At 55.5% G+C, this 57,671-nt stretch carries 40 protein-coding genes, 1 rRNA gene and 1 pseudogene (1 of these 42 running past the window's edge); 22 read left to right on the top strand and 20 right to left on the bottom strand.

The genetic code is table 11. The features are described from left to right. The 3 genes from thiC to EI77_RS21870 form a co-directional block, all read left to right on the top strand. A protein-coding gene (thiC, locus tag EI77_RS21880) for a phosphomethylpyrimidine synthase ThiC (protein WP_133797450.1) crosses the window boundary here: on the top strand, positions 1 to 755 show its 3' end. The gene continues 1,216 nt to the left of window position 1, outside the view; the window shows 755 of its 1,971 coding nt (coding positions 1,217–1,971); its start codon lies beyond the left edge, outside the window; it ends in the stop codon at positions 753 to 755. A gap of 85 nt (positions 756 to 840) precedes the next feature. Then, the gene (locus EI77_RS21875; protein WP_166647443.1) at positions 841 to 1,722 is read left to right on the top strand and encodes an AAA family ATPase; all 882 of its coding nucleotides are present in this window, start codon (positions 841 to 843) and stop codon (positions 1,720 to 1,722) included. A gap of 7 nt (positions 1,723 to 1,729) precedes the next feature. Then, positions 1,730 to 4,099, top strand: coding sequence for a S8 family serine peptidase (locus tag EI77_RS21870; RefSeq protein WP_133797448.1), 2,370 nt, complete (start codon positions 1,730 to 1,732; stop codon positions 4,097 to 4,099). A 1,633-nt stretch (positions 4,100 to 5,732) separates the two neighbouring features. On the opposite strand, the gene EI77_RS21865 is transcribed toward EI77_RS21870, so the two are convergent. Next, positions 5,733 to 6,182 (bottom strand): hypothetical protein, encoded by a 450-nt coding sequence (locus tag EI77_RS21865; protein WP_133797447.1) that lies wholly within the window; start codon positions 6,180 to 6,182, stop codon positions 5,733 to 5,735. Between the two features lie 455 nt (positions 6,183 to 6,637). Here EI77_RS21865 and EI77_RS21860 point away from each other — a divergent pair. After that, positions 6,638 to 6,739: pseudogene (locus EI77_RS21860) on the top strand (VOC family protein); the annotation flags it as partial. A 36-nt stretch (positions 6,740 to 6,775) separates the two neighbouring features. Here EI77_RS21860 and EI77_RS21855 read toward each other — a convergent pair. The 6 genes from EI77_RS21855 to EI77_RS21835 form a co-directional block, all read right to left on the bottom strand. Next, positions 6,776 to 7,552 carry a 2'-5' RNA ligase family protein gene (locus EI77_RS21855; protein WP_166647442.1) on the bottom strand — a complete coding sequence of 259 codons (777 nt, stop codon included), beginning with the start codon at positions 7,550 to 7,552 and terminating at the stop codon, positions 6,776 to 6,778. Further along, entirely contained in the window at positions 7,546 to 8,061 is a 516-nt protein-coding gene (locus EI77_RS23475; protein ID WP_166647441.1) for a hypothetical protein, read from the bottom strand. The genes EI77_RS21855 and EI77_RS23475 overlap by 7 nt, the downstream gene beginning before the upstream one ends. Before the next feature lie 311 nt (positions 8,062 to 8,372). Next, entirely contained in the window at positions 8,373 to 10,169 is a 1,797-nt protein-coding gene (locus EI77_RS21850; RefSeq protein ID WP_133797445.1) for an OmpA family protein, read from the bottom strand. Positions 10,170 to 10,474: 305 nt separating this feature from the next. Then, a complete protein-coding gene (locus EI77_RS21845; protein WP_133797444.1) occupies positions 10,475 to 11,149 on the bottom strand; it encodes a hypothetical protein in 675 nt (224 codons plus the stop codon). A gap of 74 nt (positions 11,150 to 11,223) precedes the next feature. Next, the gene (locus EI77_RS21840) at positions 11,224 to 12,126 is read right to left on the bottom strand and encodes an endonuclease/exonuclease/phosphatase family protein (RefSeq protein WP_133797443.1); all 903 of its coding nucleotides are present in this window, start codon (positions 12,124 to 12,126) and stop codon (positions 11,224 to 11,226) included. Positions 12,127 to 12,222: 96 nt separating this feature from the next. After that, complete coding sequence (locus EI77_RS21835) at positions 12,223 to 12,747, bottom strand: DUF5362 family protein (RefSeq protein WP_133797442.1); 525 nt, start codon at positions 12,745 to 12,747, stop codon at positions 12,223 to 12,225. A gap of 207 nt (positions 12,748 to 12,954) precedes the next feature. Here EI77_RS21835 and EI77_RS21830 point away from each other — a divergent pair, with 207 nt between their 5' ends. Continuing rightward, positions 12,955 to 14,274 (top strand): hypothetical protein, encoded by a 1,320-nt coding sequence (locus EI77_RS21830; RefSeq protein ID WP_133797441.1) that lies wholly within the window; start codon positions 12,955 to 12,957, stop codon positions 14,272 to 14,274. A gap of 135 nt (positions 14,275 to 14,409) precedes the next feature. Here EI77_RS21830 and EI77_RS21825 read toward each other — a convergent pair whose 3' ends face one another. Then, the gene (locus tag EI77_RS21825; protein WP_133797440.1) at positions 14,410 to 14,868 is read right to left on the bottom strand and encodes an SRPBCC family protein; all 459 of its coding nucleotides are present in this window, start codon (positions 14,866 to 14,868) and stop codon (positions 14,410 to 14,412) included. A 192-nt stretch (positions 14,869 to 15,060) separates the two neighbouring features. On the opposite strand from EI77_RS21825, the gene EI77_RS21820 reads away from it, so the two are divergent. The 5 genes from EI77_RS21820 to EI77_RS21800 all read left to right on the top strand — a co-directional run bounded on the left by EI77_RS21820 (position 15,061) and on the right by EI77_RS21800 (position 22,383). Then, the gene (locus tag EI77_RS21820) at positions 15,061 to 17,031 is read left to right on the top strand and encodes a DUF1592 domain-containing protein (protein WP_243838997.1); all 1,971 of its coding nucleotides are present in this window, start codon (positions 15,061 to 15,063) and stop codon (positions 17,029 to 17,031) included. Between the two features lie 22 nt (positions 17,032 to 17,053). Continuing rightward, positions 17,054 to 18,436: a DUF1552 domain-containing protein gene (locus EI77_RS21815; protein WP_133797438.1), complete on the top strand. Its 1,383-nt coding sequence runs from the start codon at positions 17,054 to 17,056 to the stop codon at positions 18,434 to 18,436. A 57-nt stretch (positions 18,437 to 18,493) separates the two neighbouring features. Then, entirely contained in the window at positions 18,494 to 20,230 is a 1,737-nt protein-coding gene (locus EI77_RS21810) for a hypothetical protein (RefSeq protein ID WP_133797437.1), read from the top strand. A gap of 119 nt (positions 20,231 to 20,349) precedes the next feature. Further along, the gene (locus EI77_RS21805) at positions 20,350 to 21,615 is read left to right on the top strand and encodes a polysaccharide pyruvyl transferase family protein (protein ID WP_166647440.1); all 1,266 of its coding nucleotides are present in this window, start codon (positions 20,350 to 20,352) and stop codon (positions 21,613 to 21,615) included. A gap of 294 nt (positions 21,616 to 21,909) precedes the next feature. Then, positions 21,910 to 22,383 (top strand): hypothetical protein, encoded by a 474-nt coding sequence (locus tag EI77_RS21800; RefSeq protein ID WP_208300448.1) that lies wholly within the window; start codon positions 21,910 to 21,912, stop codon positions 22,381 to 22,383. Between the two features lie 71 nt (positions 22,384 to 22,454). Here the strand turns inward: EI77_RS21800 and katG are convergent, their stop codons facing one another. Continuing rightward, positions 22,455 to 24,749, bottom strand: a complete 2,295-nt coding sequence (gene katG / locus EI77_RS21795) for a catalase/peroxidase HPI (RefSeq protein WP_133797434.1) — start codon at positions 24,747 to 24,749, stop codon at positions 22,455 to 22,457. Between the two features lie 253 nt (positions 24,750 to 25,002). Here katG and bamJ point away from each other — a divergent pair, with 253 nt between their 5' ends. Continuing rightward, the gene (gene bamJ, locus EI77_RS21790; RefSeq protein WP_133797433.1) at positions 25,003 to 25,533 is read left to right on the top strand and encodes a BamJ family beta-barrel-assembly machinery protein; all 531 of its coding nucleotides are present in this window, start codon (positions 25,003 to 25,005) and stop codon (positions 25,531 to 25,533) included. A 33-nt stretch (positions 25,534 to 25,566) separates the two neighbouring features. On the opposite strand, the gene EI77_RS21785 is transcribed toward bamJ, so the two are convergent. Then, a complete protein-coding gene (locus EI77_RS21785) occupies positions 25,567 to 26,502 on the bottom strand; it encodes a LysR family transcriptional regulator (protein ID WP_133797432.1) in 936 nt (311 codons plus the stop codon). A 110-nt stretch (positions 26,503 to 26,612) separates the two neighbouring features. Between EI77_RS21785 and EI77_RS21780 the strand changes: the two genes are divergently transcribed. Continuing rightward, on the top strand, positions 26,613 to 27,368 hold the full coding sequence (locus tag EI77_RS21780; RefSeq protein ID WP_133797455.1) for an NAD(P)H-binding protein: 756 nt from the start codon (positions 26,613 to 26,615) through the stop codon (positions 27,366 to 27,368). Between the two features lie 43 nt (positions 27,369 to 27,411). On the opposite strand, the gene yghX is transcribed toward EI77_RS21780, so the two are convergent. Beyond that, positions 27,412 to 28,308 (bottom strand): YghX family hydrolase, encoded by an 897-nt coding sequence (yghX, locus tag EI77_RS21775; RefSeq protein ID WP_133797431.1) that lies wholly within the window; start codon positions 28,306 to 28,308, stop codon positions 27,412 to 27,414. 117 nt (positions 28,309 to 28,425) lie between these two features. On the opposite strand from yghX, the gene EI77_RS21770 reads away from it, so the two are divergent. From EI77_RS21770 to EI77_RS21760, 3 genes are all read left to right on the top strand, one after another. Continuing rightward, entirely contained in the window at positions 28,426 to 29,547 is a 1,122-nt protein-coding gene (locus EI77_RS21770; protein ID WP_133797430.1) for a DEAD/DEAH box helicase, read from the top strand. A 91-nt stretch (positions 29,548 to 29,638) separates the two neighbouring features. Further along, entirely contained in the window at positions 29,639 to 30,097 is a 459-nt protein-coding gene (locus EI77_RS21765; protein ID WP_133797429.1) for a GreA/GreB family elongation factor, read from the top strand. A 52-nt stretch (positions 30,098 to 30,149) separates the two neighbouring features. Continuing rightward, positions 30,150 to 30,614, top strand: coding sequence for a DUF5069 domain-containing protein (locus EI77_RS21760; RefSeq protein ID WP_133797428.1), 465 nt, complete (start codon positions 30,150 to 30,152; stop codon positions 30,612 to 30,614). Between the two features lie 32 nt (positions 30,615 to 30,646). Here the strand turns inward: EI77_RS21760 and EI77_RS21755 are convergent, their stop codons facing one another. Together EI77_RS21755 and aroQ are read right to left on the bottom strand one after the other, a co-directional pair. Next, on the bottom strand, positions 30,647 to 31,045 hold the full coding sequence (locus EI77_RS21755) for a hypothetical protein (protein WP_133797427.1): 399 nt from the start codon (positions 31,043 to 31,045) through the stop codon (positions 30,647 to 30,649). Positions 31,046 to 31,110: 65 nt separating this feature from the next. Further along, positions 31,111 to 31,659 carry a gamma subclass chorismate mutase AroQ gene (aroQ, locus tag EI77_RS21750; protein WP_166647439.1) on the bottom strand — a complete coding sequence of 183 codons (549 nt, stop codon included), beginning with the start codon at positions 31,657 to 31,659 and terminating at the stop codon, positions 31,111 to 31,113. A 330-nt stretch (positions 31,660 to 31,989) separates the two neighbouring features. On the opposite strand from aroQ, the gene EI77_RS21745 reads away from it, so the two are divergent. Continuing rightward, positions 31,990 to 33,018, top strand: a complete 1,029-nt coding sequence (locus EI77_RS21745; RefSeq protein ID WP_166647438.1) for a lipid A deacylase LpxR family protein — start codon at positions 31,990 to 31,992, stop codon at positions 33,016 to 33,018. Positions 33,019 to 33,059: 41 nt separating this feature from the next. Here EI77_RS21745 and EI77_RS21740 read toward each other — a convergent pair whose 3' ends face one another. Both EI77_RS21740 and EI77_RS21735 read right to left on the bottom strand, forming a co-directional pair. Continuing rightward, positions 33,060 to 33,500: a hypothetical protein gene (locus EI77_RS21740; RefSeq protein ID WP_133797424.1), complete on the bottom strand. Its 441-nt coding sequence runs from the start codon at positions 33,498 to 33,500 to the stop codon at positions 33,060 to 33,062. 5 nt (positions 33,501 to 33,505) lie between these two features. After that, complete coding sequence (locus tag EI77_RS21735) at positions 33,506 to 35,122, bottom strand: AAA family ATPase (protein ID WP_133797423.1); 1,617 nt, start codon at positions 35,120 to 35,122, stop codon at positions 33,506 to 33,508. A gap of 106 nt (positions 35,123 to 35,228) precedes the next feature. Here EI77_RS21735 and EI77_RS21730 point away from each other — a divergent pair, with 106 nt between their 5' ends. Together EI77_RS21730 and EI77_RS21725 are read left to right on the top strand one after the other, a co-directional pair. After that, the gene (locus tag EI77_RS21730; RefSeq protein WP_133797422.1) at positions 35,229 to 36,431 is read left to right on the top strand and encodes a glycosyltransferase; all 1,203 of its coding nucleotides are present in this window, start codon (positions 35,229 to 35,231) and stop codon (positions 36,429 to 36,431) included. Between the two features lie 92 nt (positions 36,432 to 36,523). Continuing rightward, the gene (locus tag EI77_RS21725; protein ID WP_133797421.1) at positions 36,524 to 37,522 is read left to right on the top strand and encodes an alpha/beta hydrolase; all 999 of its coding nucleotides are present in this window, start codon (positions 36,524 to 36,526) and stop codon (positions 37,520 to 37,522) included. Positions 37,523 to 37,538: 16 nt separating this feature from the next. Here the strand turns inward: EI77_RS21725 and EI77_RS21720 are convergent, their stop codons facing one another. Then, on the bottom strand, positions 37,539 to 38,636 hold the full coding sequence (locus EI77_RS21720) for an NHL repeat-containing protein (protein WP_133797420.1): 1,098 nt from the start codon (positions 38,634 to 38,636) through the stop codon (positions 37,539 to 37,541). Positions 38,637 to 38,683: 47 nt separating this feature from the next. On the opposite strand from EI77_RS21720, the gene EI77_RS21715 reads away from it, so the two are divergent. From EI77_RS21715 to EI77_RS21705, 3 genes are read left to right on the top strand one after another with little or no spacing between them, the layout of a single operon-like run. Further along, positions 38,684 to 39,172 (top strand): hypothetical protein, encoded by a 489-nt coding sequence (locus EI77_RS21715; protein WP_133797419.1) that lies wholly within the window; start codon positions 38,684 to 38,686, stop codon positions 39,170 to 39,172. Positions 39,173 to 39,221: 49 nt separating this feature from the next. Beyond that, complete coding sequence (gene fabG / locus EI77_RS21710) at positions 39,222 to 39,968, top strand: 3-oxoacyl-[acyl-carrier-protein] reductase (protein ID WP_133797418.1); 747 nt, start codon at positions 39,222 to 39,224, stop codon at positions 39,966 to 39,968. 55 nt (positions 39,969 to 40,023) lie between these two features. Beyond that, the gene (locus EI77_RS21705; RefSeq protein WP_133797417.1) at positions 40,024 to 40,668 is read left to right on the top strand and encodes a TVP38/TMEM64 family protein; all 645 of its coding nucleotides are present in this window, start codon (positions 40,024 to 40,026) and stop codon (positions 40,666 to 40,668) included. A gap of 16 nt (positions 40,669 to 40,684) precedes the next feature. On the opposite strand, the gene EI77_RS21700 is transcribed toward EI77_RS21705, so the two are convergent. Continuing rightward, positions 40,685 to 42,517: a hypothetical protein gene (locus EI77_RS21700; protein WP_133797416.1), complete on the bottom strand. Its 1,833-nt coding sequence runs from the start codon at positions 42,515 to 42,517 to the stop codon at positions 40,685 to 40,687. A 138-nt stretch (positions 42,518 to 42,655) separates the two neighbouring features. On the opposite strand from EI77_RS21700, the gene EI77_RS21695 reads away from it, so the two are divergent. Beyond that, positions 42,656 to 45,538 (top strand): DUF1553 domain-containing protein, encoded by a 2,883-nt coding sequence (locus EI77_RS21695; RefSeq protein ID WP_133797415.1) that lies wholly within the window; start codon positions 42,656 to 42,658, stop codon positions 45,536 to 45,538. Between the two features lie 17 nt (positions 45,539 to 45,555). On the opposite strand, the gene EI77_RS21690 is transcribed toward EI77_RS21695, so the two are convergent. From EI77_RS21690 to rrf, 3 genes are all read right to left on the bottom strand, one after another. Continuing rightward, on the bottom strand, positions 45,556 to 47,133 hold the full coding sequence (locus tag EI77_RS21690) for a hypothetical protein (RefSeq protein ID WP_208300446.1): 1,578 nt from the start codon (positions 47,131 to 47,133) through the stop codon (positions 45,556 to 45,558). Positions 47,134 to 47,348: 215 nt separating this feature from the next. Next, positions 47,349 to 56,822 (bottom strand): S8 family serine peptidase, encoded by a 9,474-nt coding sequence (locus EI77_RS21685; RefSeq protein WP_166647437.1) that lies wholly within the window; start codon positions 56,820 to 56,822, stop codon positions 47,349 to 47,351. Between the two features lie 542 nt (positions 56,823 to 57,364). Continuing rightward, a 5S ribosomal RNA gene (gene rrf, locus EI77_RS21680) occupies positions 57,365 to 57,480 on the bottom strand. Positions 57,481 to 57,671: the final 191 nt, after the last annotated feature.

Raw genomic sequence — 57,671 nt, 5'->3', positions numbered from 1 at the left:
ACGACGTCTCCTTCTCCATTGGCGACGGCCTCCGCCCCGGCTCCATCGCCGATGCCAACGACAAAGCCCAGTTCGGCGAACTCGAAGTCCAGGGTGAGCTCACCAAGCGCGCCTGGGCCAAAGGTGTCCAGGTCATGAACGAAGGCCCCGGCCACGTTCCCATGCACATGATCGAGGAAAACATGGCCAAGCAGCTCGAGTGGTGCCACGAAGCCCCCTTCTACACCCTCGGGCCTCTCACCACAGACATCGCCCCCGGCTACGACCACATCACCTCCGGCATCGGTGCCGCCATGATCGGCTGGTACGGCTGCGCCATGCTCTGCTACGTCACGCCGAAGGAGCACCTCGGCCTGCCCAACAAAGAAGACGTCAAAGTCGGCGTCATCACCTACAAGCTCGCCGCACACGCTGCGGATCTCGCCAAAGGCCACCCCGGCGCCCAATACCGCGACAACGCCCTCTCCAAAGCAAGATTCGAATTCCGCTGGGAAGACCAGTTCAACCTCGCTCTCGACCCCATCACCGCGAGAGAATACCACGACGAAACCCTCCCCCAGGACGGAGCCAAGAGCGCCCACTTCTGCTCCATGTGCGGCCCCCACTTCTGCTCCATGAAGATCACGGAGGACGTCCGCAAATACGCCGCCGAACTCCAGATCTCCGAAGACGAAGCCCTCGCCAAAGGCATGGAAGAAAAGAGCAAAGAATTCGTCCAATCCGGTGGTGAGGTTTATGCGAAGGCGGGAATCTGATAACGACGCAAAAATCTTGTCTTTAAAAAGGCTAGGCCAACACCATATTGAGCGATACAATTCAGCGATGTCAAGGAACCGAGAAATGATCGACCTTTTTCGTGCGATTGGTTCGCATGATATGCCGCGCGCAGCAGAGATTTCTCGCCGCCTCGCAGTTGCTGAGGGCGGTCGCGGACACTTTCGCGTTGAGCGCGATCTCCTTGGTGCGCTCAATGGTGCAGCAAAACTAGCTCCCAAATCCAACGCCACTGTTCCAAACACTGCGTGGAGTGTTGAGGGAACTTTAATGCCAATTAAGCCGGTTAAAAGCTTGCTTGAACTTGAGTTGCCGTCTGCAATTCGAAGCAGCTTATCGGAAATAATCGCCGAGTGGAATGCTCGTTCCAAACTTGCCGATCATGGGCTTCCTAGAAGGTGGCGATTGCTTTTTCACGGACCTTCGGGGTGCGGAAAAACTGCAACTGCGGCGGCAATTGCTTTAGCAACAGGCCTTCCTGGATACTTGGTGAGGTTTGACTCACTAATTGGTGCTTATTTAGGGCAAACCGCACTTCGCTTGCGTGAGCTTTTTTGCTACGCTGCGCACACTCCCTGTGTTTTGCTATTTGATGAAGTCGATGCTTTGGCGAAACGTCGGGGAAGCCCCATGGATGTTGGGGAGTTGGATCGAATTGTGATCGCGTTCATGCAGGAACTCGAACATGCTCAAGGCGAGGGATTCATCGTTGCCACATCGAATCTGCCCAAAGCCCTTGATGACGCCCTATGGCGTCGATTCGACCTTCGTGTGCCCTTCCCAAAGGCAACTCCAGTTCTCCTTGCCAACTTCGCTCAGAAGCGGAGCCGCGAATTCGGCTTCAAAGCAAATGCTTCAATTTTGGCGCAGTGCCGAAAGGCATCTTCGTATGCGGAAGCAGAGCAGGCTGTAATCGCTGAAGCTCGGCGCCGCATCCTCGCAAAATGAGCTTTCTATGCCCCCCTCGCAAACCAGGCCTCAAAATTATTTCCTCAATGAGAGCCACGAGCTGTCCGTTGGTGAAAAGACAGGTGGAGGAAAGTATGTCGAATATCCTGGAATCAATTGGACGCAAAAGTCCAAACGGCTTCACGATTCGCTTGAAAAGGTAAGTCGCCGTGCAGCTCAGTCGAGCGACCCACTTAGCCAGCGGAGATATTACCTGATAGCAGATCCGGCTTCTGAGATTGTAAAGTCTTCGACCGCAAAAGACGCTGTTGAGGGCAAGCGCACAGAAACAGTTCACTTCAGCGGAGAACAGTCCAAGCTCTTTGAGCGCATCGGTTTGGATTTAATCGAGGTTCATCCCTCTGGAATGGCAACCGTGCATGCTTCGCCAGAACGCATGGAACAATTGATTGCTAGAACACAACAATTGGAATACCTCGGTGCGCGCCAGCAAGCAAGATTTGTTGCCTTTGACTCCTTTGAATGGCTCGCAGGAAAACTGAAATTTGACCAGGAGTGGCTGACCGAGTTAGGGAAGAAATCTGGTGAGGGCTACATCAAGTTACAGCCGCTTATCACTGAGCTGGAAGCTGATCTCATTTTCAGGGCGCTGGAAGATGCTTTTCGTGGGAATACTGGTCTGAGGCTGAGTGGTAAAGGCCGCAGCTATATGGGGCGGTATTTCCTGCGAGCCACGCTTGATGCCACCATGATCAAGAGACTGGCTGACGAATTCACATCGATACAGTCTATTCATCCACCGATTTTCGCCTTAACTGAATCGCTACCTCTCGAAGTTATTGGATCGAGTGGCTCGGTCGCCAACCACCCCACAGGTCCGGCATCAAGGCTCCCATGCGTTGCCGTTGTTGATACAGCTATACCTCAAGAACATGAATGGCTGAAAGATTACCGCCGAGGCAATGCGTTGCTTGGACAAAACTGCTCAAACAACGCTACCGATCACCATGGCTCAGTGGTGGCAACACGAGTAGTATATGGAGATATTGATCTGAGCGATCCTAATGCTGATCTTCCACCTGCATCATGCAGATTTTTGGAAGTGCGAGTTGGCTCCGGTCTGCCAAATAGGATTCGCACTGAAAGTGTGGCGACCGCACTCACCACTGCTCTAATCGCCGCCCCTGACGTTCGAGTGTTTAACCTCAGTTTTGACAGTCAGCAGCGACTTGAGGATATGCCTGCCACTTTGAGAAAAGAGACGCTGAAGCTTATTGAGGACATTGATAATTTGGCGTTCGACCATGACGTAGTTGTCGTGGTTGCAGCGGGAAATGCACAAGGAGGTGTAATTCCAACTCCGCCATATCCATTGCATTTTGACAACCCCGGTTGGGAACTCCATAGCTATCCAAGAGCGTTCAATGCATTGACTTGTGGCGGCATTGCCAGAAAAATGAGTGCTGGAGGTCTGGTGCCTGAACCTGATTCCCCAAGCCCATTTTCAAGAGTTGGGCCAGGTTTTGCGAATAGTCCCAAACCCGATTTTTGCGAATCAGCTGGTGACAGCGGGCAAGACTACAGGGCGATCGCTGGAGGCGGCATCTGGGGGTTGGACTCTACATGCTTCACGAAAGAAACTTTTGGGACGTCCTACGCAGCACCGTTATTGGCTAGAGAAGCTGCGTTCGTTCTCGACGACCTTCAGGCGAAATGCCCTGGCGATTCACGTCCGTTTGCTTGCACTGCGAAGGCTGTGCTTGCAATGAGTGCAGATGAAGTAACCGCACGCCTCAGTGAGCCGCTTCAGCCTCTGGCAAAGAGAACGACGGGCTTTGGGATTGCCCGTGCGGCATACTTCAAAAATCCAGCGGCTCAAAAGGCACGTTTCGTGTGGCAAGGAGTGATTGAGCATGAAGACGATATTGTGAGAGTTCAGATTCCGATCCCCCTTGCCTGGATCGCTGAATCAGCTTCGCCACAACTCAAGCTCTGCATTGCGTGGGATACGCCAGTGAATGCGGCGGCTGAGAGCCAATGGTCTTGTCGCGACGTGGAGGTCAAAGTCCTACCTGGGCCAGAGGCCAAAGCTTTGCATGGATCTCGTGGACAAATCCACGGTTATCCATTGTTTCAACGTCGTTGGAATCTTGGGAAAGCACGTGAGAAAGGTCTTCTTGAAGACGATCTTTGGACCATTGAGCTTGTCTATTCACAACAAGCTGCCTACGCGGCCGGCCATTTGATTTCTCCTTCCCAGCGTGTCGCTTTTGTTGCTGAAATATGGGATGAAGCGGATGAGCCTTTACATCCTCACAGCTTTGTTCAAGGTTTGCCAATAGCTTCAACCTTTGTTCGACTCAGCAACACATCTGCATGGCTTCCCCAGCCAGTGTCGATTACATCTGACTTCTAGTTGGACTATCCCCACATCACACACAGGCCCTTACTTGGTAGGCCTGTGCCGGACATCCACTGGCGGAACGCAAGGAGGCCTCACCGCATGCAAAAAAGATGCTAGGCATACAGTGCTTATCCTGTGCAGACTTTCCGCTCCCCCGAAAGCAACAACATTATCGCGCAATGCCCTTCGCAGGTTCAGTGCGGGCGGGGGCTTCGGGCAATCTCTGCCCTGTTACTGAATCAAAATGGCCTCCTTCCGACCCCCGTCCATCCGAAAAACGAATCTCCGTCAACCTCGGCACAGGTTGCGTGATCGTACTTGAACCACTGCTGAAGGACGATTGGCTTTGGTAGGACGAAGGCGGACCGCTCGGCACTGGATACATCTGAGCCGGGGACATATAGCTTGCAGGCGTAGATCTTGCATACTCCCGCCCGCGAACCCTCATCTCCGCCTCGCCAATTACAACAGGTTCAAACAAATCGCACGAGGTTAGGATCAATGGAATAAATAAGAAAAGTATTCGCGCCATACAAGCATATATGAATTATTGACCTAAAGAGTCAAGTCATTTCATCTGGTCGATTTTCTGTTTCGCCAAACGGCAATCATCTGTCGCGAAAAAGATGCCAAGCATACAGTGCTTACCAACTATTTACTTCTTCGTTAAAAATCAGCCATAAAATCCTCTCAATCCCCTCATTCAAAAGCGCACGCGCTGGAAGCTCAGTTGCTGGGTATTCAGATAAAGCGGCTTCTAATTCTGCCGCAAGTGCGTGGTCAGGTGGCCGACGGCGGGTCGTGGGCAAGGGGCCGATGGAAAGCTATTGCTACCACGTCATGTCCCGCACCTGCGATGGGGAGGTGTTTTTTGATGACGCGGAACGGGGAAATGGGGTCAGGGTGCAAATACTTGACAGAACAGGGTGCGCCTTTGGGAGGAGAGAGGGTCTTTGGCAGGAATAAGATGCCAAGTGAATTATGAATACACCGGCTTCATTCATTGATAGCCAAAGGATCGTTCGATCATTTTACACATCCGCTGGGCGCGTGCGCCATCAACCTCCCTACCGCCATCACCACTGCGGGAAGACTCTTCCGCCCATCAGCCAAGCCACGGTCTGCCTCAGATGCGGGGGGGTTAGGCATCCGATTGCTGGTCGTTTGGTCTGCGGAACCGGAAGGGCAGTCGGACGCGGCGCAGCGCGTCCCTACCATGGCCGTTTGGTCTGCGGGCGGAGGCGGGGGGGATATCGTTGGGCGAGTAAGTCGGGGGAGTCGCTGCGCGCCTGGATTCTTCGGACCCGGCGCAGCGGGTCCCTACCATTGCAGGGGTGTCGCTGCGCTTTTGGAAGTCGGACGCGGCGCAGCGCGTCCCTACCCGTGATCAAGATGCGCGCCTGGATTCTTCGGACCCGACGCAGCGGGTCCCTACCATGGCAGGGGCGTCGCTGCGCTTTGGAAGTCGGACGTGGCGCAGCGCGTCCCTACCATGGCCGTTGGTCTGTGGGGGGAGGCGGCGGGGGGCGGGGTGGATATCGTTGGGCGAGTAAGTCGGGGGAGTCGCTGCGCGCCTGGATTCCTCGGACCCGGCGCAGCGGGTCCCTACCATAGCAGGAGCGTCGCAGCGCGTCCCTACCCGTGATCAAGCCATGTTACCCAAGGCGTCACGAAAAAGTCCGTTGAAGCACGCATCGCAGGCTTTGGAGTGGGACTTCTCCCGAATGGCATGGGCTTCGATTTTCCCTTGAAGATGAGCCCGCTTTTTTCGATTCAGTCTCAACCGGGCAGGCAGGCCCCAGCGCCACCAGGAAGCTCGGACTTCCTCAAGCCCGACATCCCAGCTTCGACAGCCATCGCTGGTATCCATGTGGCCACAGGCGAGACATCCCTGGACCCAAAACTGCCCCAACCGAACCGCTGTCTTGCGCAAGCCCCGCCGTGAGTAAAGACGCTCAAATTCGTACTCGACCAGATACATTTCCCGACAAGCAGGACAGCGGATCAGGCCGAACGATGTGTAGGGGCGATGGAGACATCCCCGCTCCGCCCGCACACGCGTCTCAATTCGTCGTTTTGAAAGCCAGTAGCTCATCTCAAGAAGTTGCCCAATCTGCTCCATGAAAGTTTGGCACTCCAGCTAAACCTCTCAGTCGGCCATGGAACGTGGACGGAGGCGGTTAACGGGTAGGGACCCGCTGCGACGGGTCCGATTTGTCCGGGGCGGAGGCGGCGGGACGGGGGTGGATGTCGTTAGGCCTCCGGCGTTGGGGTAAGTCGGACGCGGCGCAGCGCGTCCCTACCATGATTTGTGGCGGTTGGGCGAGGTTGGACGTCGTTAGGCCTTCGACGTTGAGGTAAGTCGGACGCGGCGCAGCGCGTCCCTACCATGATTTGTGGGGCGAGAATGGACGTCGTTAGGCCTTCGGCGTTGAGGTAAGTCGGACGCGGCGCAGCGCGTCCCTACCAGCTGACAGCCGTTACTCCAATGTCGAACGATTGTTTGGAGTTCCGCGTTTCATCAACAGCCCCTTCCCCTGCTCTCCCACCATGACACCGACACCCAAAAACATCATCTGCCTGTGGTTCGACAAAGAAGCCGAAGACGTAGCGCGGTTTTACGCGGCCACTTTTCCGGACAACGCAGTGACTGTTCACTTCAGTTTCGCCAGTAGAACATTGAAGGCGCTAAAAGAGCTCAGACTGAACTAACTTGGAACCTGCGGTACCTTGGAGTTTCCAGCGCTGAAGGTGGTCATAGTGCGTCCTACCCTGATGAGAGCGAACGAGAACGAATTCGTGGATCTGCCAAGTGATGGGGGGCGAGATCAACTTATCCACCATGTGGTCGCCATAGAGTAAGGTGAGATGAGGATTGAAACTCGAGGGAGTGAACACGCCGTGATCGAGCAATTTCAAACGCAGGGCACGGCGAAATACCTTCAACTCTGCGTTCGGTGCCTGTTTGGAGGCGAGAGCTAAAGCGCTGTTGTGTTTGAAACTCAGAACGCGGTCGAGGACAACCTTGAAAGGCGCTGTGGCGGTTGCAATATTATGGCAGGCGCGATCTACAGTTTCTTTGATGTGCAAAGGCAGTTCGAAAGGCTGTTTGCTACCCAGGTCATTTAAGGTGATATGCCACACATCCTCTGGGCGCAATCGAAGCTTCAGCCCCAGTTTCTTATATTCTTCGAGGGCTCGTTGCTTCGCCGATGCGTCTGGCAAAAAAGCAATGAAGTAGGCGTAGTCGAGATTTGAGTGACTCATTGCTGGAAAATAGATACGGCAGAACTTAGGCAGATATTCTTCGGCCACCAGTGAGGCTTCGCTCTGCAGCGAGGGTGGTGGGAAGGGAGTGAACGTCGTTAGGTCGCTGTCGCTCCTTGGGAAGTCGGACGCGGCGCAGCGCGTCCCTACCCTTTTAGACGGGCGCAGCGGATCCGTACCAAAATATTCGATCACCATCGGATGACGTTTACGCGACCTTGCCAGGGCCAGAATTCGGAGTCGGGCACTAGCTTCTTGCGGACGGGATTTTGGCGCATGTAGATCATCTTGCCGTGGTAGTCCTGCTCGCTGCGCAGGCGATGATGAAAGAGGCCGCGCTGCCATCGCCATTGGGAGTTGCCACAACGTTTCGCAAACTGATCTTTCCAAAAGGCCGTCCAGCGTTCGACTTCGAAAAATTGGTTAGGCGAGGGGGCACAGAAGAAATGCAGGTGATCCGGCATGAGCAAGTAGTCACCCACAAGCCAGCCCGTGGCATGGTTTTGCCAGAGATCATGCAGCAGATTCATCACCTCGGCTTGAGCACACCAATCACCTCGAGAATCGGCACACACCGTGCACCACAAGATGGTTTCGCCGTCAAAGGTGGGCAGCACGCCCTGAGCTGGCGTGTGACGCCCAACCGGGCGCTTGTCGTCCGGATCGAAAGGAGAGTCTGAATCCTGCCCTGGAGCGGATGAAGTCATGCTCACGATCAAGGCCCCGAAGCGTGGCAAAATCAAACATAACTGGTAGGGACGCGGTGCGCCGCGTCCGATTTGTCTGCGGATGGAGGTGGGGGACTGGGGTGGACCAATTGGCCTTCGTCGTTGAGGCGTCGCTGTCGCTCCTTAGAAAGTCGGACCCGGCGCAGCGGGTCCCTACCATACCCGATTTTTCTGCGGGCGGAGGTGTAAGGACTGGGGTGGACTTCGTTAGGCGGCGAACTCGGGGGGAGTCGCTGCGCGCTGGATTCCTCGGACCCGGCGCAGCGGGTCCCTACCATTCCAGTCGAGCTTCAGCGCATGCGGAAGACGACGACCCGGCGGTCCAGACTGCGAGACGATTCGTTGGCATCGGCCGGGGAGGAGGCTTCGGCTTCGCCGTAGCCGACGGGCATGAGGCGCTCGGCGCTGACGCCGTGATAAACGAGCTCCCGTGAGATGCGTTCGGCGCGTTCTTGGGAAAGCTGGAGGTTCTGGGCATAGTCGCCTTCGGCGGAGGCATGGCCTTCGATGACGAAGGTGTCGCTGCTGAGGGCTGGGGACTTCATGGCGTTGGCCATGTCGATGACGAGGTCGTAGGAATAGGCGTCGGCGAAGTCGGTGGAGCCTTGGCGGAAGAGGATGGCATCCGTGCTGATGGCTGAGTCAGGATCGACGCTGTACGAGACGGCATAGGCATCGCCGGTGGTGTAGGAAGCGGGGATGTCGTTCTGGTAATACTCCTGCTGCGGTGCCGGGGGCCGGACGTTGTAGGTGCTCTGGGCGTGGGGGAGGAGCTGGACGCGGTTGAGCTGCTGGGAGGCGACAATGATCGGTGGGATCTCCTGCCGTGAGGAGTAGCGGATCACCCGGCGGTTGCCATCGTAAAACTGGGTGCGCCGTTGGGTCTCGGTGGTCTCGAAGATTCTTTGCTCGCGATAGCCGCTGCCGGAAGGTGCAGGCTGCGGGGCGCGGCCCTGGAATCGTTCGACAATGCTGCTGACGGTACGGTCGCGGTCCTGCTGGGTGCGGCCGACTTCCTCGAAAGAAGGACGATAGCTGGGCCTGGAGCCATCCCGGCGACGCCTTGGATCAGGACGATCATTTGAACCAGGACGGTCATTGGAATCAACTCGAGCGGGGCCGCCACCGAGGATGTTCATGAGCAGGCGCTTGGCATCGGCCGGAGTTTCGATTTTCCGCGCCTGGGCGGCGTCGGCCTGGCGGTCACGCTTGGGCTCATCTTCAAGCACTTTGGCCGTTTCCTGAGTAGGGGGCTTCTGGGCGGCGGGGCGTTCAGGCCGTTCAGCTCTCTCGCGGCCTTCAGGTTGTCCAGGACGCCCAGGTATTGCGCGGTCTTCGGGTTGACCTGGCCTTCCGCGACCTTCAGGCCGTTCAGGCTGTGCTGGCTGCTCACCACCCTTGGGCCGTCCTGCGGATTTCGGTTCACTGGGGGCCTCGGGCGTCGAGGTCACGGGAGGCATCGTCGCGCCAGGGGTTGGCGCGGGGGTCACCGAGGGATCAACACCCCGCTCTTGCGGATCGGTGGATTTTTTCCCGGGCACGGGACGAGTCCCTGGGGTGCCGGGGCGGCTCGGTGGCGTGTCGCGAGTAGGTGGTGTGTCGGGGGTTTCAGCCGGGCGGGCTGAAGGCATCTCCCTGCCTGGAGGCGGCGTGCGCTCGGGATCGGCGGAGGGATTAACTTCCGGGGCGGTGCGGGAAGGAGCCGGGGTCCGATCATCGGGCGCGCCGGTTTGTTCTTTGGTTCCAGGTGGGGTGCGGCGTTTGGTGCCAGGAGGGCCCGAGCGTTCAGTTTCGGGAAGGCCTGGGCGGCTGGTGCCAGGAGGGCCGGAGCGTTCGGGGCGATCCTGTCCAGGTATGGCAGGTTTTTCACGTCGGCCAGGCACGGGAGGCACCGCGGCAGGAGCGCGGTCCGGCGTCACATCGGCAGGCACTGCGGGAGGTGCTTCTGGAACGACCGTTTTAGGAGCCGGGGCGGGTGCTTCCGCAGGCCGCGGCTTGTCTTCGTCTGGAGGCGGGACTGGGGACTGCGCCATCGCCAGGAATGGCATGGCAAGTGTGGCGAAGGCGGATGGGATGAATCGTTTCATTGGATAAAGGGGCGGGTGACGGCAATGAGACAGACGGGAGGTTGGATGGCTGGGGATTCAAGGGGGCAAACCCCTGAAGGGATGGACCGGACAGGTCGTTGTAGGCACTCCGAAACTTGCCAATGGCTCGACTTCTCCTTCTTTATCGTATCTCCCGCCAACAGCGGCCTGCCCTCAGGCGATTTATTTTCCCTTGGCAGTGGAACTAGTGCGGCTAGGTCCGTGAGTTCTCGAAAGAAAAGACGCCAGACTCCGCACTAAGTCCCACTGAATTCGGATGCCATTTCCTCCGATGATCGAGCTGATTACTCCAGAGTGGGGGTGGGGACAGGATCTTCAGGCGCTGGAGGCATGGGCGGCTTTCTCGCCTCGACATACTCACGCACGGAGGCGGAACCAAGAATCTTCCAGCCCAGATGAAACAGCCCGAGAAGAACCGCTGAGCTCAATACCACCATCAGATGACGTTTCATTCCATGCAGCTCCTGGTGAAACCAGTGCACATGATAGCTATCGCCCCAGAAAACATATCCAACAGCGACCACCAGTAAAAAAGCAGCACCCAGACCAATCCAAACCTTCGCCCACATGACGGAACTTGCCCGACCTTTCAGCAGGCCAAACCCGACCGGAATCATGAGCACCGCAAAATTGATGGAAACGCCCCCCGAAAAAAGGACCTTCCCCATCTTCCAAAGTGCGAATACTCCGAACAAAATAAAGATCCATGCCAGAAAGGTCAGTGAGCGCGGTCTGGTTATCATCAAAGCATCCATTAAGAAATGGATTATATGAATCACTGGACCCACACAAGCATAAAGCATCCATTCCTCGCTCGGCCCTTCCAGGAGCGCGGGCGGCCTGTGGAAATTGTTATTGGATTCGGTTAGGCAAAAAGGATTAAACACTCCACGGGTAAGATCAAGGGGCGGCAGCCATGATGCCGAATGGGGCAGTAAAAAGGCCGCTGAAGCACGCATCGCAGGCTTTGGAGCGGGACTTCACCCGCATGGCATGGGCTTCCAATTTACGTTGGAGATGAGCCCGCTTTTTCCTACCACGGACGCCGCAACTCCACATCCACCCAGCAGGCCTCGTGATCGCTCCAGGGGACCTCGGGCGCAGCCTCCAGATGGCCCTTTAGTTTTCCTTGGGCAATAACCTGCCATTCCCAGCTGGGGCCGCTGCCAAAGAGGTGATCGATGCGGGATTTTTCGGTGTTGAGGAGGTGCCAGGAGCCAGCCTCCACTAGGGGCACGAGGACATCGCTGGTGGCGGGGGTGTTCCAATCGCCAATCCAGAGGGCGGGCCAGCCCGTGGTGTGCACGCGTTTTACCCAGGGGAGGAGTTGGCCAGACTGGGCGAGCTGAGTGGTGTGGTATCGGTTGCCCTTGTAGCGGGCATGCAGATGGGTATTGGCCAAGTATAGACGAGTGCCATCGGGGAGGCTCACGATGGATAAGGAGAGGCCTTTGCCTGCCCACCAGTCGCCATGGGTGAGGGCGTGGGGATAGCCGTTGCTGGTGTAGCGAATGAAGCCTTCGGACTCCATGGGAAAGCGGCTCACCAGCAGGAGGCCGCTGCCGACGAGTCCGCTCTGGAAATAACGTGAGTGGTCCAGGCCCACGCCGCGCAGGGCGGTGATCAACTGCTCACGGTCTGCTTTCACAAAGGCTTCCTGAAATGCGACGATGTCCGGCTTCAATGCGGCGACTTCTTTCGCCACCCTTTGAAGCCTTTCGGCCCGGTGAGGGGTGAGCCAGAGCAGGCCCCAGACATTCCAAGTGACGACGCGAAGGCGAACGGGGGTGAAGGAGGAGTCAGCCGAAGCAGCTTTGGGGGCAAAATCGGTCGGCTCGCCCACTGCTGGGGGCCGGAGATTCCAGGCGAGCAGACCGATGATAACAAGGGTGCAGCCGATGAGCCCTCGGGCTAGTCGGCGCAGCCAGCGTTTCATGGGTAGAGATCGGGCGGGATGCGATGTGAACCTGGCACCGCCCTCACTTAAAGCAGGGGCGCATTGGAGGCGGGGCCCTGCGCGCCCAAGCCGGAATTAAAGCTCAGTGCCTGTTGGCATGGAGCCCATAGCGGCGGCGGCACCGAAGGCGACGACTCCAATGACGGCCACGATGCCCAGGATGATGCTGACCAGGGTGAGCACGCCGACGAACTTCCAGAACGAACGCTGGGTGTTCAAGGCCTTCATGAGATCCAGCGTGGAACGGCTGGCAGCCAAGTTGGCAATCTGGGTGCCGTAGGACCAGAGCTTGATGGCCGGAAAAATGTAAAACAAGGACAACAAGATGTACATGACGGACATTCCCATGAACATTCCTGCCTGCATGGAAGCGCTGCCTGTGGGCATGTCATTACCCATGCCGGTTACGGCTCCGATGCCCATCACCACACCGCTCAACAACATGAGGGCGACCGAGATCCACAGCATCACTGAGATGAAGCGGACCCAAAATTTCGTACGCACCAGGGGGGTGATGACGTCCTGCGGGACGATCTCCATTTCACTGCCGGTCGATCCAAAGAGATTGGCTGACGGGGATGTATAAGGATTGCTTTCCATGGATGAGTGGTGCTTGAGGTTGATACCCAGGCGTATTCTTAATGAATGGCTTGGGTGCAGCCAGTGTGATGAATTTCCGCTTTTAGGCAATGGCGAGTTTGGGGGACCTGTGATGTTTGCTGGCCGCCGCTCGCGAATGATGGGAAGTGACTTTACAGGGCAGAAAGCGTCTCCATTGATAACCGTCCTGTTTCAGCCAACCACCTGATGACCACGAAGCTCGACCCCAAGTTTACCTCTCTTCTTAACGACACTGCCGCCCGGCTTGAATCGCTAGAACTGCAGCCCCGCGTGACAGCGGACGCAGCCTCGGCATTGACGGAAACGGCGGGGGATCTCGCACGACAGTTGCGGGACTTTGCCACGAAACTGGCCGAAGCGCAGGAGGCGAAATTTGCAGCCGATGTGGCGGCCAAAGAGGCCGTCATTCTGGCCCGCGAGCAGGCCATTGCCGAAAAGGCCGCTGCCAAGGCGGCGGAGAAAGCTCGCCTCCAGGCGGAGAAAGAAGCTGCCATTGCAGCCCGCGAGCAGGCTGCTGCGGAAAAGGCGGCTGAGAAGGCTCGACTCCAGGCGGAGAAAGAAGCTGCCATCGCTGCGCGTGAGCAGGCCGCTGCGGAAAAGGCGGCTGAGAAGGCTCGCCTCCAGGCAGAGAAGGAAGCTGCGATTTTAGCGCGTGAGCAGGCTGCTGCGGAAAAGGCCGCTGAGAAGGCTCGCCTCCAGGCGGAGAAAGAAGCGGCCATTTTGGCCCGTGAACAGGCAGTTGCAGAAAAGGCGGCTGAGAAGGCTCGCCTCCAGGCAGAGAAGGAAGCTGCGATTTTAGCGCGTGAGCAGGCTGCTGCGGAAAAGGCCGCTGAGAAGGCTCGCCTCCAGGCGGAGAAAGAAGCGGCCATTTTGGCCCGTGAACAGGCAGTTGCAGAAAAGGCGGCTGAGAAGGCTCGCCTCCAGGCAGAGAAAGAAGCGGCCATCGCGGCGCGTGAACAGGCTGCTGTAGAAAAGGCCGCTGAGAAGGCTCGACTCCAGGCGGAGAAAGACGCGGCTATCGCTGCCCGTGAGCAGGCTGCTGCGGAAAAGGCCGCTGAGAAAGCCCGCCTCCAGGCGGAAAAAGAAGCGGCCATTTTGGCTCGTGCTCAGGCGGCGGCAGAGAAAGCTGCTGAGAAAGCCCGCCTCCAGGCGGAGAAGATCGCCGCACGTCAGGCAGCCGCCGAAGCGAAGGCCCAGGCTGATGCTGAGCGTGAGGCTGCCAAGGAGGCTGCCCGTGAGCTAGCACGCCGTGAACTGGAAGCGGTGAAAGCAGCCGCTGCCGCGATCAAGGCTAAGAAAGACGCGGAAAAGGAAGCCGCCCGTCAGGCCGAGGAAGAAGTCAAGGCCCGCCGGGAAGCCGCTGCTGCCGCAGTCCGTGCCGAGCAAGAGGCGAAGGAACGCGCCCGTCGCGCTGCTGCGCTGGCCACGATCGCTGCCGAAAAGGCTGCCATGGAGGCTGAGAAGCAGCGAACGGAAGGGGCGGCTGTGGCGGAGATGGTAAGTTGAGTCACCTTCGCGCTTTGGTTGCCGCAGACATCGCCCGGTCTTAGGCAACCACACACTCGGCTAGCGAGGAGAGTCTTTCCCGCCAACCACCGCAGACTGATCGCTACCTAGGAACCAGGATTATTTACCCAGATCTCAAACCTCGTCTGGAATCTCTGGCTCGACCAATTGGGCCAGAAGGGTGAGCGATTCCTGCCAGCCCTGGTAACAGGCTGCGGCAGGGATCATCGCAGGGACGCCCTCCTGGGTGATGTTCAACTCAGTGCCGCAGAAGACTTCCTTCAATTCCACAATGACATTCATCTCTCCGGGCAAATTCGGGTCTTCAAATTTATCGGTATAACGAATGCGCTCATGAGGGGTGAGTTCAGTATAAGTGCCACCGAAGGAGTGGCTGGAACCGGTGGTAAAATTGGTGAAAGACATCCGGTAGGTGCCGCCGACCCGGGCATCCAGATGATGCACCTTGCCGGTGAAACCATGAGGCGGCAGCCATTTGGCCTTGGCGTCGGCATCCAGGAAGGCACGATAAACCCGCTCAGGTTTAGCACGAAGGACGCGATGCAGACGGATGGTGTGGGTGTCAGGGCTCATGATGGGAGTCTTTAAGGATACAGGATTCAATTCAACGACGAACAGGAGGATATCGGCAGGACATTCATCTGCTGAAAAATTTGGCTCGTGGTGGCCGGATGCCTTCTCTCCACAGATAGAACTGCGTTTCTCTTGATAAGCTGTCTGATGGAGCTGCGTAGTCTAATGCTACCCCCCTTTAAAAAGATCCAAATGATAAACGCTGACGCCGGAATGACCTGCCGCCCCTTCATGACCTGGAGTGGCATTGGGTCAGGACTCAAGCTCATTCAGAGCCTTGCCCTTGGGGCGGCCACCTTGTTCGTTTTTTCTCATGCTGCGATGGCAGAGGAAGTGGCGGATGCAGAATTTGCGGCACTGCAGGCGGATGCAAAGGAGTCATTTAAAAAAGGTGTGGCCCCATTTGTGAAAGAATACTGCCTGGAGTGCCATGGCAACCGGCGCACGAAGGGAGGGCTGAACTTTGAGCCGGCGTTGAAGAATCCGGGGGAGTCATCGGCGGCGCGCAAGTGGATGCAGGCGTTTGCGAATGTGAACGCGCATGACATGCCGCCGGATGATTCGGACCAGCCTCTGGCCGAGGAGCGGCAGCAGTTCCTGGAAAGCCTGGGCAAGATCAAATACCTGAGCGCGAAGGATCCGGGACCTTTTGTGATCCGTCGGCTGACCAAGGTGGAGTATGGAAACACGCTGCATGATCTATTAGGCGTGGATGTGGCCGTGGCACGGGAACTGCCGGATGAAGTGGCCGGGCAGGGGTATCTGAATTCGCTTTCGCCCATGCAGACAGAGCAGTACCTGGGCATTGCCAATGAGGTACTGGATCGCATCTGGCCCGCGGCTGGAAAACCGCCCACAGATTCACAGAATCGTTTGTTAGGCAAGCCACCTGCGCCAGGAGCGGATGAACACGAATCGGCTAAAAAGGTGGCCCGGTCATTGGCGGGGAAGGCGTATCGCCGTCCGGCATCGGAAGCGGAGATTGGTACGCTCGTCGGCGTGTTTGATCTGGGGCGGAAGAACAAGCTGGATTACGCAGGGTCGCTGCGCCTGATGCTGAAAGCCGTGTTGGTTTCCCCACAGTTTCTTTACATCACGCCAGCGAAGGATGCGGAGGTGGGAAAGAAGATCGTAGCCTTGGATGATTATCATCTAGCATCGCGACTGTCCTATCTGCTCTGGTCCACCATGCCGGATGCGGAGCTGATGAAATTAGCTGCTGCGGGCACTTTGCATCAGCCGGACGTGCTGAAAGTGCAGGTCAAACGGATGCTCTTGGATGCACGCTCGGGGGCCTTGTTTGATGGTTTTGGTGCCCAGTGGTTAGGCCTCATGGACCTGGACAGCAAGACGTTTGATCCGAAGAAGTTCCCGCAAATGAATCCCGAACTGCGCAGGGCGATGTATGAAGAGGCTCGGCTGTTTTTTGACAGCATCGTCCGGGGAAACCGCAGTGTGGTGGCCTTTGTGGACAGCGACTATACCTTTCTGAATGAGACATTGGCGAAGGTCTATGGTCTAGAGAAGGAGGTGACCGGGGCTAAGATGCGTAAGGTGAAGCTGACGAATGAAAATCGCGGCGGCATCCTGGGTATGCCTGGCATTTTGGCGACGACTTCTTTCCCCAACCGCACCAGCGCTGTCAATCGCGGTGTGTGGGTGCTGGAGCAGGTGCTGGGGGAACACGTGCCCCCTGCCCCGCCGAATGTGCCTGCCCTGGAAAAACAGAACCAGAAACAGGTGGCCAACCTGACCCTGCGCCAGCGCACCGAGCTGCACCGCACGAATGCGGTATGCGCCAACTGCCACAAGATCCTGGACCCGATCGGCTTTGGGCTGGAGAACTTTGATGCCATCGGTCGCTGGCGAGACAAGGATGATACGGGTGGGGCCATTGATGCCGCAGGTGAGTTGCCGGGCGGAAAGAAGTTTTCCAGCCCGAAAGAGCTGAAAGGCATCATCGCTGCACGAAAGGACGATTTGGCCCGTAATTTAACGGAGAAACTCATGGCCTACGCGCTGTGCCGTCAGCTTGAAGGTTATGACAAGATCGTGGTGGATCAGCTCATGAAAACTATCGCCCAGGATGGCTATCGGATGCAGACCCTCATCACGGAGATCGTCACCAGCTATCCATTCCTCAATCGCCGCGTCCAAGACTGAGCCCCCAACCGTCACTCCCCCTATGACCTGCAAAAATCTCATTGATCGTCGCACTTATTTAAAGGGCATTGGAGCCAGCCTGGGGCTGCCGCTTTTGGAAACCATGGGCTGGGCGGATGCCGTCAAAGGCAAACCAGCGGTGAAGCCGCCGGTGCGCCTTGGGTTCATGTACATGCCGCACGGAGTCATCCCTGAGCAATTCTGGCCAACGTCTCCAGAGAGCTATTTGACTTCGCCGCCGCCAGCGCTGGAATCGCTACGTCCCATTCTGGACCAATGCCTGCTGATGAAAGGTATCTCCGGCGTGCCAACTGCTCCCTTCAGCGGGGCACCGCATGCTCTAGAGCTTTCCACCTGGCTCACGGCCTGCTTGCCAGACCCGAGCAAGCGCAATCAAATCCACATCGCCATTTCGGCCGACCAGATCGCCGCCAACTACATCGGCGCGATGACTTCCCTGCCCTCCCTGGAACTGGCGACGATGCCGCAGACGCACAAGGAAAATCAGGAAGGTCTGAATGAGGGTTACTACTCACATTGCAGCTATCGCTCACCCACACAGGCCGTCCCGGCGGAGATCAATCCACGCAACGTGCTGAATCGTTTGTTCGGCAAATCCGATGCATCCGGCAGCAACCGAAAAGCTGATCCGCTGGAGAGGCAGATGCTGGATCTAGTGATCGGCGGAGCACGTGACCTGCGCAAGAAGCTGCCACAAAACGACCAGCATAAGCTGGACGAATACCTGGACAGCGTGCGCTCCGTGGAGCGCCGCATCGCCGCCATCGAGATGCGCCAGAAAGAATCCGCCCTGGAGAAAGCCGGTGTCGCCTCCAGCAAACGCAGCGCCACCGATTCCCCGCCCATCGAGATCCGCATGCCCGAGGGTGACAAACGCAGTGAGTACATGCAGGTCATGTGCGACCTCAACGTGCTGGCCTTCCAGACAGACACCACACGCGTCAGTACCTACATCGGCTCCACGCCCAACGGTGTCTCGTATCCTGAGCTGGGGTTCACCGATTCGCATCACTCGCAGACGCATCACAACAACAAGCCTGAACAGGTCGCCAAAGTAGCCGCCATCACCGCCTTCAACATCACCCAGTTTGCCTACATGGTGAAGAAGATGGCCAGCCTGCGCGAAGGTGAAGGCACCCTGCTGGACAACTGCCTCATGATGTGGGGCTCCGGCCTGGAAGATGGCAACAATCACAGCCGCCAAAACCTCCCCTTCATCATCGCTGGCAAAGGCGGCGGCTCCGTCAATACCGGCCGTTTCCTGGCCGATACAAAAGGGAATCAGGGGGATCTGCTGACGACGCTTCTGACCTGTGTGGGCGTCCCGCTGGACCGGCCGATTGGGATCGCGACGAAGAGGATGGAGGAGATGGTGAGAGGGTGATTCACGGCATCAGTTATGCTGCGGAAAAACATCGAATGAACAGCCATCAAATCCGCCATGATGAATCGCCGTCAATTCCTGCAAACCACGACAGCGACGGCGCTGCTCGCCAGTCGCCCCATCTTGCCCGCCGCCCAAGGTATGCGTCCCAAGCCTGCGTTTCGGGTGCTTTACAGCAATGACACGACCAACATTCTAACCTCACCCAGACCGGGGTATGTTCGCAAAGATCCATTCTCGTTGGAACGGCTTGCCGCGAGTGTTGACGAAGCGGCGGAGGTGGATGTCCACCTCCTCCAACCGGGAAATGGTTGGGTGCCCTGGTGGAAGAGTTCTGTCTATCCGGCGGATGCTCATTACCGATGGTTCCAGGAGAAAACAGGGCTGCCTGCGGGTTCCATTGGCGAACTGATGCTCAAAGGAAGCGATCTGGTAGGCTCCTTTATTAACCATTGCCGCGCTCGCAAAGTATCACCATTCATCTCCATTCGATTGAATGACTATCACGGCATTGAAATGTTAGAGATGGTCAAACGGCGGATGTATCGAAACGAGCAGAACACGCCGAAGCCAAAGATTGATCATGAACTGGTAGCATGGCTAAGCCGCCCGCTCTACGAGCATCTCGAATATCGTTTGCGGCCCGATCCCGACAACTATGCCCGCCTGTCTGAGGCGGAGGAAGTGAAGTACGTCAACTCCATGCGGTCACGGAACCAGTTGCGAACAGGCCGGGTTTGGAACTGGGCGATCCCGGAGGTACCAGCCTACAAGCTGAGCCTGATCCGGGAGTTGTGCGAGAACTACGACTTTGCCGGGCTGGAGTTGGACTTCATGCGATGGTCAGCCTTCTTCCGCCTCGAAGAAACGACTGAGGAACAGCGCGTTGCGATCATGGTCAGTTTTATCAAGCAAGTCCGCGAAGCGCTGGACAGCAACACCCCTTCCAAGCAAAAGCGATGGCTCTGTGTGCGCGTCCCCTTACGTCTTTCAGGTCACTCGCCGCTTGGGGTTGACCTCCCGCAATGGGTGGCTGCCGGTGTGGACATGGTCAACCTGAGCTGCCACTACACCACGGAACAGCAGACAGACCTGCCGCACATCTGCAGGCTGATTCCTGAAACGCCGGTTTATCTGGAGATGAGTTTCACCAGTTCGCGTTATCCGAAGCCGACCACTGACAAACCAGGGACAAGTGGCGCGAACAGTGATGTCTATCGAAAGATGACCTTGGAGCAATTCTGCACGACTGCGCATTTAGTGAATAAGCGCGGCGGGGCCGGGGTGAGCCTGTTCAACTTCGTGTATTACAGGAGTCTTGCTGACCTGAAGACCGAGCCACCGTTCGATGTTCTGGCGCGTCTCAAAGACCGGGACTGGTTGTCGCGACAGCCGCAGCATTACTTTTTATCCAACGCCACGAACCCTCCATCTGAAGCATCTCAGTTCGCGCGAAACCGGGTCGTTTCGGCAGGCAAAGAGCGTCTATTTCTGATGGATACAGCACCACCGGCCAGTGGTTGGAAGACGGACGGACGGCTGCGGATTCAGTCTCTTCAACCCATGGAGCAACGCCAGCTTGAGGTTCGATTTAATGGCTTCGAGCTTATCCCCACCAATGAAATCTCTGAACCGTATCCACAGCCGTATGCAGATGGCCTTGGCAACGTGGAGACTCTCCGTGCCTGGATCGTGCCCAACCAAGCCATGCGAGATGGCCCCAATGAAATCAAAGTCGGTTTTTCAGACGGTGCGCCGCTGGAAATCGTTTTCATGGATTTGGATATTCAGTAAGTTGATGAGAAATTTCGTAGCGAATGGCTACACTCCTTTCCATTCGCGAATGTCGAAGGTTGGTGATGAAAATTAGACTGTTCATGCCGTTTGTATCTGTCTTACAATTCACCCATCACATGACCTCACGTCGCTCTTTCCTCAAAAATTCCGGTCTCGCGCTTGGCGCGGCGGCTTTGCCTGTTGTTGCTCAGTCCACGAATAAGCAGAAGACGGTGCTTCTGAACTGTGGTTGGGCGACGAAGAACATTGGTGACATTGGGCATACACCGGGGACGTTGCGGTTTCTGGAGCAGTATCTGCCTGAGGCGAAGGTCATTCTGTGGGCGGCAAACACCAATGAGCAGGTGGATGCGATGCTGATGAAGCGGTTTCCGAAGCTGGAGATCGTGAAGGGTGGGGTGACCAAGCCAGGACCGGTGCGGGACGCAATGAACCGCTCTGATTTCTTTCTCCGGGGCCCGGGCATGGGCCAGCCGACGGATTTCATGGTCAACTGCAACAAGATGGGCAAACCCTGGGGCCTCCAGGGCCAGTCGTATTTCCCGGACATGGTCACGGGCAAGGATGCCGAGAAAAGGATCGCCCTGCTCAACACGGCTGCTTTCATTTACTGCCGGGATTCTAAGACGCTGAAACTGCTGCAGGACGTCGGTGTGAAGCCGCCGGTGTTGGAGTTTGGTCCAGATGGCTGTTTCGGCGTGGATGTGAGGGATGAAGAAAAGGCGCTGGCCCGGATGAAGAAGCACGGGCTGGAGGAGAAGAAATTCATCACGATCCAACTGCGCACGCATTCACCGACAAGCCCTGGGGTGGATGACAAGCGGCCGCAGAAGCTCAATCCGCTGCATCCAACGCCGGAGAACATCGCTGACGACACACGGCGGGCGAAGGTTTACCAGGACCTCATTGCGATGTGGGTGAAGGAGACCGGTTATAAAGTCGTGATCGCCCCCGAGGTGAGGAAGGAGATGGAGTATAACAAGAAATTTGTCTATGATCCGCTTCCTGATGATCTGAAGAAGCATGTGGTGAACTTTGACGAATTTTGGAACGTGGATGAGGCCTGCTCATTCTACGCCCGCGCCCATACCGTGATCTGCCATGAGCCGCACACACCGATCATGGCGCTGGCGATGGGCACGCCGATGATGCACACCTTTTCTGAATTCCACTCGCCGAAGTGCTGGATGTTCAAGGACATCGGCCTGGAAGAATGGGCACCGGAATTCGATGCGACTCCGGCTGAGAAGATGTTTGAGATCCTGATGGGGATTCACAAAGACTACCCAGCCGCTGAGGCGAAGGTGAAGAAGGCGATGGCCTATGTGGAGGAGCGAGCCCAGTCCCAGATGAATGTCCTGAAGAGCGTGATCCAGGCCTGAGGTGAGGTGCTATCAAAAGCGCGTCATCAAAACTCCCAGGCGCTGCTGTTTGGGTGGGGACAGATATTTCAGAATTTGCCTAACCGCCGAAGTTCATGCCTCGGCGGTTAGGTGTGCTGATATAGTGGAACATGGTGTGGCCAAACAAGTAAATTTTTCTTGTATCGGTCGCTAATTCCTTGTTTCTTAATGAGTTAGTGCATGAGCGAGCGTCCGCCTCAACCCCACGCTGAACACTTTTACGAGCGGTTTCCATGGAACAACCGCTGGATTTTATTTTGCCTGGCGTTGCTGATGTCTTGCTTCGACTTCCTGGCAGGACCGATCATTTTCTTTCCGGTTCTTTTTGTTATCCCTGTCACTTTGATGGCGTGGAACTGTGGACTGCGTACCGCGATGACCCTGGGAGTCGTTCTGTGCATCATCCGATTCCTTATCCAGTATGCCTGGGGTATTCCATTCCCACTGCACGTGGCCATCATCAATGGGTGCCTCCGTGTCGCCGTACTACTCCTCATCACTTTCCTGGTCGGCAAGCTGTCCCAGCAAACGCAAGCCCTGCGTGCAAGAGTGCGTACGCTGGAGGGGATTTTGCCCACCTGTTCTTTCTGCAAGGACATCCGCGATGAATCAGGAAACTGGCATGAGATCGCAGACTATGTCACCGCCCGGACGGAAGCACGGTTCAGCCATGGCGTCTGCCCAAAGTGTGAAGCCAAGCACTACGGCGACCTGCTGAAGCAAAAGCCGGAAAACGCGCGAGTGTAAAAAGCGCCATGCTGCCGCAAAAAAAATGACGGGGGAAACCCGGCTTAGCCGAGCCCCCCCACGCCCGTGAATCAAACGAGATCGAAACGATCCAGGTTCATGACTTTGTTCCAGGCGGAAATGAAGTCCTGGAGGAACTTAGCCTGGGCGTCCGATGTGGCATACACTTCAGCCAGGGCACGGAGCACGGCGTTAGAACCGAAAACGAGGTCCACACGGGTGCCGGTCCACTTGAGCTGGCCAGTTTTGCGGTCGCGGGCTTCAAAGACATCGTCGTCTTTGGAGAGCGGCTTCCACTCAGTGCTCATGTCCAGAAGGTTGACAAAGAAGTCATTCGTCAACGATTCGGGCTGTTGAGTGAGCACGCCCGCCTGGCCAGAACCTGCATTGGTTTTCAGCACGCGCAGACCACCGATGAGGACGGTCATCTCCGGCGCGGTGAGGGTGAGCAATTGGGCCTTGTCAATGAGCAGCTCCTCGGCGGAGACGGAATATTTCGTCCGCTGGTAATTGCGGAAGCCGTCGGCCAGAGGCTCGAGGAAACCAAAGGATTCGACATCGGTCTGATCCTGCGAGGCGTCCATACGACCTGGGGTGAAGGGGACGGTGACTTCGTGACCGGCATTCTTGGCGGCCTGTTCGACACCGGCGCACCCGCCGAGGACGATGAGATCAGCCAGAGAGACTTTTTTGCCATCGGTCTGAGCGCGATTGAACAGGATCTGGATGCCATCCAGCTTGGCAAGAACCTTGGCGAGTTGGGCAGGCTGGTTGACCTCCCAATCCTTTTGCGGAGCGAGGCGGATGCGTGCACCGTTGGCACCGCCGCGCTTGTCCGAGCCACGGAAGGTGGATGCGGAGGCCCAGGCGGTGGAGACAAGCTCAGACACGGTGAGTCCTGAATCGAGGATCTGCGCTTTAAGTGCGGCGATGTCCTGGTCACTGATCAATGGATGATCGACTGCGGGGATGGGGTCCTGCCAGACGAGGATTTCTTCCGGCACTTCCGGCCCGAGATAACGGGCGCGTGGTCCCATATCGCGATGCGTGAGCTTGAACCAGGCACGGGCAAAGGCATCTGCAAACTGGTCCGGATTTTCAAGGAATCGGCGGGAAATCTTCTCGTATTCGGGATCTGCGCGCAGGGCGATATCCGTGGTGAGCATGTTCGGCGCGATGCGCTTGGAGGCATCATGCGCATGCGGGACGGTTCCCTCCCCTGCCCCATCTTTGGGCTTCCACTGGTGGGCACCGGCGGGGCTTTTGGTGAGTTCCCATTCGTAGCCGAAAAGGTTCTCGAAGTAGTTATTGCTCCACTTTGTGGGCGTGGTGGTCCAGGTCACTTCCAGGCCGCTGGTGATAGTATCGCCACCCTTGCCGGTGCCGAAGCTGTTTTTCCATCCAAAGCCTTGTTCAGCAAGGCCTGCGGCTTCAGGCTCATCCCCCACATGGGAGGCTGGGCCGGCTCCGTGAGTCTTACCAAAGGTGTGACCACCGGCAATGAGGGCGACGGTTTCTTCATCGTTCATGGCCATGCGCGCGAAGGTATCACGGATGTCATAGGCAGACTTGAGCGGGTCTGGGTTACCATCGGGGCCTTCGGGATTTACATAGATGAGGCCCATCTGCACGGCGGCGAGGGGATTTTCCAAGTTGCGCGAGTGGATATCTCCGTCCGCATTGTCATCGGAAACAACGACTCCGCCACCCTTGGCGACGCCTTCAGAACCATGAGCGTAACGTTTGTCTCCGCCCAGCCAAGTCGTTTCGCGGCCCCAATAGACGTCATGATCCGGCTCCCAGGTGTCTTCACGTCCGCCAGCGAAGCCGAAGGTTTTGAAGCCCATGGTCTCCAGCGCGACATTGCCCGTGAGGATCATGAGATCTGCCCAGGAAATCTTGCGACCATATTTCTGCTTGATAGGCCAGAGAAGACGCCGCGCCTTGTCCAGACTGACGTTATCCGGCCAGCTATTGAGCGGGGCAAAACGCTGCTGTCCCCTGCCACCACCGCCACGGCCATCACCGGTGCGATAGGTGCCGGCACTGTGCCAGGCCATGCGAATGAACAAAGGTCCGTAATGGCCGAAATCCGCCGGCCACCAGTCCTGTGAATCGGTCATGAGTGTGGCGAGATCCTGCTTCACAGCGGCCAAGTCCAGGCTCTTGAATTCTTCCGCGTAATTGAAATCTCCGCCCATGGGATTGGACTTCGAGGAATGCTGATGGAGAAGATCCACCTTCAGCAGTTTCGGCCACCAGTCGCGGTTCGTCGTGCCGGTGCTGGGCGCATGATTGAAGGGGCATTTACCTTGAGGGGCGGCGGTGGCGTGGGTCACGGGGCACTGTGGGGCTGCGTCTGACATAGGTTTTTCTCTTTTGGTGTTGAAAGAAGGCAACTGGGCGAGGCTTCAGCTATACGTACCAGAGCGCAGATGAGCGACGACAAGTACGTGAGAATTTAACTTTCTTACATGCATTGCTGCTCTCTGGAAAGGCCCCTCTCCTCAAAAAGTATGGCAAACAGAGGATCGACAGTTGCGCAGGAGGTGGTCCTAGCTCTCTTCCGGCTTTGCATGGCGTGCACTTCGGGTCCGCCTGATTCCCAACCTTGTCACCATGAAGTCGCTTTCCATATCTTTGTCCTCCGCCCTGCTGTTGTTTGTCACAGGTTGCCAAACTGAAACTAAGAAAGAGGAAGCAGCCAAGTCAGCCGCGCAGACGCCCCCAGCCATGGCAAGTGCGCAGGCAAACGTGGCCCCGACCAGCACGCCAGCAAGCTCTGCTCCTGACGGTGCGGGATGGGTCACAACCGCCAGTGGTCTGCGATACCGGGTGCTGGCCTCTGGACCTGCGGAAGGCCGCTCGCCCACGATGTTTGATACCGTCATGGTACACTACCGAGGCACACTCACCGACGGAACCGTCTTCGACAGTTCCATTGAGCGGGGGCAGCCCGCGACCTTTGGCGTTGGCCAAGTGATTCCAGGCTGGACTGAGGCCCTTCGGGTGATGAAGCCGGGAGACCAATGGGTGCTGTACATTCCATCAGGACTGGCCTACGGTAGCCGCGCCGTGGGTGACAAAATCCCCGCTAACAGCGACCTCATTTTCCAGGTGGCGCTGATTCAGGTTGTGGGCGGAATGTGATACCTCGCAGTCTAGGCTGAGGCTCTCATGGCCTCAACCGTTCCCTTTGAATGAGGAGTTACTACCCGCATCGGCCAGATAACGGACAGCAAAATCGATAAAGGCGCTGACGCGGGCGGGAAGGATGCGCTGCCCGGCATAGACGACATGAAGAGGAAGGTCCTTGGCCCGCAGTCTTGGCAGAACAGGCACAATAGCGCCGGATTTAAGATCATTTTCAACCAGCCAGTCAGGAAGCAATGCGACGCCGAGTCCATCCCGCACGGCTTCACGGATGCTGGTGACACCTTCCGAGATCAAGACAGGAGTGGTCGGCAGCGTGTGCGAGCCACCTTTGGAATCGTACAGTGTCACGTCAGTGCCACCCCAAAAATGCGATCCAGACAGGGATATCCAGGGCCATGATTGGAGATCGGACAGCCGCTTCACCTCAGGTCGATTTTTTACCAATGCAGGCGAGGCCGCGAGATGTAGGCGAATCACGCCCACAGGCCGTGCGATGACGCTTTCATCTGTAATCCTGCCAGGGACGATGCCGACATCGCACCCCTCCTGGATCATGTGCAATGGGCGGTTGTTCAGGGCCAGGGTGGCCGTAATTTTGGGATTTGCCTGCAAAAATCGGCTAACCAAAGGTGTGACTATCCATTGCCCGAGATCCATGGTGGCAAACAGATGCAACTGCCCGCTCAAGGTGGTGTGGTCCGCATGCAGCCGACGGCCCGCCGCCTCGGCATGATCAAGCAAGGCCTGCGCATCTGCCAGCAGGCGCTGGCCGGTTTCTGTCATGCTCATCTGATGGGTATCCCTGCGCAGCAACGCGGTGCCGCACAGTTCTTCAAGCGTCCGCAACTGACGGCTCAGGGTCGGTTGGGAGATTCGCAACCGCCTGGCACCTGCCGAGATGCTGCCGCATTCCACAATGGATACAAAGGAACGGAGCAGGGTGAGGTCTTCAAAGGCTCTCATGCAAATCTTGAATGACTGTTATGCGTTTTGGGCGGCTACACGAATAACCTTACCGGCACCATTCTGACCTCGCCATGAATAACCAAACATCCAGCATCGAAAACAAGAATATGAAAATCGTCATCATTGGTGGCACCGGACTCATCGGATCAAAACTCGCCGACAAGCTTCGCCAGCTTGGTCACGAAGTGATCGCTGCCTCTCCCCGTACGGGCGTCAACACAATGACGGGTGAAGGGCTCGCAGATGCACTGGCTGGGGCACAGGTAGTGGTGGACGTGGCCAATTCACCTTCATTCGAAGATGGTCCGGTGATGAGCTTTTTTCAAACCTCCGGCCAAAATTTGCTGGCTGCCGAAGCTGCCGCAGGTGTGGGCCACCACATCGCCCTGTCCGTCGTCGGCACAGAACGTCTGCTGGCCAGCGGATACTTTCGCGCCAAGCTGGTCCAGGAAGAGCTCATCAAGGCAGCACCGATCCCTTATACCATCGTGCGTGCCACGCAGTTTTTTGAGTTTATCAGCAGCATTGCTCACGCCGGCACGCGTGGCCAGGCTGTCCATCTGTCGTCCGTTCTCATGCAACCGATAGCCGCCGAAGACGTAGCCTCCGCCTTGGTGGATATCGCCCTCGCAGGGCCGATCCATGGCATGGTAGAGCTGGCTGGGCCAGAAGCCATCCGGCTTGATGAAATCGTACGCCGCTACCTGCGCGCCACAGGGGATGAACGCACAGTGGAGACGGATCCCAATACAGGTTACTTTGGCACTGCGGTGAATGATCAAAGCCTGACGCCAGGTGAGCAGCCACTCCTTGGCAAAACTCCCCTCGATGCCTGGCTGAAGAGTGTTGCGATCAAAAAATGAAGTTTGCAGCAACACTACCAATCCAGTTGCTGCCAGGCAGGCTTTACCCGGCCTTCAGTGTTTCATCAAAGAAAGCAATCGTTCGCTCCCATGCAAGTTTGGCGGCCGCTTCATCATAACGAGGTGTGGTGTCATTGTGGAAGCCGTGATTGGCACCGGCATACATGTGGGCGGTGTAGCGAACACTCGCTTTTTTGAGAGCCTCCTCATAGGCTGGCCAGCCTTCGTTGACCTTTTGATCCATCTCGGCGTTGTGGATCAGCATGGCAGCTTTGATCTTGGGCACATCCTCCGCGGCTGGCTGGCGGCCGTAGAAGGGCACTGCAGCAAGGATGAGCTCCGGCAACCTAACAGCAAGCGTGTTTGACATGCCGCCGCCGTAGCAGAAGCCCACGACACCCACTTTGCCATTGCAATCTGGATGCGCAGCTAACCACTTGGCAGCGGCGATGAAGTCCTCGGTCATCTGAGCAGGATCTCGTTTCGCCTGCATCTCACGGCCTTTGTCATCGTTCCCCGGATAGCCTCCCAGTGGGAAAAGGGCATCCGGGGCAAAAGCAACGTAACCTGCCACAGCGACGCGACGGGCGACGTCCTCAATGTAGGGATTCAATCCACGGTTTTCATGAATGACCAGGACGCCGGGGAGCTTGCCGTTGGCTTTCGCAGGTTTCACCAGCAAACCACGCATCTTGCCTGCGCCCAAGGGCGAATCATACTCTGAATAGTCCCCCGTGATGCGGGGATCATCTTTGGCCACCTGCTCAGCCAGGGCATAGTTAGGCGTCAGCATATCCAGAAGGACCGCCGCAGTAAGGCCACCGGTGGCAAACCGAGTTGCACGCTCTAAAAAGCCCCGACGATCCACACGGCCGTGGGCATAATCATCATACAGATTCAACAAATCCTGGTCGAAATCGGCGGCAGTTTGGCGTTTCATACGGTGAATGATAGGTAAAGGCACCAAGTATGGGAAGGCTGAATTTCCGGCGTGTTGACCTTTAGAGCAGCCCTGCCGGGTGTTGCATTCCATCTCATCGTGCTTGATGGCAGGGGAATGTCGCAAAATTTTAGAGAGTTAGATGTTCGTCATGATCTGATCCGTGGGCTGGAAGAGCTTGGGATCCTGGTGCCGACGCAGGTACAGCAGAAGGTGATCCCGTTTCTGCTGAAGGAAGGGGCAGACCTTGTGGCTCAAGCGCAGACAGGCACCGGCAAGACGGCAGCGTTTGGCCTGCCACTACTGATGAAGGTAAACCAGAAAGTGCCGTTGGTGCAGGGACTGGTGATTGCGCCGACACGGGAGCTGGCCAAACAGATTGGCAAACAGCTCTTCAAATTCACGAAGCATGTTCAGGAGAAGATCTTTGTGGAGGTGATCACAGGGGGCGACAACATTGACAGGCAAGTGGAAGCGCTGAAGCGGCCAACCAACATTGTGGTAGGCACACCAGGACGCATTATGGACATGATTCAGCGCCGGGCGCTGTCCCTTGATGCGGTCAAATACGTCGTATTGGATGAGGCTGACGAAATGCTGAGCATGGGATTCAAAAAGGAGCTCCAGGAGATCCTGAAACTGACCCCACAACGACAGAGCACTTGGCTTTTTTCCGCCACCTTTCCGGAAGCGATTCATGCCTTGATCAAAGGTTGCATGGCACCGAATCCGCACACCATCCAGATCGACCAAGGACATGTGGTGAACCGTGACATTGACCACCGTTTTGTGATTTTAAAACCTGAGGAGAAAACGCCTTACATCACAGAATTTCTCCAGCGTCAGAAGGAAGGGCGTGGGCTGATTTTCTGCCGAACCAAAGCGGATGCGAATACTCTCTGCCGGGAGCTGACTGCGTTGGGACTGCCTGTCGATGTGCTACAGGGAGACCTGATGCAAAAAGAGCGTGACAAGGTGATGCGCGCTTTTAAAAAGGAGCGGGTGCAGTTCGTCGTCGCTACAGATGTGGCCGCCCGGGGTATTGATGTGGCCGACCTTGCTTTTGTCATCCATCATCAGCTTCCCGATCAATTGGAATACTACACCCACCGTAGCGGCAGAACGGCGCGAGCAGGAAAAAAAGGCATGTCTTTGTGCCTCATCCACCCCAAGGAAAAATGGAAGCTGCCGCAGTTGGAGAAGGCGCTGCATGTAACCTTCCGGGAGCTGCGAGCCTGAACAGGGCTCCTTGGGGGATGCGGTCTGCCACACGCAGGGCGGCAAGTAGGCGCGATGTTTGTATGAGAAAGCAGATGCCTTCCGCACTTTTATGAGCCGCGCATTCGTCAAAGAAGACATTGAGATCCCGGAGCGCACGACGCGCCGGAGATCCGTATCCGGACTGCCTCCAGGGGCGCTGAACCTAATGACAGCAAAAGGCGCACAGCAATTGCGGACACGGCTGGCAGAACTCCAGCAGGCTAGCCGCGCACCAAGCGAGATCTTGCATCTCAAGCAAACTTTGGAATCCGTCACGGTTGTGGAATCCCAGGCGGCTCCGCGCGATGCCATCGTCTTTGGCAGCACCGTTACACTGCGCAACGCCGCAGGTCATGAGGCAAACTATCGCATTGCCGGAGTGGATGAGGTGGGCTTGGAGCCTGACAACGTAAGCTGGGTGTCCCCATTGGGCAAAATACTGCTGGACGCCCACCTGGGACAAAGCATCCGGCTAACTACAAATGACAAGACAATGTGGACGGTCATCCGGGTGGAATCACTTGTGTGAGAAACGATAGGAATGGGATCACGCTGGTGAGGCTTGCGCTGCTGTTTTGTCCATGCATGTTTCCCTCATGGCCAATCCTTACCCCACTCTCATTCCCGGACTTCGCAGCCCATCAGACATGGTAAGCGGCCTCGTCTATTTTGGCCGGATGCTGGACAAGATCCGACTTCATGCAAGCGGCCAGCTCCCGGAAGGCTGGCAGGCTGGACGTGGCCCAAGCATGCAGGGAAGTTTCGACTGGCGCTGTATTCAATTTCTCAAAGTGGACTACTCCGCATTGGAGGCCGAAACACTGAAGGGCAGCAAGACCGATGAAGACTTGCTGGAGTGGGTCTATGAGAATGGTCATCGGCCAAGTGAACTGGAGATCGAAACCTGGAATGCCTTTATGATCAAACGTGGCTGGCGCGATACAGGCACCCAAAGACTGCATGAGCGCCTGGCCGAGATAGGTCTGCCTCCAGGCACTGTTGAAACCATGTTTGAGTTCATCGACCTGGATGAAGGCCGTCGATAGTGCGGTCGCTTTAAACGACAAATGACCTGACTTTAGGCAGGCACAGTTTCCAGTTCCCGGTGCCTGATGGGTAAAGGCACTGACGCTTCCGCTTCCTGTTCTGGAAGCGTACCCGAAATAATAGGCCAGATGTGAAAGCCACCTGACCAGTTGCCAGGAATCTCCCAGGTGCCCCAAATGCCAGGAACGGGACCTTCACGAAAACCGCGATATTGGATGCGATGTCCATCCGGATAGCTTTTGAGCCACAGTGCATCCTTGGTCTCCTGGTTGTATGTACCCTCAACGACAAAGCCCCCGAGCTCGTCATTCCCACTGCCACTCATCCTACCCTCATCAAACTTCAACAGCAAATCCTGCCAGCCCTGCTGCCCATTAGAATACTGGTAAAAACCCGTCCAGGGTCCCGAAGGAAAATCATTTGAGTTCATGGGCCAGCTTTAAAAACACAGGAGCATTCCACGCGGTCTCTTATTAAAAGAACGGTTACAGCGTTTCACTTTAATCCAGCTTCCAGCCCTTCCAAGGCCGCAGCAATGACCTGCTTGGAATACCCTGCCTCCGTTAATTCAGTCTTTGCGGCAGCCATCATGGTCCGTGAATCCTGTTTCTGACGAGATACCGCCAGTGCCGTTAACATACTTTTGCCAAGACGGTCAAGGGCCGGACGGACGGTTACCGAAAGATCAGGCAAGGGCTGACCTACCAGAGTTGGATCACCCTGAGGATACTTTTTCAGCCATTCAGTTTGCAAAAACTTCGCGGCGGTGATCTGGCCGGCAAAAAATTCCCGCACGGCCTGGGCTGGCAGCCCTGCCTTTTGGCCCTCACGTTCCATCATCACTAATAGTTCCTCCTCACGTTTGGCATCCGTGACTGGCAAAGAGCGTGCCTGTTTCACCCTCACCACTTCATCCATCCAACTGAGCCGCTCAACCATCAGCTTGGGCAGAGTCGCGTCATCCTGTGGCCGGGAAGAACCCGCGCACCCGACCATAAAGATGCACAGGGAAGAAACAAGCGAGAGAAATCTAGAAGATGACATGAAGGGAGCCATACGATGAGATCATCCATTGCCCAATGGCACTTCATTTGTCAAACCGCGCCCCACTGGACTTTGCGTGTCACGACTCTGATCCATGTCACTTAGTTGGTAGGTAGATATCTGCTCGATAGTTGAGTGTGCAAATCACCTTCTCGAATGCATTTTGCAACCATTGCAATCTTAATTGATGCAAAAAGCATTACCATTAAAGTTACATCGAAAATTAATTCGTGCTGCAGCCCTTGTATTATAAAGGATCCACGCGATTAAGCGCACACGGCACAGCTTATGCATGCTACAGTGCGCGTCAGTCATAACCTACTCCCATCAATGAAACCTATCCTCTGCTTCCTTGCTGCACTCGTCTTGCCTACGGCAATGCATGCTCAAGAAATTGATCCCAACCGTTTTGGAACTTTGTCGTTCTATTTTGAGAACGATCTTTTTGCCAGCACCGACGAAAACTACACCAACGGTACGCGCATTAGCTGGACCTCCCCCGCCTTGCGCAAGTTTGGTGACGATCCAACCATGGGCCAGATGGCCGGTTACTTTGACAACTTCGGCTGGACAGGGAATTCAGACTATGAGCGCAACGTGGCCATCAGCCTCGGTCAAAGCATGTTCACCCCCAGCAATGTGGATGCATTCGATCTCGTCGAGGATGAACGTCCATACGCGGGCTGGCTGTATGTCGGTATGGGCCTGATCTGGAAAAACTCCAAGGTGAAAAACTCCCTGGTGCTGAACATCGGTGTTGTCGGCCCTTGGTCATATGCAGAGGAAACCCAGCGTGTTGTTCATGAAACTCGCAATCAGAGCTTCCCCAACGGTTGGGACAACCAGATCGGTAACGAAATCGGCGTAAACGCTTCTTATGAGCGCATGTGGCGCATCCGCGACCGCAAAGACTTCCATGGATGGGACTGGGACATTCTGCCGTATGCAGGAGCAACCCTCGGTAACGTTATGACCCACGCGACCATTGGAAGTGAGATCCGCTTTGGATACAATCTTCCGGATGATTTCGGAACGGGTGCCATCACGGAATCCGCCACGACTCCCACCGCCGTTGAAAACCCTTACACAGCAAAATCCTGGGGCCGCCGTTTTGGTTTCCATTTCTTCGCCCGTGGTGAAGGCCGCGCTGTCGCTCGTAACATCTTCCTGGATGGTAACACCTTTCGCGACAGCCACTCCGTGGACAAGTATCCCTTCGTTGGAGATCTCTCCGCAGGTGTCGGCATGAACTGGAAGAATACCAAGCTCAGCTATGCTTTCGTTTACCGGACTAAGGAATTTGAAGGTCAGGAGAACGAACAGATCTTTGGGTCCATCACCCTGAGCTTCAATTTCTGAGTACCTGAATAACAATCTTGAAGAAGGGTGGACCGAAAGGTTCACCCTTCTTTTGTTTCGACAGCATGTTCAATCTCAGACTCCTGCCGATGCTTGCCCGCATCCGTTACGATCACAGCCACCAAACAAGCCACCCAAGCAGCCAAAAGGCCGCTAAAGGGTTCAAAAAGAACTCCGGTCCAGGCTAAAGTGACGGTCAGACTCAGCGTGAGATAGGAGAAGCCCAGGAGAAAGGCAAACTTCTGCCATAGGGCGTGAAGCGCCAGCCCCAACCAAGCACTGATGAAGGCGAATATCGTATAGTATGCGTATTGCAGAAACAGGCTGCTTTTTAGCCCCTCCGCAGGGATGACGAGCAAGCGGGGCAGTTGGGCACCCAGCCAGCGGGCCATATCTGGAAACAGACCGAATTGGTAAAGAGCCAGCACTGGTGCACAAACCAGAATGCCGATGAACATCAGAGTCACACGTTGACGGTCCATAGCGATCAAGAAGCTGAGGTTTCGGGCTGACGGTAGGAAGCGACGACAAGCTCACTCAAAAACCGGTCTGGATGCTCAACCGACTGCCGATTGATGTGAAATGCCCTTTGACCTGAGCTGCGAGAAACGAGCTGAAGACCAAATGGGTAATCTTTAAACAAGCGTTGGCAAAGATCTTCCAGACCGCAGCCTTCCCGCTCGGCACGTTGCACAAGGGCGTGGACGGCCTCCGCATCGAAGACCAGTTCAAGACCGTGTGAAATGCTGAAATGCGAAGCAAAACGATGAACGATTTCAGCTCTGGCATCGGTGCTGAAACTGCGTGCATCTTGTCGGCATCTCACCATCGCCTGCGCGGGGTTGTTCACTAAGGCGGCATCCACGATCAAATCTGGAAGTCCGAGGCTCGGCAGCTCAAACTTAAAATCACGAAGGACCTTTTCCCAGGCGGTCACGAGACCGCGCGCGCCTGTTTTTTCCTCTGCCGCACGCTCAGCAACGGCTCGCAAGGCATCGTCCTCAAAGATGGTGCGGACCCCATAGGCATGGAACTCACGCTCATATTGACGAATGAGGCTCCCCTCACTGTTCTTCATGATCTGGAAAAGATCATCTGCGCCGAGTGTATCGCAAAACACACGCACAGGAAGGCGTCCGATGAATTCAGCTTCGAACCCGAAATCAATGAAGTCTTTTGTCCGGGCTTCACGCAGCAGATCATCAGACTTGGGTTTTTCCGCATGCATGGCACCAAATCCAATGGAAGCCTTCGCTTGGCGTTTTTCGATGATCCGCTCGAGACCGGAAAAAGCCCCGCTGACAATGAAAAGGATGTTACGTGTATTCACGACCTCGCGCCCAGTGCGGCCCTTGCGAGTATCAAACATCATCTGCATCTGGCTGCGCATGTCGTTCGGTGCATAGAGAGCGACTTCGGTTTCCTCCATGAGCTTGAGCAGTGCCGTCTGCACCCCACGACCGCTGACATCGCGACCGATACGGCCTTCACCACCCGTGGCCAGTTTATCGATTTCATCCAGGTAAATGATGCCGTGCTGCGCCAGCTCGACATTACCATTGGCCTTGGCCACCAGGTCCCGCACTAGGTCATCCACGTCAGCGCCTACGTATCCGGTTTCGCTAAATTTGGTGGCATCGGCCTTCACGAAAGGCACACCGATGAGATCTGCGATATGCTTAACGAGGTATGTTTTGCCAACGCCAGTCGGCCCCGTGATGAGAACATTCTGCTTGGTGAACTCCAGCGGAGCGGCCCCCTTTTGCTTCTTATGCTCGCGAAGCATGCGGGCGTGGTTGTAATGGTCGCAAACTGCAGTGGCCAATACCTTTTTAGCTTCATCCTGGCGGATCACAAACCGGTCCAGATAGGCTTTAATGTCTGCCGGCTTGTAATGAAAGTCATAAGCTGCGGTGGGCTCTTCAGGGGGAAAAGACTCGACCTGCTCTTCATCAGATACATCACGGATGCCAGGTTCCACCCGGGAAAAAACCACCTGCCCGCCCAAGCTATTTTTGATGAAATCTTCAAGCTTGCGCGTGATTTCATCGGGCGAGGCGGGCTGCTTAGGGCTGTCTGGCGGGTCCTGGGGGGTATCACTCATGGAATGGTTGAATTGTTCCCGATTCATAGGGGAATGACAATGGCTTATTGGACATTCGACATTGGCCATGGCGTAATACGTGTAAATATGGCAATGGGAGACCCTCATGAAGCCACTTTCGATCCTGGACGTTTTCAACCGGTACCGCTTTGCGGGCGGGGAGGAATATGCTGTGGAGCGCATGCGCCAGCACCTGAGGTTGCGGCACCAAGTTTCGTCCTGCCAGTTTGACAGCAAAGAATGGATGCCGCCGGATGCCCCTAAACAGCATTCCCAGGCCCTGCGGCTTTTTTATAACCCAGACGGAAAGCGCAGGTTCGAGGCCGCTGTGGATGAGGCGCGGCCGGATGTGGCGATCTTCCATAATATTTATCCAGTAGGGTCACCTGCGTTGTATCAAAGTGCGAAGCAACGTCGAATACCCGTCGTCCAGTTTCTCCACAATTACCGTCCCTTTTCAGTCGGCGGCACCTTGTATTCGCGAGGCAGGTTGCTACCGGATGCGCTGCATGGAAGTTATTGGAGGGAAGTGCGTGAGGGGACCTGGATGGGGTCAGTGACTCGCAGTGCCATGATGGCTGTGCTTTTGAAGTTCCTGCACCGCAGCAAATGGCTGGACAGTGTGAAGACCTGGATCGCCATCTCAGACTTCATGCGCGAGCGGTTGATTGAAGCCGGAGCCGTGCATCCAGACCGCATCGTCACCCTGCGCCATGCTTGGGACTGCATGCCACAGACGCCGGAGAAACATGATTCAGGTTATTATCTATACCTGGGCAGACTGGTCGAAGAAAAAGGTCTGCCCACACTGCTGGCTGCCTGGGACAAATTACACGCGCAATTAGGCAAGGACACACCCCGCCTGCACATCGCCGGAGAAGGCCCTCTGGCGGGACTAATCAGCCAGCATGCCCGGAGCAATCCATTCATCTGTGCCCTGGGCAAGGTGGGTGGAGAGACCAAGGCAGATCAATTGCTACGCTGCCGCGCGGTGATTATACCCTCCGTCTGGTGGGAACCACTGGGGCTGGTGACGTATGAAGCGTATGACTATGCGAAGCCGGTCCTGGCAGCCAGATCCGGCGGGCTGAGCGAAACAGTGCAGCATGGCCGAACCGGCCTTCTCCACACGCCCGGTGATGCTGATGGCCTGTTGCAGGATGTGCTGAATCTGGAAGCCATGTCCGCCAGCCAGCGCTCAGGTCTTGGCGTCAGCGGCAGGCATTGGCTACGCCATGAAACCGACCCGACCCTGTGGTTGCGAAGATTTGAGGAAATTGTGGAACGCGTGATCCACAAAAAAGGCTGAAACAAGGGAATATCCACGGTGGTTGAAAGAGGAGCTGATCCAGCTTGGTGTCATACAATTGTGATGCCCTGGCCACTCAGCATGATTCCCCCATGAAAACTCTCATCGCCAGCCTGACTCTCCTGATGGCCCTCACTGCCTACAGCATCGCTCAGGGAGAAAAGACAAATGATTCTGCTGCTATTGATGCTGCCTCTACGCTCGGGCAAAAGTACATGGGGAATGCGCATGTTTACAAGAAAGCCGACGGCCAGGAACTGAAGCTTTACGTGATGACTCCTCCTGATTGGAAGGCGACGGACAAGCGACCTGCCGCAGTTTTTTATCACGGTGGCGGCTGGATTGGCGGCCAGCCCACGCAGTTCAACTACCAGGGACATCATTTGACCACTCGCGGCATGGTCGTTGTGCAAGTGCAATACCGGCTGGTCAATAAAAAGGGAGAGGTGCCTCTAAATGCCTGCCTGGACGCCCGGTCATCCATGCGCTGGGTGAGGAGCCACGCAGCAGAATTGGGCATTGATCCAGACCGTATCGCAGCCGGAGGTGGCTCTGCAGGGGGACACCTGGCCTCATACCTCGGTATGGTGGACGGGAAGGATGATCCGCAAGATGACTTGAGCATCTCACCAAAGCCCAATGCACTGCTGCTCTTCAATCCCGCCCTGCTTCATGGGCAAGAACGGCCGGATGCACCGGCAGAAGGACGCTCCGCATTTGAACCCATTTCCCCTTGGAAGAATGTCAGCCGGGATGATCCTCCGGGCCTGATTCTGGTGGGGTCAGAAGACGGTCTCCTATTGCCAGCGAAGGTCAAAGAGTTTCAAAATATGTGCCAGGCAGCAGGAGTACGGATGGATGCCACCATCTACCCCGGTGAGGGACATGGCTTCTTTGGAATCGGCAGATCACGTGATCGCTTTTATGACACCGTGCGCGAGACGGAGAAGTTTTTGGCGAGCTTGGGCTGGATCACCGGAGAGCCCACTCTCACCCACGAGCAGGTAACCGAATATGCCCGGATGTATAAGCAGGCGAATGGCGTGAAGGAAAAGAAACCGAAGAAAAAAAAGCAGCGTAAATTTTGTTAGGCAGACTTCAGAACCACTAGATGCGCTCCAGTTTGATGGGGTAAGTTTGAAGGGCATTCCACTGGCAGACAATGAGGTCCCCGGTATCAAGAACGCAGACGTCATGGCCATGATCAATGACGGGCTGCGCCTGCTGCAGGGGCTTGAGCTGACCGTTTTCGTAAACAGGTGCCGTGCCTCCGGGAGCGCTGATGACTTGGCCCTCAGCATCCAAGATGACCGTGAAGCCGGAAGGATTTTGTGGAAGCTTGCTGCGGACCGGGTCCGTGGACCAGCAGACTCCGGCATAAAGCTCCTGGCCTGAGATGACCGGTCGGCAGACCTTGCAACCGGGGACGGAAATCGTTTCTATAAACTTTCCATCCAAAGTAAAGCGGCGGAAACAATGGTCAGCCCGTGAAGTGACCAGAACCGTCGCCTGATCATCACCTTTGCGACGGTCAATTTCGATGCCGTGGGCATTGTTCAGCCGTTCCAGCTCTGGCACACCTTCTTTACCACCGAAGCGGGAGATGAATCTGCCCTGGTGGTCATAACGCAATACGTAGTTAGACCCGTAACCATCCACCACGTAGATATCGCCATTGGGGGCAACGGCGGTCTCAGTGGGATTGAAGAACTGGTCCGGCTCATACGCACCGACACTCATGGGGTGGCTGAGGCTAAAAATCTCACGTCCTGTCAGGTCAATTTTGCTCACACGGCCTGTCTGGCGGTAGCCACTGCCACCGCTTTTCCAAAGACCGCTGTCAGTGACAAAGAGAAACTCATCCCCGTTTTCGCGGCTGAGACTGAGACCGTGCCCGCCTGGCCAGACGCTGCCCCAGGATTCGAGGATGGTGCCGTCTGGCTTGTAAACCAGCATTTGGTTATCCCAATGGTCGCCCACCATGAAAAGACGTCCATCCTTCACCTGCACCATTTCATGACAGTTTAAGATGGGATGATGCCTCCCCTGCCCTGGGGCGACCCAGTCTTTGATGACTTTATACTGATGCTTGCCATGGCCGACGATGATGTCCTTCTTTGGGTCTGGCGCAGAACGCAAGGTCTGGGAAAAAGTCGCGGCAGCAGCGGTGGTAAGTCCGGCGAGGAAATGACGGCGTGTCTTCATGAGCGTACTTTTTAGCGGGTCTGAAGCTGAATGGAAATGCTGATGAGATGGAAGATGCGACTTTGGGAAGCGCCCAGAAACGCGAGGGTTTGAAAAAGGCAGGTTATTTGGAATTGGCATCCATACGCGAATGGATTGAGCTCCGTGACATGACATCTAAAGCTGAAAAACTGCTGCCCAAGATCGAGAGGGCAGGGATCAAAGCCTCGCTCAAAGCAGGTCATGTGGTCAGCCGGGAAGAGCTTTTAGAAGTGAAAGTGCAACTGATGCCCACGCTGCTAAGGTGGACACTTGGAGGATTTTCAGCAGCCGCGGCCTATGGTAGTTATTTGCAATTTAGCGCAGGTAATCTGAATGCAGGGTTTGGCTTTGTCTTGCTGGCTCTGCTTTTCCTGTTCTTTGCCTGGGTGGGAATTCGGAAGACGTTGGCAAACCTGCTGGAGGGTCTGAGCCAAGTTGACTATGCACAGGCGGGTGATTTGGTGGGAACAGCCCTGGTGTGTATCGCGGAAGCTGTGGGCAGCGCGTTCGACTGAGGACCAAGGTCCGCGCTTGCCATGAAGCAGGGCTTTGCCATGATGAAGGATGGGTAAACTCCAAGATAAAGTCGCAGTCGTCACCGGTGCCGGACGTGGCATCGGCAAAGCCATCGCCGAAAAATTCGCTGCTGAAGGGGCCAAAGTGGCCGTGATCAGCCGTACCGAGGCCAACTCCCAAGCCGCCGCAGAGGCGATCAATGCGTTGTATCCTGGCGCAGCCAAAGGCTATGCCGTGGATGTGGCCAACGGCCCAGCTGTGGCAGAGCTGGGCAAGATCGTACTGACGGACTTTGGTCATGTGGACATCCTGGTCAACAACGCCGGGGTGACGAAGGATGGCCTGCTGCTGCGCATGAGCGAGGATGATTGGGACTTTGTGGTGGACACCAATTTGAAGGGTACCTTTAACATGGTGAAGGCTTTCCAACGCAGCATCTTGAAACAAAAAGGCGCACGAATCATCAATGTGGCATCGGTGATTGGCCTCATTGGCAATGCCGGTCAGGCAAACTATGCAGCATCGAAAGCAGGCGTGATCGGCTTCACGAAGTCGCTGGCACGTGAATTCGCTGGCCGCGGGGTCACCGCCAACGTGATCGCCCCCGGATTCATCGCGACCGACATGACAGGTGTGCTGGATGAGAAGGTGAAGGCTGCCGTGCTCGAAAAAATCCCTCTAGCCGACTTCGGCCAAGCGGAGGACATCGCCGCAGCAGCCCTGTTTTTGGCCAGTTCCGAAGCACGCTACATCACGGGCCAGGTGCTGGCTGTGGATGGTGGCATGGTGATGTAACCGATCTTTCGAAAGCGGGGTTAGGCATTACTTAACCCCGTCGTCTTCCTGACTCATGATATCCAGACGTGGCAAAGGAGCATTGTGGACTCTGATTCTGGTGGTGCTGGCAGGCATCATCGTCCCCTTCTTAATTTGGGGGGAGCACTTTGATGAAATCTTGAACCTGGAAGGCGCTCAACGTTGGATGCAGGGGTATGGAGACTGGGCCTGGGCGGCAGGGATAGTACTGCTCATGAGTGACATTGTTTTGCCGATCCCTAGCACCGTGGTCATGTCAGCTTTAGGCTGGATGTATGGCTGGTGGCTGGGAGGGCTGATCGCGGCAAGCGGATCTTTTTTATCCGGTATGGCAGCTTATGGACTGTGCCGGTGGCTGGGAAGATCCGCTGCAAAATGGATCGCCGGTGAGGAGGGATTACGGCAAGGGGAAGCTCTGTTCGCCCAAAAAGGCGGGTGGCTCGTGGCACTCTCCCGTTGGGCACCCGTACTGCCGGAAGCAGTGGCCTGCCTGGCCGGTATGATGCAGATGCGCTGGAGCACCTTTGTGCTGGCGCTTGCCTGCGGATCTTTGCCTCTCGGCTTTACATTTGCCCTCATCGGCCAGTTAGGTCATTCCAGCCCCACATGGGCAATCATCCTGAGTGCTATCTTGCCGCTCATCCTATGGAGTTGCGCAGCTAAGTGGTGGCGGAAATAAGGCATCAGAAGGCCCCTCACTCACCCTCCCCAGGAACTTTTAATTCTGCGGACTGAACTGGCGGCTGAGGAACCGGATAAAAAAGCTCAACTGCACGACGGAGCTCTGGAGAGCGTCGGCTGGCTTCATAGATGAGATTGGGAACACCCCGATTTTTTGCAAAGAGATGGTAGGCACCTAGCGTCTCGAAGGAGGCATTGAGGGAACCGATCATGGGTAAGTAACTGTGCGCTGTGATGCAGATGGTTTCCACCAAGCCCCAGGGAGGAAAATAACCCGCTTTCTCCATGCGATCCAACAGCGCGTAGGTCTCCGATGGCACAGTGAGTGGGGCGGACATAAGGATGTAATGCGGGTGGATCATGGACTGATCCGGCAAATCCACCCCACCCACATAATAGCGATCTCCATGCTCGCCCTCACCGGCAGACAAACCATAAAGGCCAATTTTAGCCGCCATAGAATCAGGCCAGGTACGCTGAATGTAGTCCTTTTGTGCCCTCAGCATTCGGGTGCGCGCACTGAGCCATTTCACACCATCCAGGGCATCCGGGACGTCACTGTCAAAGTCAGGATAAAAAAGGCTCTGCAGTTCAGGAATAAAGCCGGTCCCCTGCCAAGGCTGGCCAGGGCGCTCCATTTTCACACGCTGGGCATTGTCGTTATAGATGCGCTCCAGCATCATGATCAGCGCGGATTCACCACCCCAGTCATTCCAGCCATGCGGCAGCAGAGTGCGGCCATCGTCTTTCATGCCATGGCTGATGATGCCACTGGGCAGGTGCAGGGCTTTGAAATCAATCTGATCAACGGCGGAGACCAGCTCCATATGAAGCTCTTCATCACCCAATCCCTGTGCCGCCAGCAGCAGGCTATGATAAAAAATGGCCGTATCGACGGTGCTGTATTCTGTTCCTGGATGAATCACATACCCCGTCGCACTGCGGCGCACAAAATGAGGCAGCAGGCCGAGGGGGCGATCCAATGAACGTGCCGCGCGGTGGATTTTATGAAGAATTTTAGAGGCCTCCTTGGCGCTCACTATTTCCAGAGGAGGTTGGGAAACAGCCATGGTAGCCAGAGCAAACATGCCGGTGGAGGCCATGGACTCAAAGGCCCCATCCTCTGTGTGGGCGCGGTCTTTGACAAAACCGGAGGCAGGGTCATAACAGCGGGCCAGCTTTGCATACGAAGCGGCCAGTACATACTCATCATACGGAACTCCCGGCAATTCCATGCCGAGATTCAGGCTGCTCACGCACAGTTCGCTGCCAGGTTCAGCCGTCCAGTTGATGAGCTTTGCATTTGGGATGGCCAGCGTCGGCACTGGCAGCACATAGGTCTCGCCCTCATTGGCATCCACCTCCAGCAAATGCTCCCATAGGATCTTCTGCTCATTGGATTTGATCTCCAGTTTCAGCCGTCCCTGGCCTTTAGCCTGGATCATGACACTGCTCACTTTCGGCTGGTATTTGGAGCTGATAAAGTCCGGCCAGGGAGCGGCGAAATTCATCACTTTGGCGTTCTCACGCGCCAGTCCCGCCAGACTGTGCCAAAGGCCGGCCCAGGCATCAGGATCCTGTCCCAAATATGCACAAATTTCATCACTCTCCCACTGAATGGTATGCTGGGCTGGACCATGGAATCCAAAGTCCGTCCCCAAATGCGTATAGGCCACAAAGGAATTCAGCCTGCGCGTGCCGGAAACTGGCATGGGTTGCTTGCCGGGCTGTATGCGGATAAAGTATTCCTGCACGGGCTGCCAAACTTGGCGGGCACCGGGATCGGCGTAAAGAGAGGCGGTCAGAGTTACCCACAAGAGGGCTGCGCTGAGGGGGGAGAAACGCATGGGGAAATGCACAGTTAAAGAAATTACGCCTCCGATGGCAACGCCGTTTATCAATGTCTTCGAAAGATCTTGGCCCGGGGCCAGAACCGATGCCCCATTGAAAGACGATTTACGCATCGTTCGTTTGCTTAATTGATCATGCTGAAAACCGCCTCTCGCCTTACTTGCTGGATTCTGCATCTTGTGCCTGCTGTCGGCATGGCCGCAGTGGTGGAACCGACGGAATTTTTCGAGAAACGCATCCGGCCATTGCTCTTGGAACATTGCACCGAGTGTCATGGTGCCGATAAACAAAAAGGCAGCCTGCGGCTGGACCATCGTGGAGGTTGGGAAATAGGTGGAGATTCCGGTCCAAGCATTGTTCCAGGCAAGATCGAGGATAGCCTGCTGTGGAAAGTCGTCAGCTACGAGGATCGTGACCTCAAAATGCCGCCCAAGAAAAAACTGCCTGCGGCGGCACTGGAAGACCTGAAGACATGGATCGCCAATGGCGCGCATGATCCCCGGGATGATGCTCCCTCGGTCAAAGGCAGCCATAGCAGCCCAAAGGCCGATGGCAGTTTTTGGTCTTTTCAGCCGCCGACGGCCAAGCTCCCGGCTCCGGTGAAAAAAACCGATTGGGCTTACAATGCCATTGATCACTTTATCCTGTCAAAGCTGGAGAGTGAGGGGGCCAAGCCGGCTCCCGAGGCGGACGTTTCCACATTGACTCGCAGACTCTCCTTTGACCTCACCGGTCTCCCGCCCGGCAAAGATGCCTCCAACATTTCAAAAGCGGATCAAACCGTGACTGATCCTGTGAAACTGGAGGAACTGGAGGAACTGGTGGATACGATGCTGGCGACTCCTGCCTTTGCGGAAAGATGGGCGTCCCATTTCATGGACATCACGCGCTTTGCGGAATCCTCCGGCGGAGGGCGCTCACTGCCATTCAAGGATGCCTGGCGTTTTCGTGATTATCTTTTGGAGGCCATTCAATCCAATGTTCCGGTGGACCGGATGATCACACAGATGATCGCCGGAGATTTAATGCCAGCGAAGAATGCAGCCGAACGCAGCATGAACCTGACAGCGACAGGTTTCCTGGCCCTGGGTCCAACCAATTATGAGGAACAGGACAAGCAGATGCTGCGCATGGACATTGTGGACGAGCAACTGGACACCATCGGCAAATCATTCATGGGAATGACTATCGGCTGCGCACGCTGTCACGACCACAAGTTCGACCCCATCCCCACCCGCGATTATTATGCGATGGCGGGTATCCTTCGCAGCACTCGCACTTTAAAAAATTATACAGACAATGTGGCCCACTGGATTGATACTCCCCTGCCCTACGAAGGTGAGGAGGAGATAAAAATGCAGGAGAAGGAAAAAGCCATGGCCAGGCTAACGGATGAAATTGCCTCTCTGAAAAATGACCTGGGAGACATCGGCGGGGCCGCGCTGCGCAAACGTGCAACGTTGAGTATCGATGACCTCCCCGGCGTGGTCGTGGACGACAGTGCCGCACAGAAGGTGGGTTACTGGAAGGAAAGCAAAATGTATCCGCCATTTATTGGCCAGGGATATGTGAGCGATTACAATGAAGCCAAGGGTGAAAAGACTCTCACCTTCACGCCCAAACTGCCCCAGGCAGGACGTTACGAAGTGAGACTGGCCTTCAGTGCTGGCCCTGGCCGTGCCCTGCGCATTCCAGCGACCATCTTTCATGCCGATGGGGAGGAACTGGTCTATTTCAAACAGAGTACGGAAGGCTTGAAGGGCCTCCAGTTTGTTTCACTGGGTACCTTCCGGTTTGAAAAAACGGGGCAGAATTTTGTGATGATTTCCAATGCTGGCTCTGAGGGCTATGTGACGGTGGATGCAGTCCAATTTCTGCCCACTGATATGGAAATGCCGGAGGTACAGAAGCCCGTGGTGAGTGAAGAAGAAACACAGATCCAAACAAGACTGGCCGCACTGAGCAAGCAACTCCGCCTCCTTCAAAGAGACGGTCCCATACGCCAGGAAGCGATGACTGTGGCGGAAGATGAGAAACCGGAGGACGCCCGTATTCACGTCCGGGGAAACATCCGCAATCTAGGGGCAACGGTGCCGCGCGGGTTTATCCAGGTAGCCACCAAAGGTGAGGTCCCTGAGATCCATGCAAATCAGAGCGGGCGGCTGCAACTGGCCCAATGGATGACGGGACGTAACCATCCACTGACCGCTCGTGTCTTTGTCAACCGTGTGTGGCACTGGATCTTCGGGACAGGCATCGTCCGTAGCACGGATAATTTTGGCATTACAGGAGAACTGCCATCCCACCCAGAACTGCTGGACTATCTGGCCGTAAAATTCATGGAGGATGGCTGGAGCCTGAAGCGACTCGTTAAAGAAATGGTGATGAGCCGCACCTATCGCATGAGCTCTGAAGGTACGATTGCGGAGAACGATCCCGACAATCGCCTGCTAGCCCGCATGAATCGTAAACGGCTCGACGCTGAATGCATCCGCGATGCCATGCTCATCGCCGCAGACAGCGTGGACGCACGCTGGGCAGGCCCCAATATCGGGGATGCCAAGGCCGTTGATTCCAATGATACGAAGGTGCAAAACATGGAGTATTCGTATCCCTTCAATGACAGCCGCCGCAGCGTATATACTGCCGCCTTCCGCAACGTCCGGCATCCTCTATTTGAAGTCTTCGACTTTGCCGACATCAACCAGCCTATCTCCCAGCGGACCACCAGCACCGTGGCCACTCAGGCGCTTTATTTGATGAACAATCCGCAGGTTATCGAACTGGCCCGCGCCACCGCGCAGAAGGTGATGACCGCAGACACCATGGAACAAGGCATCCACCAGGCTTACCAGCGCTCACTGAATCGCAATGCCTCGCAGGAAGAAGTCAAAATCGCTGAGGATTTCCTGGATGCTTCGATTTCTGGTAACAGCACCGAAGATGAAACCCGGGATGCCTGGGCGCGGCTCATTCAAACACTGTGGGCCACCCCTGAGTTTAGGTTCGTAAAATAGCGGTAATGAAGGGCACCTCAGGGACTGGCAATATTGCGCTTGGCAATACTGGCCAATTGAAAACGCTGGGTGGCAGACCAAGCGTCTTTTTTATCATGCTGGGTGCGGAGCGCTGCCGCCTGAATATCACCTGCATTTAAAGAACCTGGATACACCAGCTTTTCCCAGAGTTCGATCACCGTGCTATCCTGCCGAAGCTCCGCTAGCAGTAAGGGAACTTGGCGGCGGATTTCAGCATTAGAAGGCGGATCCAGATGCAGCCACAGCAGCAGCTTTTGATACCGTGCATCTTCCTGAGGCAACTGCGGAGTCTGCCCTTTCAAGAGGGATTCATACGCAGGCCACTCACCTATTTCGATCTTTTCCACCCACGCTCGCAATTCAGGCACTTCAGCCGCCAGGGATGCCGTTTGCTCCTTCCGCCAAGCAGCGTGAGGATGTACGGTTGAAGACGCCTGGACCGTTTTTGCGGAAGATGCTGCTGGGACGGTGGCAGATGGTGACACAGTCTGGGCTACCGGCTGAGTCGGAGTTCTTTCGAGATCAAAAGGGCTGATCCAAATTCCCAGGAGAAGAGCCCACGCACCCACAAGACCACCGACGAAAAAGGGGATGCCACGCCAAATAATGATGGGTTGCCGCACGATCTGCCGGGGCTGCTCGTGAGGGACTTCTTCCGGCCGCTGTTCACGTTGTTCCTTGGCATAGGCTTTGGCCGCAGCCAGCGCATTTTCATGCACAGCCCGCTCCTTTTCCCGGACCACGAGCAGATCCCACCATCCCGCTGGTACGACGGCTTTAAAAAGAGTGGCCGCAGTGTATCCCGTGTCCAGGCAGTCTGAAAGCTGCGCCAGTGCAGCGCATTCCTCCCGGCCTTCCCAGGTCCAGGCCACCCGAGGGCGACGCAATCGCTGATCCCACAGTTCTCTGGCCTCCTGCGTGCATCCACGAACAATGCAGCCAGCATCCAGCCAAAGTTGCGCCTCCAACAAAGCATCCTTGTCATCCCCTGGCACATAGGGCTCAGCAGCCGACAGCAACTGCTCCGCACGGGAATAGCGGCTGATGGCCAGCGAGGTAGTGAGGGCCAGCATGAGGTCCACCACTTCTGGACTTCTCATCTTGGATTGGGTGGCGATCAGGGCCTCCGCCAGCCGGGTCAACCGCGCCAAATCGGCCTTGGCTGCCCAGCGTGAGGCCACCATAAAAGTCAGGGTATAGTGACCAGAACCCAGTTCGATGATGAGGTCCGGTATGCGGGTCATCTCTGCCAGGGTGTCCTCCTGTTCATCAAAAAGAGCGGCCAAATACTCACTGGCATATCCCGCCCAATCAGGTTTCACATATGCGGCCCCGCAAAAATTGGAAAAAGCGCCCGGTAAAGAACCCGGATCGTGCATCGCTTTTTCGAGCGACTTCGCCACTTGCTTGAGTTCCGGTGGAAGCTCGGGCAAATTCCTGACCGGCACCTGCGCCGTCATCCCCTCCTGAGCGCCGGGCTGATTGGCGCTCAGTTCTAGCCCCGCTTCAGTAAAAAGCGGTAGCTCTTGTGAGCTGGCCGATGCCATGGATGAATCGGATGCTTGAGCCGCCATAAACAGTGATTATTAAAACTGGAGTCGTCACCATGCAATCGCTCACTCACATTAAATATTAAGAATTGCTAAATTCCTACACCCATCGAGTCAACTTTGTAGGTATAACCAAAAGCCTTATCGTGATGCAAGCACGACTTCCGCCACTTTCAACCAGATCGGCATGAACAGATGTATGCGGCAAGCCGAGTATTTGCCCGCCAGAACAAGCGGACTTACGGCATATCCACGGAATGGAAGGCACGATTAACCGGCGAAAACAGAAGCAGTTTTTGGCCATCAAAAGTGATGGTCATCTGTGTCGTCGTTACTGGCAAGGTCGCCAGAGGTGTGGCTGGATCAGCCAAAGAAAAGACAGTGCTGGAAGAAACGAATCGGGCGGCATCAGGGGAGATGGCATAAACCCGCTGGCCAAGACTAGTGCTGCTGTTTAACTGGTCGGGGTTATAGGCTTTTTGGCCATAGATGAGTTTATCCTGGCTGGCGGACAAAAGGAGGGGTGCCTGGAGAGTACCCGCAAAATAGAGAGAAGTGACCGGAGTCACACCCGAACCTGTGACGGCATAACGCACTAGGCCAACATTCGTACTGCTTTGGGTGACCGCAGCATAAATGGACCCACCGTCCGTACTCGACACAGTAAGGCTTTGCAGACCCAATAGCTGAACGGCGCTGCCAATCGCTGAGCCATTTGAGGAAAAACGAAGTTGCAGGGTGTTCGCTGCACTGCGTGTCACCACGCGGCCTACACTGCTCGCATGAATGGCGGTTTGCAGTTCGGAGAGGTCATAGGATGAGAGCAAGGCGTGATTTCCCTGTCGGGCAACCCGCTGGACGCGCCGACCATCATCCACCAGCACGTCAATTTTGTCATCTGCACTGTGGGAGGCGAAGTCCATGGCGGCAGGGCCCACCATCACACCATCTAAAACCGTGGCGGTAGCAGGGTCCACCCACAGTAGCCAGGAGAGGTAAGGCGCGGTGGTTTCACGATGCAAGGCATGCACGACTGGCAATGCCGGATCTGCCTGCATTTTAATAATGTTTAATTCACTCATGACATCGAAACGGACGGGAATGCGGATCACATCGGCACCGGATGTAAGCGTGAGTTCGGCATGAGTGGCACCTGGGGCCAGGGATGAGGGAACCAACGTAACAATGACTTCCGCAGGTCCGGTGCCTGCAGCAGAGCTGACATTAACCCAAGCAGAATCACTGGTGAGGGACCAAGGGACATTAGCGCTAGCCGTCACGACAGACAAGGGGAACTCCTGTACAGCGGTGCTGCCAGGCATCGCATAACCAGAGATGCTATCAGGATCGGTTCCGGCAGCAGCCATTTTAAAGCTCCAAACCGGACTGCTAGAAACAGTATTGTCGGGTGCCCTGGAATCAATCCGCCAATAGTAGGTCTGCCCCTGGACGAGTGGCGTGTAGAGAGCAAAACCGGTGCCGGGAGTGGAGGCTTGAAAGAGACTGGAAGTTGGGTTCGAGGCAGCTTCTACAGCCGCTTCATCGGTGCCCAAGTAGATGTCATAAGTACTGGCAGAAGGGTCGCCCGACCAAGTCAGGGTATTAAAGTTGCTGTTTTGAACGGAGCCGGATTCAACACCGGGTGTAACGGCGATGGACGGTAGATAACTGGTATCAATGCTGCCCAGCAAGCCCGTGACTGGATCTTGATAGATCAGTTGGGACTGGTCTGGGGAAAAGGCAGTGATGGTCGTAGTGACGGGCAGATTTCCCACCACGTCCAAACCATCGGTACGAATGATCTGGGAATCGGTAACGACCACATCCAGGTACGCAGAAGCAGTGTAAATGTGGCTGGACGTTAAGCTTCCCTGCACACCATTGCCGAGGCTACCAAGGGTGAAAAATTTTCCCTGCGTGATGACGCTGTCCACATTTGCCCCAAGCAGCACGGGGTGCGGGGAACCATCCCTGACCAGAGTCGCACCAGAACTGGCCACCTGGGAAAGGACATCATTGCTGCAATCCAACTGGGCAAGATAAGCTGTGCCAAGGCCGGTCCATGCGGTCAAAGACCGCGCATAGATTCTTCGTGCATCCGGGGAGACCACAAAACCGCCGATGCCGATGAGACCGGTCAAACGGAAGGATTCGATATCCGCTCCAGCCTCAAAATCGAATGAATGAAGGGCTGGGTTCGCGGACGCATCAGTATAATACACGCGGCCTTCACGCCCAGCCTGCACATAGACATGAGAACCCACTTTCGTGGTGGCTGGAATGCTGCGAGTGGCCACCAACGAAAAGTCATCCAAGTTGACACGGCTGATGGACTGGCCTGCAAAACTAATGGCGTAAAGCGTACGCTCATCGGTCGTCATATCCATGCTTGAGATGTCTGTGGGTAGCTGAACCAGATTTTCCACGCCTAAAGTATCTGGGTTTAGAGCGATGAGGAACGAGGACGCCCCTGCTGTTCCTCTCACCAGCCCAAGGAGGCAGTCGTGACGCCGATCCGTTTGCAAAAGCGAGAGCTGAAGTTTTAGTACATGACAAGTCACCTGGATGACCCGGGTGAGGCTGGCAGTGGAAACAGTGACTTGGCCCGTATGAGTCCCCTCGGGCAGACTGCCCAAATAAGAGAGAGTGATCTCTCCTGCCCCGGTGCCTGAAGTGGATGACGGTATGATCCAGGGCACATCTGAACTGACCGTCCATGAAGGCGTGTGTCCTGGGCGCGGAATGATGCTAAAAGATGAATTTGGCGCAGGCGCACCCGCCACGGTGGAAGTAACAAGAGAAGAACTCGAAACACTAAATTCCCCTGGCGTGACCTGCAAAGAAACCGGGATGCTCGCAGTGGCATTGACCGCCGCATTGCTGGAAATAATGAGCGTCGCTGAAACAGTCGATGGAGGCAGGCGTGCAGCGCTCAGATTCATCTCGAACTGCGAAACACCCCCAGCCGGGGTGCCGCCCGCAGTCTTCGTCAGCGTCAACCAGGATTTAGCACTAGCTGGGGTGATGCTGACATTCCATGAAAGCAATGAACCACCCTCATTGCGCACCTCCAGCGTAGAACTGACGGTCTGCCCCTCCTCCAAACTGACATTCACGGCTCCTGGAGAAACCGCCAGTAGAGGCGGATACCCGGCCTCTCCACTCAGGGGCACCTCCACCGTGGGAGCATAAAGATTGTTCGTTGTGAAAATGAAACTGCCGCTCAAGATCTCTGGCGCAGTGGGCGCATACTGAAGAGTAACGGTGTGGGATGCGCCGCGTAAGATGACAGCGGGATAGGTGGTGGATAGCAGAGTAAGATGAGGAGAAGGAGAAGTGACACCTGAGATAATCAGATTTGCATTTCCTGAATTGCGCAAGACGATTTGCCGGGTGACAAGCCCAGGCAGCCGCACGGTATTAAAATCTACGGGAGAAGGCGTGACGGTAAGAATTGGCTCAGCCTGAATGTTCCGTGTGTAAGTAAGACCAACAATCGGCCTAACAGGATCATTGGAAACGAATGAAATGCTTTGCACGGAAGCCCCCGGCGATGTGGTGGCAGTGCTCAAAGTGGTGAGGGTTATTTCCTGACTCCCTCCAGCCGGGATGCTTCCAGCTACATGACTTAAGATACCGGTGGTAGGGGTCGCACCAAGGCGCCAATCCAGTGTGGCTGTCCCGGTGTTCGATAAGGTAATAACCTTTGAAGCAGGAACGCCAGGACGGGTGGTAATCCCCACCATTGTCGGATCCAATGTGAGCAAAGGTGCAATAAGTCCAGTCCCCGTCAGTGGAATGGAAGTCTCCATTGGCGCATCCGCAGCCGATAACACTTTAAATACCCCCGAATATGATATGGCATCAGTGGGCGTAAATTTCACATTCACAGCCAAGCTTTCACCTGGTTTTAGCAGATGGGGCATAGAGAACTCATAACTGAAGGCAAAAGCGGGATCACTCGTTTCTAAACCTAAAATACGCAGAGCGAGATTACCTTCATTTCGCAGTGTCACAGTTTGTGTCGTTGTCCCATTGGCGGGCGTATCCGGCATTGCGATGGATGAAGGCGTCGCAACTAAAACAGCGGCAGAGGGAACATTAAAGGTGATAGGCACATCCAATGTAGGTGTGTCCGGCGCATTTCCCGAAATGCGTAGCTTGGCCGCATAGCTGCCAGCCTCCATATTCCGGGCATCCAGACTCAGTGTCAGAGAAGATGTCCCCTTCGGTTTTACCGCCCCTTCATTGGCGCTCATTCGTAGCCACCGGGTATCTGCATTATGCAGGATGCCAGTCACAAACTTATCCATGAGAAGCCGGATCTCAGATTCCGTAAGAACTGTGCCAGAGGTTGCGGCAAAGACCAGTGCGTAAACGCGAGTGCTGGCAGGCAGGCCCGTGATTTCGTGGTCATCCAGGCTAGTATTGGTCGAAAACGTCCGCGTCAGGCCTTCATGATCTGGCATGACAATGAGATGAAAAACAGATGGGACACCAATACGAGCACCCGTGACCTGTTTGAAGAACCCCGTATAGCCATAACGATGAAGCACACTGCCTGTGGCAGTTCCAGCACCAGAGGCTCCCAACCCGCCACGAATACGGAAAGTGGTGGCACCCGCTAGATTAGCTGCCATCACGAAGAGTCCAGGCTTCTTCCGCGTAAAATAACGGCTGGAGGCACCCAGTCCGACATCCGCTGTAATATTGCCGTCTGAATAGGCCACAGCACTACCACCGTTGTGATTGGTGGAGAAAAGATTACCCGCATTATACATGTTCAATCCACCATTGGAAATGCTGTATCCGCTGGTGCCATCTGAGAAGTTATAACGGTTGCGTATAAGCTGAGTAAAATCAGCATGACGGGCATCCAGTCTCTGCAAAATCTCATCCAGCGTCCCTGCCGAATCAGGCGAATCTATCTGCGCAACGACCTCGGACTGCCATTGTAGATCTGCATCCCCCTGATTGCTGATGGTGATATTTTTTTCTAACATCACGTTAGGCTGGACAGTCTCTACCAGCGAGCCAGGAGCCACCAGCATTGTGGGAGGATTGATCACGTTCGCGGAGACCCTCAGACTCACAGTCGGATTTACGCGGCTGCTTGTTTTAACAGTCAAAACTCCCTTGAATGCCTTGAGTTTTGTGGGCTGCAAGGTTCCTCTCAAAGGCAGTGACTCTCCAGGGGCAAGGGTAACTTTCCCAAACAATGGAAAGATCATATCTTTGGTATTACTGCTGACGGTACGAATCTCCAGCGGCAGGTTGCCAACATTGGTAAGATCAAAATGCAGATGGGTCACTTGGCTTTTCCAAATGTCCCCCAGGTCCAGCGCAGATGGAACAGTCTGGACAACCGCCTGACTGGAAACATTGAAGGTAATTGGCACCGTGGCCACCGGGATTTTAGGATCATTCGAGATGATCCTGAGGGAGGATTTATAGGTGCCTGGATTTTTCTGGGCCGAGGCCAAAGACAGGTTCACCTGCCCTTTTTTTCCTGTGGTAAGGCTGTTGGATGAGGTCTGCGGGATCAGCCACTCAGCGTCAGTGGAAACAGGCTCCACGCTCCATATCAAACTCTCACCTCCCAGATTGGTGACCTGGAGGACACGTGACTGTGGAACACCTGGAGAAGAACTTACAGTTAGACTTTTTGGAGAAACGCTGATGGCCGGATATCGCTCCCCGATGCCGGTCAGGGGGACGTAAACATACTTTCCTGGCACATTGGCAGTAACAAGAAGGCTTGATTTATAAACGGCTGATTTGGCCGGTGAAAAAGTCACAGGAATCGTCACCCCACCCTGCGGAGGGATGGTGAAAGGAACTTTCATCGTGGAACGGAAGACCGAACTCAATCCCCGAACGCCTCGCACAACCATATCCACACTGCCCGTATTTCTTAATGTGACCGAGCCTGACTGGGGAACCCCGACATACGTTTTGTCAAAATTCAGGGGGGCAAAATCCGCCACCGGAGCTGAGGTCGTCGTCAGCAAAAGATCGCAATTATAAACCGGTGTGTCTGGATCTTCGGATAACACGCGCAGCACGGCCGCGAATGATGAAGCCAGATAAGTACGGGCATGAAAGCGCACAATGATTTTGGCAGACTTTCCTGCAGCGATTGTCATCGTGGAACCGCTCTCGATTTCCACCCAATCAGTAGGCGCGGATGAGGCAAAGATGAGGCTTGCACTCATGTTCAGCACACCTTTGCCGGTGTTTTTCACCGTGAGAGTACGAGTTGCAGTCTGTCCCTGAGCAAGTTGCAGTACGGTGCGTAGTGGAGCGATGCCAATATTGGGCGCAGCCAGATGACGCCCATAAAGAGGGACCTGCAACAGAGGGCTTTCAGCATCATTGGAGGCAAGGTTGATCAGAGCCGTATGAGCAGCAGCAGCCACAGGAGCCCCCGGCAAGTAAGTCACAGTCAATGATAAGTGCCCTCCTGGTTCAATGACCACTCCATCTGTGAGGCTCAAAGAAAACCATTGAGCATGGGGGCCACTTAGAGACGGTGCCTTTAGCTCAAGGTCACCCGAGCCAGCATTGGTAATCACCATCTCACGGGTGACGGTTGTACCGATAATAGCTTGTCCAAAATCGAAGGACGGCTGATTCACCTGGATATCCGGCATCTTTATGACCTCGAAAGTGACCGGTACCATGATATCCGGTTCTCCTGGAATATTGGAGGAGAGCTCCAAATTGGCATCATGCTGGCCTGGCCAAACTGTGCGGGCATCCATCCCTAAGCTGACTGTGGTTTCCTCTCCAGCAGCTAAAACACCAGCCAGAGGGGTGACAGTGAGCCACTCCGGTCCTGCCACCAGACTATCCACGATTTGGTTGGCAAAACGACGGCCATCACCAACCGAAAAGTTGGTCGCATAGGTGATCTCATTGCCCACAAAAACAACGGCCCCCTTACCCAATCGAGATACAGCCGCGTGCACTTTCTCATCCGCCTCCCGTACGAGAGGCTGAGCAGGACCCGAGATATCTGCCGTACATCCGACAGAAGTTTCATGCAATGAAACCAGCCCGGAAGTGATGGGATGCAGTACAAAGTCGGACAGTATCAGATTGCGAAAGCCTTGATAGCGAGGGGTGATCCCAGTATCGGCCAAGAGTTGGTTTACTTTTACTAGAGATTCCGAATTGTCCGCCTCACACAATAAACCTGTACCTTCATGAATGGCAGCACGCAGCAACTGAATATCCGCCGTGGACAGCGCCGTGATGCTATCATCCACAATGACAGCATCGATGTCCTGCATATCCAATTCAGTAAACGGAGGGTAAAGCGTTACCACTGTCGCACCGCGCTCTCGTAGGTCTCCAAGGAAAATGCTGCGACTTTGCGTGCTATAAACAGCAGCCACTTTAACACCATTCAGTTCATTTAAAGGCAGGATTAGCTCAGGTATTTCAGCCTGAGGTTGGGGAGAGATCTCAGATACGTCAGGGTCGTTAGAAGCACCCGCCTGTACAGACGGGAGAACGGTGGAGATCGTCTGCTGGTTCACCTTGAGCGGGCGAATTGACCACTCCAAAGGGGCAGTCCCGTCATTGGTTAGCATGACATCCCTTTGCACAACTTCCTCGCTGTTCGCCTGCACGGAAATTGCCTCCGGCGATAAGCGCAGTTGAGGTTTGGCCATAACAAAATGCAGATCATCACGCCCAGGCGGGGCAGTCACTTCTTGTGGTGGGCTGGGCAGATAACCCGGTGCAAGAGCACTGGTTTGATAGACGCCATCGATCAAAGTGGCGGTATAATAACCGTCTTCATTGGTGCTAACACTGACGACACTCGGACCGTCCATCGAAACAGTGGCCTGGGCAAGTCCCGACCCATCTTTCGCATCCGTCACCCGACCTGCGACTTGGCTGCTGGTAAAAAGCTGCAGATTCACAGACTGCACCCTTGTCTGTTGGGGATCCCCATAACTGAGAGTGATCATCATTTCTTCCGTGTCTGGAGTGGGGACATTCTCATGCGCCATGACCACAAACCGGCTGGTGGTAGCCGACGTCTCGCCCGCCGCAAGAGTGCCCACGGGAACGTTTTCCTCGATGATGTTATAATGTGAGGCACCCGCCGCAGCCTTGCTGGATAGGGTGGCGACCAGATGGGTGGCAGTTTCCGTTCCCCGGTTAGTAACCGTGAACTCCACCGACAAAAACTCACCCGGATTTTGTATGCCATCCCCGTTCCCGCCCGAATGTTCCGTCACGCGGGAGACTGCCACGACAGGGTAAGGTCCGGCGAAAGATTGGACGAGCTTTAAAGCATTCAACCTGCCGCCAGAAAGTGAAGTGGATTCTAAAGCAGGCACAGCATCCACCGTCGCTAACAACTTTTGCTTCAGCTCTGCCGCTCCAATCATGGGGGCGATGCTTTTCGCAAGAGCCAGCGCCCCGGTAACATGCGGAGTGGCCATGGATGTGCCGCTTTTGCTGCCATAGGCGGAGCCAGGAATGGTACTGAAAATGGAAGTTCCTGGAGCTGCCAGGTCCACAGAAACCTTGCCATAATTTGAAAAGCTGGATCGCGCATCACTGGCGGTGGAAGACGCCACTGAGATAATGTTTTCCGACGTAAAATCCGATGGATAATGTGGATAGATCTCATTGCTCGTCGCATCATTGCCAGCGGCCGCAGTGAACAGGATGTCGTGTTCGCCTGAATCATCAATCGCCTGCTTCAACAGAGCGCTGTAGCCTGAACCGCCCCATGAATTGGAGGTCATATCCACTCCAAGTGAAGTGGCGTAATAGATGCTTTCGATCCCATCCGAAGTCGCCCCTCCATCAGGTCCTAAAAAGCGGATGCCCACCATGGATACCTGCCAGCACACACCTGTGACGCCGATCCGGTTATTCCCCGCAGCGCCGATGGTCCCGGCGCAGTGGGTGCCATGTCCCTCGCTATCCATGGAATCATTGTCATTAGCAAAGAAGTCCCAACCATGGACATCATCCACAAAACCGTTCAAATCATCGTCTATACCATTCCCGGGAATTTCACCCTGGTTAGTCCAGATATTCGCCGCCAGATCAGGATGAGTACGATCTATCCCAGTATCAATCACCGCTACCAGCACTTCACGAGATCCTGTTGTATAATCCCAGGCCTCTAAAGCATCAATATCTGCATCCGTCTTTCCCCCGGTCTGCCCCACGTTGTGCAATCCCCATAAGCTATTGAAATTCTCATCATCGGTAGCCAATGAGGGAAAAATCAGATAATCAGGCTCCGCCGTGGCCACCGTAACTTCAGCCGCTTCAGGGAAGTCGGCATTGAAAGCCGCAACAATCGCCTGCGCTGCGTCCAAGCTCACCGCGGGTGTCGCGATCAGTTTGATCGGGCTGGTTTTCAGAGAGTGCCTAACGTAAAATCCATGCTTGTCGGCCCACTCGTTGATCATTCGTTCAGGCAAACCCACAGGAAATTTGACCATCACATGATCCGCCACAGAAAACTCGCGGCGTATAATGCCAGCCTCGCCGGCTGCATCTTTCAGCCAGACTTCTTCACGGACTAAAGGGTATTTAAATGCTGTCCTCCAAAGGCGAACTTCTCGGCTCAGCCCGGTGGCATCGGCAGGGTAAACCGCCTGATTTAGCATCACGGCATTTTCGAGCAGACGCCGCTCCCCGATATTGAGCTTCTCTCCGGGCCGTTGAGGCAAATGGTTCTTGCGGCTAAGATTAGCAGGCTCTTGTTCCTGCCTTTTTACCTCACCCGAGGCCATGTGGACAGGAGGTAAATCCGAAGTGACCGAACCCGATATTCCACCTGAAAGTGTTGGTTTATCAGCATTTTCCCACATCATCAGGCATGTGATGACAATGCCCATACAAAGGGCTAGGAGGCATAAAAAAAGCCTACCATTGGGTGGGGGGCTGAGCATTAGATAGATTTCAACAAATTACGCATACCAAGGCAAGCTCGAACTCAAAAAACGGGAATTTACAGCGAATCGCAATGAGGATCTCAGAGAACCTCCTCTTCAGGCGCAACAAGTAATCTTCACAGTCGAATTTTAGCACACAGAATCACTTCTAAAACAGCCGAATTGAGACCACGATTTCCGTGTGTCTGGCTGCCGGGTGATCTGGGCTGCTAGATGAACTTGGAGCTTGATCCAAATGGTGTGATTAAAGCAGTGATTTGCCTCTGAAGTGTGGGCATAAAAAACCCCCTCGCTTCATTGCTGAAGGAGGGGGTATAAACTGGCAGCGACCTACTTTCGCAGGGCCTATCGCCCAACTATCATCGGCGCAACAGCGTTTCACTTCCGTGTTCGGAATGGGAACGGGTGGTGCCACTGTGCCATGACCACCAGACTTCTGATCAGAGGTCATCCAAGCTTGCGCTTGTTTGAACTGGTCAGGTGTCTGAAGGCAAGGAACTCCAAGTTCCCTGACAACTGCATACAGGATAAAAAACAATTTCGGTCAAGGCAGACGGTGTGTCTGATTTGAAATGGAAGCAATGTAAGACAAACGGATGATTAGTATCTCTAAGCTGAACACAT

It is taken from the genome of Prosthecobacter fusiformis (assembly GCF_004364345.1).
In the GTDB taxonomy this organism is placed as follows: Bacteria; Verrucomicrobiota; Verrucomicrobiia; order Verrucomicrobiales; family Verrucomicrobiaceae; genus Prosthecobacter; species Prosthecobacter fusiformis.
The sequence above is the reverse complement of the archived record's forward strand: the minus strand, read 5'-3'. Positions and strand labels throughout refer to the sequence as shown.

Bases quoted from the DNA above. Each gene is read 5' to 3' on its own strand.
- EI77_RS21875 (WP_166647443.1), top strand. From the start codon at position 841: ATGATCGACCTTTTTCGTGCGATTGGTTCGCATGATATGCCGCGCGCA.
- EI77_RS21870 (WP_133797448.1), top strand. From the start codon at position 1,730: ATGCCCCCCTCGCAAACCAGGCCTCAAAATTATTTCCTCAATGAGAGC.
- EI77_RS21865 (WP_133797447.1), bottom strand. From the start codon at position 6,182: ATGAGCTACTGGCTTTCAAAACGACGAATTGAGACGCGTGTGCGGGCG.
- EI77_RS21855 (WP_166647442.1), bottom strand. From the start codon at position 7,552: ATGGTGATCGAATATTTTGGTACGGATCCGCTGCGCCCGTCTAAAAGG.
- EI77_RS23475 (WP_166647441.1), bottom strand. From the start codon at position 8,061: ATGACTTCATCCGCTCCAGGGCAGGATTCAGACTCTCCTTTCGATCCG.
- EI77_RS21850 (WP_133797445.1), bottom strand. From the start codon at position 10,169: ATGAAACGATTCATCCCATCCGCCTTCGCCACACTTGCCATGCCATTC.
- EI77_RS21845 (WP_133797444.1), bottom strand. From the start codon at position 11,149: ATGCGTGCTTCAGCGGCCTTTTTACTGCCCCATTCGGCATCATGGCTG.
- EI77_RS21840 (WP_133797443.1), bottom strand. From the start codon at position 12,126: ATGAAACGCTGGCTGCGCCGACTAGCCCGAGGGCTCATCGGCTGCACC.
- EI77_RS21835 (WP_133797442.1), bottom strand. From the start codon at position 12,747: ATGGAAAGCAATCCTTATACATCCCCGTCAGCCAATCTCTTTGGATCG.
- EI77_RS21830 (WP_133797441.1), top strand. From the start codon at position 12,955: ATGACCACGAAGCTCGACCCCAAGTTTACCTCTCTTCTTAACGACACT.
- EI77_RS21825 (WP_133797440.1), bottom strand. From the start codon at position 14,868: ATGAGCCCTGACACCCACACCATCCGTCTGCATCGCGTCCTTCGTGCT.
- EI77_RS21820 (WP_243838997.1), top strand. From the start codon at position 15,061: ATGATAAACGCTGACGCCGGAATGACCTGCCGCCCCTTCATGACCTGG.
- EI77_RS21815 (WP_133797438.1), top strand. From the start codon at position 17,054: ATGACCTGCAAAAATCTCATTGATCGTCGCACTTATTTAAAGGGCATT.
- EI77_RS21810 (WP_133797437.1), top strand. From the start codon at position 18,494: ATGATGAATCGCCGTCAATTCCTGCAAACCACGACAGCGACGGCGCTG.
- EI77_RS21805 (WP_166647440.1), top strand. From the start codon at position 20,350: ATGACCTCACGTCGCTCTTTCCTCAAAAATTCCGGTCTCGCGCTTGGC.
- EI77_RS21800 (WP_208300448.1), top strand. From the start codon at position 21,910: ATGTCTTGCTTCGACTTCCTGGCAGGACCGATCATTTTCTTTCCGGTT.
- katG (WP_133797434.1), bottom strand. From the start codon at position 24,749: ATGTCAGACGCAGCCCCACAGTGCCCCGTGACCCACGCCACCGCCGCC.
- bamJ (WP_133797433.1), top strand. From the start codon at position 25,003: ATGAAGTCGCTTTCCATATCTTTGTCCTCCGCCCTGCTGTTGTTTGTC.
- EI77_RS21785 (WP_133797432.1), bottom strand. From the start codon at position 26,502: ATGAGAGCCTTTGAAGACCTCACCCTGCTCCGTTCCTTTGTATCCATT.
- EI77_RS21780 (WP_133797455.1), top strand. From the start codon at position 26,613: ATGAAAATCGTCATCATTGGTGGCACCGGACTCATCGGATCAAAACTC.
- yghX (WP_133797431.1), bottom strand. From the start codon at position 28,308: ATGAAACGCCAAACTGCCGCCGATTTCGACCAGGATTTGTTGAATCTG.
- EI77_RS21770 (WP_133797430.1), top strand. From the start codon at position 28,426: ATGTCGCAAAATTTTAGAGAGTTAGATGTTCGTCATGATCTGATCCGT.
- EI77_RS21765 (WP_133797429.1), top strand. From the start codon at position 29,639: ATGAGCCGCGCATTCGTCAAAGAAGACATTGAGATCCCGGAGCGCACG.
- EI77_RS21760 (WP_133797428.1), top strand. From the start codon at position 30,150: ATGCATGTTTCCCTCATGGCCAATCCTTACCCCACTCTCATTCCCGGA.
- EI77_RS21755 (WP_133797427.1), bottom strand. From the start codon at position 31,045: ATGAACTCAAATGATTTTCCTTCGGGACCCTGGACGGGTTTTTACCAG.
- aroQ (WP_166647439.1), bottom strand. From the start codon at position 31,659: ATGTCATCTTCTAGATTTCTCTCGCTTGTTTCTTCCCTGTGCATCTTT.
- EI77_RS21745 (WP_166647438.1), top strand. From the start codon at position 31,990: ATGAAACCTATCCTCTGCTTCCTTGCTGCACTCGTCTTGCCTACGGCA.
- EI77_RS21740 (WP_133797424.1), bottom strand. From the start codon at position 33,500: ATGGACCGTCAACGTGTGACTCTGATGTTCATCGGCATTCTGGTTTGT.
- EI77_RS21735 (WP_133797423.1), bottom strand. From the start codon at position 35,122: ATGAGTGATACCCCCCAGGACCCGCCAGACAGCCCTAAGCAGCCCGCC.
- EI77_RS21730 (WP_133797422.1), top strand. From the start codon at position 35,229: ATGAAGCCACTTTCGATCCTGGACGTTTTCAACCGGTACCGCTTTGCG.
- EI77_RS21725 (WP_133797421.1), top strand. From the start codon at position 36,524: ATGAAAACTCTCATCGCCAGCCTGACTCTCCTGATGGCCCTCACTGCC.
- EI77_RS21720 (WP_133797420.1), bottom strand. From the start codon at position 38,636: ATGAAGACACGCCGTCATTTCCTCGCCGGACTTACCACCGCTGCTGCC.
- EI77_RS21715 (WP_133797419.1), top strand. From the start codon at position 38,684: ATGGAAGATGCGACTTTGGGAAGCGCCCAGAAACGCGAGGGTTTGAAA.
- fabG (WP_133797418.1), top strand. From the start codon at position 39,222: ATGGGTAAACTCCAAGATAAAGTCGCAGTCGTCACCGGTGCCGGACGT.
- EI77_RS21705 (WP_133797417.1), top strand. From the start codon at position 40,024: ATGATATCCAGACGTGGCAAAGGAGCATTGTGGACTCTGATTCTGGTG.
- EI77_RS21700 (WP_133797416.1), bottom strand. From the start codon at position 42,517: ATGCGTTTCTCCCCCCTCAGCGCAGCCCTCTTGTGGGTAACTCTGACC.
- EI77_RS21695 (WP_133797415.1), top strand. From the start codon at position 42,656: ATGCTGAAAACCGCCTCTCGCCTTACTTGCTGGATTCTGCATCTTGTG.
- EI77_RS21690 (WP_208300446.1), bottom strand. From the start codon at position 47,133: ATGGCGGCTCAAGCATCCGATTCATCCATGGCATCGGCCAGCTCACAA.